This window comes from Micromonospora sp. WMMA1923, from assembly GCF_049179195.1.
Taxonomy (GTDB): domain Bacteria; phylum Actinomycetota; class Actinomycetes; order Mycobacteriales; family Micromonosporaceae; genus Micromonospora; species Micromonospora yangpuensis.
Window position 1 is genome coordinate 4,118,337 of the sequence record NZ_JBMHLZ010000001.1, and the last position, 55,789, is coordinate 4,174,125.

Annotated in this window: 57 protein-coding genes and 1 tRNA gene (2 of these 58 only partly in view); 16 read left to right on the forward strand and 42 right to left on the reverse strand. The window is 71.5% G+C overall.

Annotated features, from left to right (window positions below; genetic code table 11):
- Positions 1–521, forward strand: partial view of a thiamine pyrophosphate-dependent enzyme gene (locus ACN28G_RS18455; protein WP_421480935.1) — the 3' portion only. Its footprint begins 1,615 nt before the window's first position; only the last 521 of its 2,136 coding nucleotides appear in the window; its start codon lies beyond the left edge, outside the window; its stop codon occupies positions 519–521.
- Between the two features lie 54 nt (positions 522–575).
- Here the strand turns inward: ACN28G_RS18455 and ACN28G_RS18460 are convergent, their stop codons facing one another.
- From ACN28G_RS18460 to ACN28G_RS18485, 6 genes are all read right to left on the reverse strand, one after another.
- Positions 576–1,556 (reverse strand): D-2-hydroxyacid dehydrogenase, encoded by a 981-nt coding sequence (locus ACN28G_RS18460; protein WP_091442014.1) that lies wholly within the window; start codon positions 1,554–1,556, stop codon positions 576–578.
- Positions 1,553–1,753 (reverse strand): tautomerase family protein, encoded by a 201-nt coding sequence (locus tag ACN28G_RS18465; RefSeq protein WP_091442016.1) that lies wholly within the window; start codon positions 1,751–1,753, stop codon positions 1,553–1,555. The genes ACN28G_RS18460 and ACN28G_RS18465 overlap by 4 nt, the downstream gene beginning before the upstream one ends.
- Before the next feature lie 4 nt (positions 1,754–1,757).
- A complete protein-coding gene (locus ACN28G_RS18470) occupies positions 1,758–2,630 on the reverse strand; it encodes a tetratricopeptide repeat protein (protein ID WP_091442019.1) in 873 nt (290 codons plus the stop codon).
- 74 nt (positions 2,631–2,704) lie between these two features.
- A complete protein-coding gene (locus ACN28G_RS18475) occupies positions 2,705–4,321 on the reverse strand; it encodes an ABC transporter substrate-binding protein (protein ID WP_421479929.1) in 1,617 nt (538 codons plus the stop codon).
- Positions 4,322–4,359: 38 nt separating this feature from the next.
- On the reverse strand, positions 4,360–5,409 hold the full coding sequence (locus ACN28G_RS18480) for a dipeptidase (protein ID WP_091442026.1): 1,050 nt from the start codon (positions 5,407–5,409) through the stop codon (positions 4,360–4,362).
- Between the two features lie 247 nt (positions 5,410–5,656).
- Positions 5,657–6,664: a PaaX family transcriptional regulator C-terminal domain-containing protein gene (locus ACN28G_RS18485; protein WP_421479932.1), complete on the reverse strand. Its 1,008-nt coding sequence runs from the start codon at positions 6,662–6,664 to the stop codon at positions 5,657–5,659.
- Between the two features lie 134 nt (positions 6,665–6,798).
- Here ACN28G_RS18485 and ACN28G_RS18490 point away from each other — a divergent pair, with 134 nt between their 5' ends.
- The gene (locus ACN28G_RS18490) at positions 6,799–8,166 is read left to right on the forward strand and encodes a PHB depolymerase family esterase (RefSeq protein WP_421479933.1); all 1,368 of its coding nucleotides are present in this window, start codon (positions 6,799–6,801) and stop codon (positions 8,164–8,166) included.
- Positions 8,167–8,245: 79 nt separating this feature from the next.
- Here the strand turns inward: ACN28G_RS18490 and ACN28G_RS18495 are convergent, their stop codons facing one another.
- The 24 genes from ACN28G_RS18495 to ACN28G_RS18610 all read right to left on the reverse strand — a co-directional run bounded on the left by ACN28G_RS18495 (position 8,246) and on the right by ACN28G_RS18610 (position 36,692).
- Positions 8,246–9,319 carry a Gfo/Idh/MocA family protein gene (locus tag ACN28G_RS18495; protein ID WP_421479935.1) on the reverse strand — a complete coding sequence of 358 codons (1,074 nt, stop codon included), beginning with the start codon at positions 9,317–9,319 and terminating at the stop codon, positions 8,246–8,248.
- 1 nt (position 9,320) lies between these two features.
- On the reverse strand, positions 9,321–10,439 hold the full coding sequence (locus ACN28G_RS18500) for a Gfo/Idh/MocA family protein (RefSeq protein WP_421479936.1): 1,119 nt from the start codon (positions 10,437–10,439) through the stop codon (positions 9,321–9,323).
- Positions 10,436–11,326, reverse strand: a complete 891-nt coding sequence (locus ACN28G_RS18505) for a sugar phosphate isomerase/epimerase family protein (RefSeq protein ID WP_091442039.1) — start codon at positions 11,324–11,326, stop codon at positions 10,436–10,438. Before ACN28G_RS18505 ends, ACN28G_RS18500 begins: the two co-directional genes overlap by 4 nt.
- Before the next feature lie 34 nt (positions 11,327–11,360).
- Positions 11,361–12,191 (reverse strand): ATP-binding cassette domain-containing protein, encoded by an 831-nt coding sequence (locus ACN28G_RS18510; RefSeq protein ID WP_421479938.1) that lies wholly within the window; start codon positions 12,189–12,191, stop codon positions 11,361–11,363.
- Positions 12,188–13,975 carry a dipeptide/oligopeptide/nickel ABC transporter permease/ATP-binding protein gene (locus ACN28G_RS18515; protein ID WP_421479940.1) on the reverse strand — a complete coding sequence of 596 codons (1,788 nt, stop codon included), beginning with the start codon at positions 13,973–13,975 and terminating at the stop codon, positions 12,188–12,190. The genes ACN28G_RS18510 and ACN28G_RS18515 overlap by 4 nt, the downstream gene beginning before the upstream one ends.
- A complete protein-coding gene (locus ACN28G_RS18520; RefSeq protein WP_091442046.1) occupies positions 13,972–14,913 on the reverse strand; it encodes an ABC transporter permease in 942 nt (313 codons plus the stop codon). The genes ACN28G_RS18515 and ACN28G_RS18520 overlap by 4 nt, the downstream gene beginning before the upstream one ends.
- A gap of 81 nt (positions 14,914–14,994) precedes the next feature.
- Complete coding sequence (locus ACN28G_RS18525) at positions 14,995–16,515, reverse strand: ABC transporter substrate-binding protein (RefSeq protein ID WP_091442049.1); 1,521 nt, start codon at positions 16,513–16,515, stop codon at positions 14,995–14,997.
- A gap of 74 nt (positions 16,516–16,589) precedes the next feature.
- Positions 16,590–17,789, reverse strand: a complete 1,200-nt coding sequence (locus ACN28G_RS18530; protein ID WP_421479942.1) for an ROK family transcriptional regulator — start codon at positions 17,787–17,789, stop codon at positions 16,590–16,592.
- A 144-nt stretch (positions 17,790–17,933) separates the two neighbouring features.
- Positions 17,934–18,911 (reverse strand): quinone oxidoreductase family protein, encoded by a 978-nt coding sequence (locus tag ACN28G_RS18535; protein WP_421479943.1) that lies wholly within the window; start codon positions 18,909–18,911, stop codon positions 17,934–17,936.
- Entirely contained in the window at positions 18,908–19,873 is a 966-nt protein-coding gene (gene ilvE, locus ACN28G_RS18540; protein WP_421479945.1) for a branched-chain-amino-acid transaminase, read from the reverse strand. Before ilvE ends, ACN28G_RS18535 begins: the two co-directional genes overlap by 4 nt.
- Positions 19,870–20,544, reverse strand: coding sequence for an HAD family hydrolase (locus ACN28G_RS18545; RefSeq protein ID WP_421479947.1), 675 nt, complete (start codon positions 20,542–20,544; stop codon positions 19,870–19,872). The genes ilvE and ACN28G_RS18545 overlap by 4 nt, the downstream gene beginning before the upstream one ends.
- Positions 20,545–20,547: 3 nt before the next feature.
- A complete protein-coding gene (locus ACN28G_RS18550) occupies positions 20,548–21,936 on the reverse strand; it encodes a D-arabinono-1,4-lactone oxidase (RefSeq protein WP_421479949.1) in 1,389 nt (462 codons plus the stop codon).
- Positions 21,933–22,823, reverse strand: coding sequence for an SDR family oxidoreductase (locus ACN28G_RS18555; protein ID WP_217628865.1), 891 nt, complete (start codon positions 22,821–22,823; stop codon positions 21,933–21,935). The genes ACN28G_RS18550 and ACN28G_RS18555 overlap by 4 nt, the downstream gene beginning before the upstream one ends.
- Positions 22,820–23,494: an RraA family protein gene (locus tag ACN28G_RS18560; protein WP_091442066.1), complete on the reverse strand. Its 675-nt coding sequence runs from the start codon at positions 23,492–23,494 to the stop codon at positions 22,820–22,822. The genes ACN28G_RS18555 and ACN28G_RS18560 overlap by 4 nt, the downstream gene beginning before the upstream one ends.
- A 33-nt stretch (positions 23,495–23,527) precedes the next feature.
- Positions 23,528–25,474 carry a transketolase C-terminal domain-containing protein gene (locus tag ACN28G_RS18565; protein WP_091442070.1) on the reverse strand — a complete coding sequence of 649 codons (1,947 nt, stop codon included), beginning with the start codon at positions 25,472–25,474 and terminating at the stop codon, positions 23,528–23,530.
- Positions 25,475–25,508: 34 nt separating this feature from the next.
- The gene (locus tag ACN28G_RS18570) at positions 25,509–26,300 is read right to left on the reverse strand and encodes an SDR family oxidoreductase (RefSeq protein WP_091442075.1); all 792 of its coding nucleotides are present in this window, start codon (positions 26,298–26,300) and stop codon (positions 25,509–25,511) included.
- Complete coding sequence (locus ACN28G_RS18575) at positions 26,290–27,324, reverse strand: N-acetylneuraminate synthase family protein (RefSeq protein ID WP_217628866.1); 1,035 nt, start codon at positions 27,322–27,324, stop codon at positions 26,290–26,292. The genes ACN28G_RS18570 and ACN28G_RS18575 overlap by 11 nt, the downstream gene beginning before the upstream one ends.
- A gap of 84 nt (positions 27,325–27,408) precedes the next feature.
- Positions 27,409–28,800 carry a hypothetical protein gene (locus tag ACN28G_RS18580; protein WP_421479952.1) on the reverse strand — a complete coding sequence of 464 codons (1,392 nt, stop codon included), beginning with the start codon at positions 28,798–28,800 and terminating at the stop codon, positions 27,409–27,411.
- Positions 28,797–30,164 (reverse strand): hypothetical protein, encoded by a 1,368-nt coding sequence (locus ACN28G_RS18585; RefSeq protein WP_091442086.1) that lies wholly within the window; start codon positions 30,162–30,164, stop codon positions 28,797–28,799. The genes ACN28G_RS18580 and ACN28G_RS18585 overlap by 4 nt, the downstream gene beginning before the upstream one ends.
- Positions 30,161–31,459 carry an MFS transporter gene (locus ACN28G_RS18590; RefSeq protein WP_091442090.1) on the reverse strand — a complete coding sequence of 433 codons (1,299 nt, stop codon included), beginning with the start codon at positions 31,457–31,459 and terminating at the stop codon, positions 30,161–30,163. The genes ACN28G_RS18585 and ACN28G_RS18590 overlap by 4 nt, the downstream gene beginning before the upstream one ends.
- Positions 31,456–32,712, reverse strand: coding sequence for an ATP-grasp domain-containing protein (locus tag ACN28G_RS18595; protein ID WP_217628867.1), 1,257 nt, complete (start codon positions 32,710–32,712; stop codon positions 31,456–31,458). Before ACN28G_RS18595 ends, ACN28G_RS18590 begins: the two co-directional genes overlap by 4 nt.
- A gap of 29 nt (positions 32,713–32,741) precedes the next feature.
- Positions 32,742–33,995, reverse strand: coding sequence for an ATP-grasp domain-containing protein (locus ACN28G_RS18600; RefSeq protein ID WP_091442093.1), 1,254 nt, complete (start codon positions 33,993–33,995; stop codon positions 32,742–32,744).
- A gap of 23 nt (positions 33,996–34,018) precedes the next feature.
- Positions 34,019–35,311, reverse strand: a complete 1,293-nt coding sequence (locus tag ACN28G_RS18605) for an aminotransferase class III-fold pyridoxal phosphate-dependent enzyme (protein ID WP_091442096.1) — start codon at positions 35,309–35,311, stop codon at positions 34,019–34,021.
- On the reverse strand, positions 35,301–36,692 hold the full coding sequence (locus ACN28G_RS18610) for an aldehyde dehydrogenase family protein (RefSeq protein ID WP_091442100.1): 1,392 nt from the start codon (positions 36,690–36,692) through the stop codon (positions 35,301–35,303). Before ACN28G_RS18610 ends, ACN28G_RS18605 begins: the two co-directional genes overlap by 11 nt.
- Before the next feature lie 372 nt (positions 36,693–37,064).
- Between ACN28G_RS18610 and ACN28G_RS18615 the strand changes: the two genes are divergently transcribed.
- Positions 37,065–37,904 carry an aldo/keto reductase gene (locus ACN28G_RS18615; protein WP_091442103.1) on the forward strand — a complete coding sequence of 280 codons (840 nt, stop codon included), beginning with the start codon at positions 37,065–37,067 and terminating at the stop codon, positions 37,902–37,904.
- On the opposite strand, the gene ACN28G_RS18620 is transcribed toward ACN28G_RS18615, so the two are convergent.
- Both ACN28G_RS18620 and ACN28G_RS18625 read right to left on the reverse strand, forming a co-directional pair.
- Positions 37,823–38,878, reverse strand: coding sequence for a LysR family transcriptional regulator (locus ACN28G_RS18620; RefSeq protein WP_091447038.1), 1,056 nt, complete (start codon positions 38,876–38,878; stop codon positions 37,823–37,825). The two genes, ACN28G_RS18615 and ACN28G_RS18620, sit on opposite strands and share 82 nt — an antisense overlap.
- Positions 38,879–39,251: 373 nt before the next feature.
- The gene (locus ACN28G_RS18625; RefSeq protein ID WP_091442108.1) at positions 39,252–40,244 is read right to left on the reverse strand and encodes a P1 family peptidase; all 993 of its coding nucleotides are present in this window, start codon (positions 40,242–40,244) and stop codon (positions 39,252–39,254) included.
- A gap of 71 nt (positions 40,245–40,315) precedes the next feature.
- Between ACN28G_RS18625 and ACN28G_RS18630 the strand changes: the two genes are divergently transcribed.
- On the forward strand, positions 40,316–41,353 hold the full coding sequence (locus ACN28G_RS18630) for a LacI family DNA-binding transcriptional regulator (RefSeq protein WP_091442112.1): 1,038 nt from the start codon (positions 40,316–40,318) through the stop codon (positions 41,351–41,353).
- Here the strand turns inward: ACN28G_RS18630 and ACN28G_RS18635 are convergent.
- Together ACN28G_RS18635 and ACN28G_RS18640 are read right to left on the reverse strand one after the other, a co-directional pair.
- Positions 41,295–42,206 carry a siderophore-interacting protein gene (locus ACN28G_RS18635; RefSeq protein ID WP_091442115.1) on the reverse strand — a complete coding sequence of 304 codons (912 nt, stop codon included), beginning with the start codon at positions 42,204–42,206 and terminating at the stop codon, positions 41,295–41,297. The two genes, ACN28G_RS18630 and ACN28G_RS18635, sit on opposite strands and share 59 nt — an antisense overlap.
- The gene (locus ACN28G_RS18640) at positions 42,203–43,252 is read right to left on the reverse strand and encodes an iron-siderophore ABC transporter substrate-binding protein (RefSeq protein ID WP_091442118.1); all 1,050 of its coding nucleotides are present in this window, start codon (positions 43,250–43,252) and stop codon (positions 42,203–42,205) included. Before ACN28G_RS18640 ends, ACN28G_RS18635 begins: the two co-directional genes overlap by 4 nt.
- Before the next feature lie 102 nt (positions 43,253–43,354).
- Here ACN28G_RS18640 and ACN28G_RS18645 point away from each other — a divergent pair, with 102 nt between their 5' ends.
- The 10 genes from ACN28G_RS18645 (at position 43,355) to ACN28G_RS18690 (ending at position 50,521) form a co-directional block, all read left to right on the forward strand.
- Positions 43,355–44,380, forward strand: coding sequence for a FecCD family ABC transporter permease (locus ACN28G_RS18645; RefSeq protein ID WP_091442121.1), 1,026 nt, complete (start codon positions 43,355–43,357; stop codon positions 44,378–44,380).
- On the forward strand, positions 44,377–45,399 hold the full coding sequence (locus tag ACN28G_RS18650; RefSeq protein WP_091442124.1) for a FecCD family ABC transporter permease: 1,023 nt from the start codon (positions 44,377–44,379) through the stop codon (positions 45,397–45,399). The genes ACN28G_RS18645 and ACN28G_RS18650 overlap by 4 nt, the downstream gene beginning before the upstream one ends.
- A 43-nt stretch (positions 45,400–45,442) precedes the next feature.
- Positions 45,443–46,264, forward strand: a complete 822-nt coding sequence (locus ACN28G_RS18655) for an ABC transporter ATP-binding protein (protein ID WP_091442128.1) — start codon at positions 45,443–45,445, stop codon at positions 46,262–46,264.
- 484 nt (positions 46,265–46,748) lie between these two features.
- On the forward strand, positions 46,749–47,936 hold the full coding sequence (locus ACN28G_RS18660) for a helix-turn-helix transcriptional regulator (protein WP_229688460.1): 1,188 nt from the start codon (positions 46,749–46,751) through the stop codon (positions 47,934–47,936).
- Between the two features lie 162 nt (positions 47,937–48,098).
- Complete coding sequence (locus tag ACN28G_RS18665; protein ID WP_175440623.1) at positions 48,099–48,272, forward strand: hypothetical protein; 174 nt, start codon at positions 48,099–48,101, stop codon at positions 48,270–48,272.
- Positions 48,269–48,436 carry a hypothetical protein gene (locus tag ACN28G_RS18670; protein ID WP_175440624.1) on the forward strand — a complete coding sequence of 56 codons (168 nt, stop codon included), beginning with the start codon at positions 48,269–48,271 and terminating at the stop codon, positions 48,434–48,436. The genes ACN28G_RS18665 and ACN28G_RS18670 overlap by 4 nt, the downstream gene beginning before the upstream one ends.
- Positions 48,433–49,617: a helix-turn-helix domain-containing protein gene (locus ACN28G_RS18675; RefSeq protein ID WP_421479957.1), complete on the forward strand. Its 1,185-nt coding sequence runs from the start codon at positions 48,433–48,435 to the stop codon at positions 49,615–49,617. The genes ACN28G_RS18670 and ACN28G_RS18675 overlap by 4 nt, the downstream gene beginning before the upstream one ends.
- Positions 49,614–49,871: a hypothetical protein gene (locus tag ACN28G_RS18680; RefSeq protein ID WP_421479959.1), complete on the forward strand. Its 258-nt coding sequence runs from the start codon at positions 49,614–49,616 to the stop codon at positions 49,869–49,871. Before ACN28G_RS18675 ends, ACN28G_RS18680 begins: the two co-directional genes overlap by 4 nt.
- 114 nt (positions 49,872–49,985) lie before the next feature.
- A complete protein-coding gene (locus ACN28G_RS18685; protein ID WP_018787151.1) occupies positions 49,986–50,270 on the forward strand; it encodes a type II toxin-antitoxin system Phd/YefM family antitoxin in 285 nt (94 codons plus the stop codon).
- Complete coding sequence (locus ACN28G_RS18690; protein WP_018216555.1) at positions 50,267–50,521, forward strand: Txe/YoeB family addiction module toxin; 255 nt, start codon at positions 50,267–50,269, stop codon at positions 50,519–50,521. Before ACN28G_RS18685 ends, ACN28G_RS18690 begins: the two co-directional genes overlap by 4 nt.
- 58 nt (positions 50,522–50,579) lie before the next feature.
- On the opposite strand, the gene ACN28G_RS18695 is transcribed toward ACN28G_RS18690, so the two are convergent.
- The 3 genes from ACN28G_RS18695 to ACN28G_RS18705 are packed head-to-tail and all read right to left on the reverse strand — an operon-like array spanning position 50,580 to position 51,580.
- Positions 50,580–50,894, reverse strand: a complete 315-nt coding sequence (locus ACN28G_RS18695) for a helix-turn-helix domain-containing protein (RefSeq protein WP_091442142.1) — start codon at positions 50,892–50,894, stop codon at positions 50,580–50,582.
- A 33-nt stretch (positions 50,895–50,927) separates the two neighbouring features.
- Positions 50,928–51,344 carry a type II toxin-antitoxin system VapC family toxin gene (locus ACN28G_RS18700; protein ID WP_091442145.1) on the reverse strand — a complete coding sequence of 139 codons (417 nt, stop codon included), beginning with the start codon at positions 51,342–51,344 and terminating at the stop codon, positions 50,928–50,930.
- The gene (locus tag ACN28G_RS18705; protein ID WP_091442149.1) at positions 51,326–51,580 is read right to left on the reverse strand and encodes a FitA-like ribbon-helix-helix domain-containing protein; all 255 of its coding nucleotides are present in this window, start codon (positions 51,578–51,580) and stop codon (positions 51,326–51,328) included. Before ACN28G_RS18705 ends, ACN28G_RS18700 begins: the two co-directional genes overlap by 19 nt.
- 55 nt (positions 51,581–51,635) lie before the next feature.
- Between ACN28G_RS18705 and ACN28G_RS18710 the strand changes: the two genes are divergently transcribed.
- Positions 51,636–51,863, forward strand: coding sequence for a type II toxin-antitoxin system Phd/YefM family antitoxin (locus ACN28G_RS18710; protein WP_421480936.1), 228 nt, complete (start codon positions 51,636–51,638; stop codon positions 51,861–51,863).
- Positions 51,860–52,234, forward strand: a complete 375-nt coding sequence (locus ACN28G_RS18715) for a type II toxin-antitoxin system VapC family toxin (RefSeq protein ID WP_421479962.1) — start codon at positions 51,860–51,862, stop codon at positions 52,232–52,234. Before ACN28G_RS18710 ends, ACN28G_RS18715 begins: the two co-directional genes overlap by 4 nt.
- Positions 52,235–52,361: 127 nt before the next feature.
- Here ACN28G_RS18715 and ACN28G_RS18720 read toward each other — a convergent pair whose 3' ends face one another.
- The 5 genes from ACN28G_RS18720 to ACN28G_RS18740 form a co-directional block, all read right to left on the reverse strand.
- Entirely contained in the window at positions 52,362–52,892 is a 531-nt protein-coding gene (locus tag ACN28G_RS18720; RefSeq protein ID WP_091442158.1) for a DUF6036 family nucleotidyltransferase, read from the reverse strand.
- Positions 52,889–53,281 carry a hypothetical protein gene (locus ACN28G_RS18725; protein ID WP_091442161.1) on the reverse strand — a complete coding sequence of 131 codons (393 nt, stop codon included), beginning with the start codon at positions 53,279–53,281 and terminating at the stop codon, positions 52,889–52,891. The genes ACN28G_RS18720 and ACN28G_RS18725 overlap by 4 nt, the downstream gene beginning before the upstream one ends.
- A 117-nt stretch (positions 53,282–53,398) precedes the next feature.
- A tRNA-Ile gene (locus ACN28G_RS18730) sits at positions 53,399–53,475 on the reverse strand.
- Positions 53,476–53,637: 162 nt separating this feature from the next.
- On the reverse strand, positions 53,638–54,876 hold the full coding sequence (locus ACN28G_RS18735) for an NAD(P)/FAD-dependent oxidoreductase (RefSeq protein WP_421479964.1): 1,239 nt from the start codon (positions 54,874–54,876) through the stop codon (positions 53,638–53,640).
- Positions 54,866–55,789, reverse strand: the 3' portion of a protein-coding gene (locus ACN28G_RS18740) for an MMPL family transporter (protein WP_421479966.1). Its footprint extends 1,194 nt past the window's final position; 924 of the gene's 2,118 nt are visible here — the last part of the coding sequence; its start codon lies off the right edge, out of view; it ends in the stop codon at positions 54,866–54,868. The genes ACN28G_RS18735 and ACN28G_RS18740 overlap by 11 nt, the downstream gene beginning before the upstream one ends.

Genomic DNA, 55,789 nt, shown 5'->3' on the forward strand with positions numbered 1-55,789 from the left:
AGGGCCGGGTCTGTGTGTTCCTGGAACCGATCGCCCTCTACCACCGGCGGGACCTGCACGTCGATGGCGACGGCGGCTGGCTGGCCGACTATCCGGCGCCGGCCCGCTGGGCGGCGACCGAGAACCCGCTGGGTGAGGTCCGTACCGTTCGGCGGGGCACCGACCTGGCGCTGGTCACCTTCGGCAACGGCGTACCGATGAGCCTGCGGGTGGCCGGGGCGCTGGCCCGGCAGCGTCGGGTCGACGCCCGGGTCGTCGACCTGCAGTGGCTGTCGCCGTTACCGGCGGCGAGCCTGCGCGCCGCGCTCGGCGGGATCGACCGGGTGCTGGTCGTCGACGAGACCCGGGCCGGTGGCGGTGTTTCCGAGGCGGTGGTGGCCGCCCTGGTCGACGGCGGGTTCACCGGCCGGATCTCCCGGGTCAACAGCGTCGACAGCTACGTGCCCCTGGGCCCCGCCGCCGACCAGGTGCTGCTGGGCGAGGACGAGGTACGGGCCGCCGCCGACGCCCTGCTGGACTGAACGCGCCAAGGAGCGGCCCACCCGGTGGCACCGGGTGGGCCGCTCCTTCGCCGGTCAGTACCCCAGTTCCGGCTGACGCTTCGTGCCGGTCAACGGCTCACCGGCCAGGTACCTGTCGAAGTTGTCGCAGAAGTCGGCGTAGAGCCGTTGCAGGTTGCCCGAGCCCCGGAACGACGTGTGCGGGGTGATCGTGGTGTTCGGCAGGTCCCACAGCCGGTGCTCCGCCGGCAGCGGCTCCTGTTCGAAGACGTCGAGCACGGCCGCGGCGATCCGGCCCTGCCGCATCGCGTCGACCAGCGCGTCCTCCACGACCAGCGCGCCCCGGCCGACGTTCACCAGGACGGCGGTCTCCGACATCGCCGCGAAGTGCGCGGCGTCGAAGAAGTACCGGTTCTCCCCGGTCAGCGGCATGGCCAACACCACCGAGTCCGCCTCGGCCAGCAACCCGAGGTGGTCGGCGAAGGGCACCACCCGGTCGAAGCCCTCGGCGGGGGTGCCCGCCCGGTTGACCCCGATCACGGTGACGCCCAGCGCACGGGCCCGCCAGGCCACCTCGCGTCCGATCCCGCCGGTGCCGAAGACCAGCATGGTGCTGCCGATCAGGTCCCGGCCGACCAGGCGGATCCACTCCCGGCGCTGCTGCGCCGCCCGCAACGCGGGGAACTCCCGCTGGTGCATCAGCACCGCGCCGATGATGTACTCGGCGATCGGCACGTTGTACGAGTTGCCCGAGCGGGTGTAGACCAGCCCCTCGTCGAGGCGGCGGCGCATGATGTCACCACCCACCCAGTCGAAGCCGGCGGCGGTGATCTGGACCCAGCGCATCCCGTCGCACTTGCTGAGCAGCTCGTCGAAGATGTCCTCGTTCATCGCGCTGCGCAGGATCACCTCGGCGTCGAGGTACTCCGTCCGGACCGGCTCGTCGTCCGGCACCGAGGTGAACCGGCAGTGCGGGTAACGCTCCCGCAGCTGCGGCAGCAGTTCGGCGAGGTTCGGCGTGATCAGGACGTGCGGTCCCGCGGTGGTGGCGGTCACGACTTCTCCTGCGCACGCTTCCGCTCGTTGTACGTCAGGCCGCCCTTGGCCCAGTTGTCGTACGACACCTCGTAGAGCAGGACGTGGGTGTTCTCCCGCGGGGAGCCGTACTTGACCAGCACGTCGGTCAGCTCGGCGATGATCGCGTTCTTGGTCTCCTGGTCGCGCTTGCCGATCTCGGCACGGATGATCGCCATGGTCTCAGTTCTCCTTCACGGTCGCCGTGGTGGCGAAGTCGGGGTTGTTGGCGTACTCGGACTTGACCGCCAGGTAGGCGAAGGCGTGCGTGACACCGGTGCGCAGCACCCCGTCGAAGACCTCCCGGGCCTTGTCGAGGTCGCCCTGGTAGTAGTGCCAGTTGCCCAGCCCGTAGCCCTGCGTGACGGTCTTCAGGCCGTTGCCGTCGCACATCGCCCAGAGCTGTTCCGGGGTGATCTCCCCGGTGTAGAGCTGCATCCGGCCCTCGTACCCGACCAGGTGGTCCTCCTGGACCAGGCGGACCGCGCGGAACCGGTCGAGCACCTGCTCGGCCTCGTCCGGCCGGCCGAGCCGGCGCAGCGCCATGTACTGCCAGTCCTGCGAGGCCACCAGGCCCTCCTGGTGGCGCGACGACTCCTCGGCCGCCCGGAAGCTGGGCAGACAGCCCTCGAAGTCACCGGTCAGGTACTGGGCGACCCCGAGGTGGTACCAGATCGAGGTGTGCAGCGTGGTGTTGTACCGGTCCAGGGCGGTCGGGTCCTGCGCCGCCATGGTGTCGGTCAGGTGCTGCGGGCGGACCCGGTCGTCGCGGCCGAGGATCAGGCTGACGACGTCCTTCTCCACCTCGGGCTGGTACATCTCGTACTCGTCCTCGACACCGGGCAGCTGGTCGGCCGCGGCACGCAGGTCCTCGATCGCGCCGGCGTAGTCGCCGATCGAGATCCGCCGGTGTCCCCGGAAGCGCAGCAACCGGGCGCTGCCCGGCTCCAGCTCCAGCGCCTCGGTGAGCAGCGCCACCGCCTCGGCGTGCTTGTTGAGGTAGCCCTTGAGCCGGGCGGCGATCACGTAACGGTCGGACAGCGGTACAGCCGTCATGGTCTGCCTTTCGTCTGCGGGGTGGCGGTGCGAGAGGGCGCCGGCCGAACCGACCGGCGCCCCCTCGCGCCGGCTCAGCGGTCGAGCCAGATGTTGCGGTAGAAGCGGTACGTCGGCGTCGGGTCGCCCTGGTAGCCCATGACGTTCTTCTGCACCACGTCGAAGTCGGCGTTGAGGAAGGTCATCGCCACCGGACCACGCTCGGCCAGGATCTTCTCGGCCTGCTGGTAGAGCGCCGCCCGCTTGTCGGCGTCCAGCTCCGAGCGGGCCTGCACGACCAGGGCCTCGTACTCCGGGTCGGTCCAGTTGCCGTAGTTCAGACCGCCGCCGGCCAGGAAGCTGGCGGTGAACCGCTCGTCCGGGTCGTAGGTCAGGCCGAAGCCGGACTGGTACATGTCGAAGTCGGCGGACTTGGTCTTGGTGTCGGCGATGGTGGACTCGACCGACTCGATGGTCACCTTGATGCCGATCTTGGCGAGCTGCTGCTGCTCCACCTCGGCCGAGCGGACCTGGAACGCCGAGGTGGCGATCACCATGAGCTTCGCCTCGAAGCCGTCCGGGTAACCCGCCTCGGCGAGCAGGGACTTCGCCTTCTCGATGTCGGGCTTGTCGTAGACCGGCTCGGTCAGCGCGCCGAACCGGTCCGGCGGCAGGTAGCCGGCGTTGAGCGGGGTGCCGAAGCCGGAGTTGGCCACGTTGAGGATCTCCTGGCGGTCCAGCGCCAGGTAGATGGCCTGTCGGACCTTGACGTCGTCGTACGGGGCCTTCGAGGTGTTCAGCCGCAGGTGCAGGGAGAGCGAGCCGGATCCGCCGTACCACTTGAGCGCCTCGTCGCGCTTGAGGGCGTCGATGAACTCGGGCGCCGGACGCCAGAGGAAGTCGACGGTGCCGCTGCGTACCGCCGCGGCGCGGGCGTTGTCGTCCGGGTTGAAGGTGAAGTCCATGCCGTCCAGGTACGGCACCCCCGGCTCCCAGTACTGGGTGTGCTTGTCGAGCTTGATGCCCTGGCCGGTGACCCGGGAGGCCAGCTTGAACGGGCCGCTGCCGCCGTCGACGCTGCCGTTGAGGCCCTTCTCCCCGTCGACGACCTCACGGTCGACGATGGACGACGCGGCGGTGGAGAGCAGGGTCAGGATGGCGGCGTTGGGCTTGTCGAGCTTCATCTCGACGGTCCGCTCGTCGGGTGCCTCGACGGAGGCGATGCCCTCGTAGCTACGGGCCCGCGGGGCCCGGGTGGCCGGGTCCTGGATCCGTTCGATCGAGTACTTGACGTCCGCCGCGGTCACCTTGCGCCCGCTGTGGAAGAAGGCGTTGTCGCGCAGCTTGAACGTCACCGTCAGGCCGTCGGCGCTCTGCTCCCACGACTCGGCGATCGCCGGCTTGATCTCACCCCGGTACGACTGCACCAGCGACTCGTAGATCTGCTCGTTGATGACGAAGGCCGAGGTCTCCGACATCCGGTGCGGGTCGAGTTCGTTGGCGTCGAGCCGGATCATGATCCGGAGCCGGCCGCCGGGCTTCGGGTCACCGGCCGGCGCTGCCTCGTCCTGGAGGCGGACGTTGCTGCTCAGGCCGTCGTTGCCGTTGTTGCCACCGGTGGTGGACGGGGGTTCGCCACCACCGGAGCAGCCGGCCGCGAGCGTCGCGACGACGCCCACCGCCAGCACCCTGGTCAGGAATCGAGTTCGCATGGGTCTCCTTGGCTGGTATCCCGGGCAGCGCGTACGGGTCAGGCCGACTTCCACACCTGTCCATAGACCCGCAGCCAGTTGCCGCCGAGGATCTTGGTCACGTCGTCGGGTGTGAAGCCGCCGGCCAGCAGCGCCTCGGTGAAGTTGGGGAAGTCCGAGGCGTCGTCCATGCCGATGGCCCGACGCTCGGTCCAGCCGAAGTCACCGAGGAGGTTCTGCTGCTCCTTGGACTTCGCCTGGGCGATGGACTGCAACTGCGCGATCCGCATCGCCTCGGTCCACGTCTCGTCGTAGTCGGTGGCGATCGCGACGTGGTCGATCCCGGCCACCTCCACCACCCGACTGACGTGCTCGACGAAGCGGGTCAGATCCGGACGCCGGGACGGGGCCTCCGGGTAGTACAGGAACCCTGACAGGGTGGTGATACCCATGACGCCGCCCTGCTCGCCGAGGCGACGCAGGTACCCGTCGGACTTGGCCCGGATGTGCGGCGACATCGCGTCGCAGAAGGAGTGGGTGACCACGACGGGGTTCGCCGAGGCCGCCATGGCGTCCAGGCCGGTCCGCTCGCCACAGTGCGAGACGTCGACCAGGATGCCCAGTTGGTCCATCGCCTGGACGAAGCGACGGCCCCGGTGCGTCAGACCCGAGTCGGTCTCCTCGCCGCACCCGGCGCCGAGCAGGTTCTGCCGCTGGTAGGTCAGCTGCAGGATCCGCACGCCGAGGTCGTAGAAGGTGCCGAGCAGGTCGAGATCGACACCGATCATCTCGGTGTCCTGCGGGCCGAAGATGACGGCTTCCTTGCCCTCGGCCTTGGCCCGTTCGATGTCGGCCACGGTCAGCGCGAGCAACACCCGGTCGGCGTTCTCGTCGATCCACCGACGGCACCGGTTCACCTCCCGCAGGGCGGTGACCGTGTCCGCGTACGGCCTGGTGACCGTGTGGTTGACCGCGGTGACACCCCCGCGCCGGATCCGGTCGAGGTGGGCGTCGCTGAGCTCGATCACCGTGCTGCCGTCCACGACGGTGGCGGCGGCGTGCAGCTCGGTCGCCGAGCGGACGGAGGTTTCCGGGACAGCAGTGTTCACGTCATCTCCAGGATCATCGGAAGATGGTCAGACTTTACGAGTAGCGCCACTTCATGTCCATAGACCTTTAGAACTCGTCGCCTAGACGTTTGTCAGTGACGAATTTCGTCACAACTGCGAGAGCCCGTACCTCGCCCGACGACCATCGAGGAGCAAACACCAACAAAAGCCGCACGGTACGGAGAGTTGGCAGCTCAGCCGGCACCCCGGGTAGTCCGGTCCGGCATTACCGACGAGGGTCGGCTGGTCACCGACCGCGCGTCACCGACTCCGGTGCGCGGCTGTCGTCCGTACCCCCGGCGACGTCGAGGCCGGCGAGCAGGTCGGCGGTGGTGTGGGCCCGGATGCCGGGAAGGCTCTCCCCGGCGAACGGCGCGACGACGGCCCGGACGTGCCGCTCGGCGGTCCCGGCCAGTCCGTCGTAGACGGCGGCGAAGACCTCCCGGGCGGGCACCCGGAGCCAGTCGGGCGGCAGGAGCCGCAGCGGCAGTTGCGGGTCGAGGACCGGGAAGCGCCGGAAGGTGTCCATCACCTCGGTCCGCGCCCGCACCGCCGCCGCGCCGTCGACCCGCCCGGCAGCGATCTCCGGCAGGAGCGGCCGCCAGCGCCCGAGGAAGGTCTCGTACTGTCCGGCCACCGCCGCGATGTCCCAGGCCGCGAGCGGGTCGCGGGCGATGACGGCGTCGAGCTCGACCTGCCGGCCCCGGAACACCGTGACGGCACCGGGGCCGAGGCCGGCGAGCTGTCTGCGGGCCGCCGGGACCAGCTCGTACGGCGAGATCCACAGTCCGTCGTACAGCGGCGCGTACCCCAGCCACCGCAGTTGGGCGCGCAGTGCCCGGCGTTGCGCGCCGTGCTGCTGGGGCAGGGAGAAGGCGACGATCGTCCAGCACTCGTCCCACGCCCGCGCGGTGGCGGTGGAGGTGACGATCCAGCTGCCGCCGGCCGACAGGTTCCCGGCGGCGGAGCGGCTGAGCCGGTAGGAGCTGTGCCGGCCCTGCCGGCTGCCGTCGAGGACGCCCCGGCGGGCCAGCCGGCTGATCGCGGTACGGGCGCCGGCGGGACTGACGCCGGACTCGGCGAGCAGGGCGACGATGGCTGCCGACGGTAACCATTCCCGGGTACGCAGGGTGTAGTCGGCCAGCAGGGTCACCGCCATCCCCTGCGGCGAGTTGCCGGACTGCCGGCGGGGCAGCCGGACCTGGTGCTCCCCGTCGTCGGGAAAGATCTCCTCGATCTCGAAGGGGCTGGTCACAGGGGCACTCCGGGGCTCGGTTCGACGGCAGCGCCTCGACTGTAGACGGCACCCCAATTCATAGAGGATCCTCAATTGACACTTGTTGGTCCGGGGGGAACACTATGTGCTACGCGAGGTGAGGAGTCCCGTCCATGAGGATCAGACGAAAGTTGCTGCTCGGCCTGGTGACGTCGATGGCGACGGCGCTGGCGGCGGCCGGCCTGGTGATGCCGACGAACAGTCCCGCGTACGCCGCGTCGCTGGTGGAGGTGACCACCTTCGGCGACAACCCCGGCCGGATGCGGATGCACGTCTACGTGCCGGACGCCCGCCCGGCCAACCCCGCGATCGTGGTGGCGATGCACGGCTGCGGCGGATCGGGCCCCGGCTTCTACTCCGGCAGCGAGTTCGCCAGCCTCGCCGACCGGTACGGCTACGTGGTGATCTACCCGAGCGCCACCCAGCAGGCCGGCTTCGGCAACTGCTTCGACACCTGGTCGGACGCGGCCAAGCGACGCGGCGGCGGCAGCGACCCGGTGTCGATCATCTCGATGGTCAACTACGTGCAGCGGCAGTACGGCGGCGACCCCCGCCGGGTCTACGCCACCGGCAGCTCCTCCGGCGGCATGATGACCAACCACATGCTGGCCCTCTACCCCGATGTCTTCGCCGCCGGGGCCGCCTTCATGGGGGTGCCCTTCAACTGTTTCGCCAACGCGGCGGACTACCCGCCAGGCGGTCAGTGCACCGGCGGGAACATGAACCGCACCCCGCAGCAGTGGGGTGACGCGGTCCGCCAGGCGTACCCCGGCTACTCCGGTCCACGGCCACCGGTGCAGCTGTGGCACGGCACCAACGACACCCTGGTGCCGTACTCGCTGCTGCAGGAGACGATCGAGCAGTGGACCAACGTGTTCGGGCTCAGCCAGACACCCACCTCCACCGACACCCCGCAGCCCAACTGGAACCGCCGCCGCTACGCCAACAGCAGCGGGGTCGTCCGGGTCGAGGCATACAGCATCCAGGGCGCCGGCCACAGCCTGCCCTCGGGTGGCATGGCCGCCGCCGCCCTCCAGTTCTTCGGCCTGACCAGCCCGCCCACCACGCCACCGACCACGCCGCCCACGACGCCACCGACCAACCCGCCGACCACGCCACCGACGACCCCGCCCACGACCCCACCGACCACGCCGCCGGGTGCCGGCGCCTGCCGGGTCAGCGCCAGCGTCAACGCCTGGAACAACGGCCTGACCGAGAACCTGACCATCACCAACACCGGCACCAGCGCCGTCAACGGCTGGACGTTGGCCTTCACGCTGCCCGCCGGGCAGAACATCACCTCCGGCTGGAACGCCTCCTACAGCCCCACCTCCGGACAGGTGACGGCCCGTAACGTCAGCTACAACGCCAGCATCGGGCCGAACGGGTCCATCGACATCGGCTTCCAGGCCAGCCACACCGGCAACACCGCCAAGCCGACCTCCTTCACCCTCAACGGCGCCGCCTGCACCGTCGCCTGAGGCGACACCCGCCGCTCCCCCGCCCACACCGGGCGGGGGAGCCGGACCGGTCAGCTGCGTCGGGAGGCGGCCGACGACCTCAGGGGGTCTCCAGGGTGGAGCGGATCGTGGTGAAACCGCCGCCGGCCCGGGCGGCCGAGGCGATGGCCGTGAGCACCTCCAGGACGTGCAGGCCACGCGTACCCGTCGCCAGCGGGGAGCGGCCGGTCAGGATCGCCTCCGCCATGTCGACCAGGCCCATCCCCATGAACCCGTCGGACTCCCCCGGGCCGGGCAGCACCTCGGTGAAGTCCCCGCCCGCGCCGCTGAGCAGCACCGGGCCGCCCCACGAGTTGGCCGGCGCGGCGACGATCGTGCCCTCGGTGCCGTGGATCTCCAGGTGCGGCGTCCGGGTCGCCGCCACGTCGAAACTGGTCACCAGCGTGCCCAGGGCGCCGCTGGCGAACTCCAGCACGCTGGTGACGTGGGTGAAGGTCTCCACCGGGAAGGTCGACCCCGCGCGCGGCCCGGTCGACACCACCCGCTCGGCCCGCGGGGCCGCGCCCAGCGCCCCCACCCGTACGACGGAACCCATCAGTGCGGTCAGCACCGTGAGGTAGTACGGACCGATGTCGAACAGCGGGCCGGCGCCCTCCTGGTAGAGGAACTCCGGCTCCGGGTGGAACCGCTCCGGCCCCGGGTTCATCATGGCGGCGTTCACCGAGGTGGGAGTGCCGATCGCCCCCTGGGCGACGAGGGCCGCGCAGGTACGCGTCCCGGCGCCCAGAAAGGTGTCCGGGGCGGTGCCGACCCACCGTGACCGCTCCCGGGCGGCGTCGAGGATCCGCCGCCCGTCGGCCATGGTGGTGGCCAGGGGCTTCTCCGTGTAGACGTGCTTGCCCTGCGCCAGGGCACGCAGGGTCAGCTCGGTGTGGACCCGGGGCGGGGTCAGGTTGAGCACGAGGTCGAGATCCGGATCGGACAGCAGAGCGTCGACCGGGTACGCCTTCGGCACCCCGTGGGCGGCCCCGAGCGCCCGCGCCCGGGCCGGATCGGCGTCGGCACAGGCGACGACGGTGACCGCCGGATGGCCCGCCAGGTTGGCCAGGTACCGGGAACTGACGTTGCCGCATCCGACGACCCCCACCCGGACGGTTCCCTGCACAGCAGTCATCTCAGGAGAGCCTGACCTCTCGACCGGTCCGCGCCGACTCGTAGATCCCGTCGAGCATCCGCATCACCTCGGTGCCGTGCGACACCGGTGCCACCTGCTCGGCCTCACCGAGGCAGAGCGAGACGAAGTGCGCGATCTCGTTGGCGAACCCCTCGGCGAAGTCGAAGGAGAGGTGGTCGATCTGCGGTCCCATGTTCAGCACGGTGTCGTGCATCTCGGTGACCATGCGCAGCTTCGGTTCCAGCTCCGCGCCACCGCGTTCACCGAAGACCGCCACTTCGAGCCGGTCGTCGAGAGCGTGCAGGGAGTAGCTGGTCTCCAGGGTCAACGACGCGCCGTTGTCGAACCGGATCAGCGCCACGGCGAAGTCCTCGACGTCGCTCTGCGTGGGGTCGTAGTCCGCGACCTTGTACCGCGACAGGGACGTCACGTTCGCCCGGTTGCCAAGCGGCGAGTGGGTGACCGCGCTGACGGTCACCGCCCGGGGCGTACCCATGAAGTACCAGCAGAGATCCAGGGCGTGCACCCCGATGTCGATCAGCGGCCCGCCCCCGGACCTGGCGTGGTCGGCGAACCAGCCGCCCGGGTTGCCGAGCCGCCGGACGTTCGTCGCCCGCGCGTGGTAGATGTCGCCCAGCAGGCCGCCGTCGACGAACGACTTGAGCACCCGGGCGTTCGAGCCGAACCGCCTGACGAAGCCGACCTCCAGGTGTCGGCCGCTGCGCTCGACGGCCTCGACGAGCGCCTGCGTCTCACCGGCGGTACGGCTCAGCGGCTTCTCCACCAGGACGTGCTTGCCGGCCTCCAGCGCCGCGACGGCGATCTCCGCGTGGGTGTCGTTCCACGTGCAGATGCTCACCGCGTCGATGTCCGGGTCGGCCAGCAGACTGTCCAGCGTGGGGTGCACCCGGGCCACGCCGAAGGCCGCCGCCTTCTGGGCACTGCGCTCGGCGTTGAGGTCGAACACCCCGGCGAGTCGGACGTCCGGGTTGGCGGCGTACGCGGCCAGGTGCATCTCCGCGATGCTGCCCACCCCGATCACACCCACCCCGAGCCGACTCGTGCGGTGCTGATCGGGCATGCCCTCACTGCCCTCGCTTCGCTCGGTGCGTTCGCTCATGCGGCGGCCACTCCGACCTCGGCGAAGAGTCGCTTGGCGTTGGCCAGGCCTACCGTGTTGGCCATCAGGCACTCCTCGATGCCCTCGAACTCGATGGAGACGAACCCGTCGTAGTCGGCGGCGAGGATCCCGTGCACGATCCGGCGCATGTCCAGGTCGCCGTAGCCGACGATGGAGCCGAGCAGGTAGTTGCCGCCCGGGGTGTGGTGCCAGCCCTCGCCCGGGTACTGGGAGCGGATGTAGAAGTCCTTGAGGTGCACGATGCTGGCGTAGGGGGCGTTCTCGGCGACCGCCACCACCGGGTTGTCGTCCACCGACATGAAGTTGCCGACGTCGAGCGTGGTCTTGAAGTTCGGCTCGCCGACGAGGTGGATGAGGCGGCGGACCCGCTCACCACCGTTCATCAGCAGCCCGTGGTTCTCCACGCTGGTGGTGATGCCGTACTGGGCGGCGTACCGGGCGATCTCCTGGCACACCTCCACCATGCGGGGCAGCAGCGCCTCGAAGTCGGCGATGTCCTTGGCCCGGTGCGCCCACCTGGCGACGTCGTGCCGGAAGAGGGTGATGTCCAGCTCCGCGGCCACGTCGAGGTGCCGCTTGACCCGCTGCATGTGCGTGTCGGCGTCCGCGCCGAGCAGGTCGGCCGGTACGACGAGGTTGGAGAGGGTGACGCCCTGGTCGGCCGCGCGGGTCTTGATCTCCTGGACGAACCCGGGATCCTGGTCGAGGGTGGAGGTGTCGTTGGAGATCTCCGGCGACAGCGACACCGTCGCGATCTCCATGTGGGTGGCGTCGCTGGCACCGATCCAGTCGATGACCTCCAACAGGCTCATCCGACCGGTACGCAGGTGCTGGTAGAAGGAGTAGGAGCTGAAGCCGAACTGCACGGGGTGTCCTTTTCTCTGGGATGGATGGGAGGGGTCAGGCCAGGGCGGCGTACCGGCGGCGGCGTTCCGCCTGGCGGACCGGATCGGGAATGGGCGAGGCCATGAGCAGGCGTTTCGTGTACGGGTGTTCCGGCCGGGACGTGACGACGTCGCCCTCGCCGGTCTCCACGATCCGGCCCTTGAGCATCACCGCGACCCGGTGGCAGATGTAGCGGACCACCGACAGGTCGTGGGAGACGAAGAGGTACGCGACGCCGGTCTGCTCCTGGACCTCGATCAGCAGGTCGAGGATGCGGGCCTGGGTGGAGAGGTCGAGGGCGCTCACCGGCTCGTCGCAGACGATCAGCCGGGGCTTGAGCGCCAGCGCGCGGGCGATGGCGATCCGCTGCCGCTGCCCGCCGGAGAACTCCCGGGGGTACCGGCGTCCCGCGTCGGCCTCCAGGCCGATCTGGTCCAACAGCTGGTTGATCCGCGCGGCGGCCTCGCTGCCGGGCACGCCCTGGGCGCGCAACGGTTCGGCCAGGATGCTCTCCACCGTCATCGCCGGGTTGAGCGAGGAGTACGGGTCCTGGAAGACGACCTGGATGTCGCGGCTCAGGGCCCGGCGTTCGCGTCGTCTGGCGTGGGTGATGTCCCTACCGTCGAACGTCACCGTTCCGCTGGTCACCGGGGCGAGGCCGAGCACCGCCCGACCGAGGGTGGTCTTGCCCGAGCCGGACTCGCCGACCAGGCCGACCGTCTCGCCCGCCCCGATGCGCATCGAGACGTCGTGCAGCGCGTGGAACGACGGGCTGCGCCAGCGGGCGCCACGGTAGACGACGTTGATGTCGCGGATGTCCAGTAGTGGCTGGTCGGGGCTGCTCACGAGCCCACCTCCTGCAGGTCGCCGCGCCCCCGTCGGGGTGGTGCGTCGTCGAGGGTCGCGTTCAGCAGCATCCGGGTGTACTCGTGCTGCGGGTCGCTGAAGAGGCCGGCGACCGACTGTTGCTCGACGATGCGGCCGTCGCGCATCACCGCCACCCGGTCACAGATGTCGGCGACCACCCCCAGGTTGTGGGTGACCAGGACGAGGCCCATGTTGCGCTCCCGCTGCAGGTCCCGCAGGAGTTCCAGGACCTCGGCCTGGACCGTGACGTCGAGGGCGGTCGTCGGTTCGTCCGCGATGAGCAGCTCCGGGTCGCAGGAGACCGCGCCCGCGATGAGGACCCGCTGGGCCATCCCGCCGCTGAGCTGGTGGGGGTAGGCGGCGAGGGTACGGGCCGGGTCGGGGATGCCTACCCGGTCGAGCAGTTCCAGCGCCCGGGTGGTCGCGTCCCGGCGGGACAGGCCGAGTTGTCGGCGGATCGGCTTGGTCAGCTGGGCGCCGACGGTGAAGGACGGGTCGAGGTTCGACATCGGCTCCTGCGGGACGTAGGCCATCCGCTTGCCGCGCAGCTTCTGCAGGTCCCGCTCGCGCAGCCCGACCAGGGACCGCCCGTCGAGGCAGAGCCGCCGGGCGGAGACGACGGCCTCGGGCGGGAGGAGTCCGAGGATCGCGAAGGACGTCTGGGACTTGCCCGAGCCGGACTCCCCGACCAGTCCGAGGACCTCGCCCCGGGCCACGTGCAGCGACACGTCCCGTACCACGTCCCTGGTGGTGCCGTCCTCCGCCACGTACCGCACGGCCAGGTCCGCCACCTCGAGGAGGGTGTCCGCGGGAAGGTCGGCGGACCCGGACGCCTCGTCGGCCTCGTTCCGGGCGATCCGGGTGTCGTCGGCGCGGGCCGGGCGGGCCGCCCGCTTGGCCCGGCGGCGGAGGCTGACCCCGAGGGAGTCGGCGAGCGCGGCACCGAAGAGCACCAGCGCCATGACGGTGAGGCCGATGGCGATACCGGGGGCGATGACCAGTTCGGGGGCGCGCTGGAAACTCTGGAAGGCGTTGCTGAGTTCACCGCCCCAGCTCGGGCGCTGCGGATCGCCGAAGCCGAGGAACTCCAGCCCGGACTGGACGATGATCGCCATTCCGAAGATGAACGAGGACCGCACCACGACCGGACCGAGGACGACGGAGAGCACGTGGCGGAAGATGATGCGCAGGTCGGACAGGCCGGCCACCCGGGCGGCTTCGAAGTACAGCTCCTCGCGTACGCCGATCACGGCGCTCCTGGTCAGCCGGAAGATGTCCGGTGAGGCGAGCACCCCGAGGGTGATCATCGTCGGGGCGAGGCCGCTGCCGAGCGAGGCGATCACCACGATGATGATCAGGATCTCCGGCAGGGACATCAGCATGTTGAAGATCCAGCTGGCGGCGCTGTCGAACCGCCTGCCGTGGTAGCCGGCGAGCAGACCCGCCGGGATCCCGCAGAGCAGGGCGGTGGCGACCATGATCGCGCCGGCCTGGAGGCTTACCCGGCCGCCGTACAGCAGGCGGCTGAGGATGTCCCGCCCGTTGCCGTCGGTGCCCAGTGGATGGTCGGCGCTCGGCGGCAGCAGCGCCTCGGAGAGCACCACCAGGTTGGGGTCCTGTGGCGCGAGGAGGGGGGCCAGGACGCTCGCGACGACGATGGCGAGCAGGACACCGCCGGCCACCACCCCCATCGGGTTGCCGAGGAAGGCGCGGAGCCTTCGGTTGGAGATGCGGCCCGCGCGGGGCGCGATGTCGACGCTCATGCGTTCCGTACCTTCGGGTTCAGCGCGGCGTAGAGGATGTCGACCGTCAGGTTGACCAGGACGACGACGAGCACGGTGAAGAGCAGCACGCCCATGATCACGGGGATGTCGCTGTTGCCCGAGGCGTTGATGGCGACGGCGCCGATGCCCTGCAGGCCGAACACCCGCTCGACGATGGCGGCCCCGCTCATCGCCGCGATGAACTGCAGCGAGAGCATGGTCAACGCCGGCGGGGACGCGTTGCGCAGGACGTGGACGAGCAGGACGTTGCGCTGCGACAGGCCACGGCTGCGCAGCGTCCGTACGTACGCCTGGCTGTTGACGGTGATCACGGAGTTGCGCAGTTGCTGGGCGATGGCGGCGATCGAGCCGATCGACAGCGCGGTGACCGGCAGGATGATCGACCAGAGCCAACCGCTCGGTGAGTCGGCCAGGTGGATGTAGCCGGTGGCGGGGAACCAGCCGAGCTGCACGGCGAAGACCAGGGCCAGGATGATCGCGACCCAGAAGTTCGGCAGGCTGAAGCCGAGCACCATGACCACCTGCAGGACCCGGTCGAAGGAGCCGGGCCGGGTAGCGGCGAGCAGCCCGAGGGCGACCCCCAGCACGGCGGCGACTCCGACGGCGCCGAGCGCGAGGGAGACGGTGACCGGCAGTCGCGACACGATGAGGTCGATGACCTGGGCGTTCTGCGCGGACGAGACGCCCAGGTCACCCCGGAGCACGCCACCCAGCCAGTCCAGGTACTGGGTGAGGACCGGCCGGTCGAGGCCGAGCTGTTCGCGCTTGACCGCCACCTGTTCCTCGGTGGCGTAGAGACCGAGCGCGCCCCGGGCCGGATCGGAGCCGGTGAGCATGAGGAAGAAGAACATCCCCGTCACGACCGTGAACGCCAACAGCAGGCCCGTGGCCAGTCGACGGCCGATGAAGCCCAGCATGCCTGCTACCTCCTAGCTGACCTGGGACGGCACCCCGGGTGGGCCGACAGTCGACTCGGCTCACCCGGGGGCGGTGGACGGTTAGTTGTTCGGTGCGAAGAAGCGCAGGCTCGGCATCAGCTGCGCCTGCTGCATGGTCACGTCGATGTCCGACCTGAACAGGTAGACGTTCTCCTGCGTGACGATCGGGGCGAACCAGGCCTGCTCCACGAGGTGGGTGTTCAGCTCCTTGTAGAGCGCGGCCTGCTCGTCACCCTGCGCGGCGGGGATCTCCTTGAGCAGCCGGGTGACCGTGTCGTCGGTGTACTGGAAGTTGTTCCACAGCGAGGTCGGGGTGAGCTTGTTCAGCACGTCGGTCCAGGCCGGGATGTTCGTGGAGAACGAGAGCATGAACGCCGGCTGGCCCTTGAGGGTCTCCAGGCCGCCGTTGGCGAAGCCGTTGACCGGGACCTGCTCGACCGTGATGCCCACGTCGCCCAGGTACTGCGTGACGATCGGCACCAGCGGGGACATGAAGCCCTCACTGAACGAAATCTTGATCTTGAAGCCGCTCCCGTAACCCGCCGCCGCCAGCAGCTCGCGCGCCTTGGCCGGGTCGTACGGGTAACGCTCGTTCAGCTCCGGCACCCACGCCTCGCTTGCCGGGTTGAAGGTCTGGGTGGAGACCTGACCGAAGCCGCCGTAGTGGGTGTCGAGGATGGCCTTGCGGTCGAGCGCGTGGTTGACCGCCTGCCGGACCCGCACGTCGCCGAGGGCGGCCGACTCCTTGCCGGCCCGGTCCTGCAGGATGATCCCCTGCCACTCGCCGGGCACCGTCTTGACGGTCAGCCCGTCGCTCTTGGCCTTCGGCACCATGTCGGAGGTGCCGTACATGAACTGGATCTGCCCGGTGGCCAGGGCGTTGTACCGGGCGGTGAACTCCTCGTACGGCCGGATCACCACGGTGGCGAACGGGAACGCCTCGCGGTTCCAGTAGCCGTCGCGGGCGGTGAACCGGTAGCTGACGCCCTTCTCCGAGGCGCCCGCGTCGAGCAGGTACGGCCCGGAGCCCACCGGCGTCGTGGCCAGGTTGCCCGCGGCCAGCGCCTGCGGACTCGCCATGTACCCCAGGTACGTGGCCAGGCCGGCGAGCAGACCGGGACTCGGTTCGCTCAGGTGCAGCCGTACCGTGCTCGCGTCGACGACCTCGACGCGCTCGATCACCCGGGCCGCCTCGGACGCGCTGCCCGCGCCCTCCTTGCGTGCCTCGATGTTGACCTTCACCGCCTCGCCGTCGAAGGTGGCACCGTCGCTGAACGTCACTCCCTCACGCAGCTTCAGGGTGAGTTCGGTGAGGTCGTCGTTGTACTCGTACTCGGAGGCGAGGTTGCCCTCGATCTTCGACTCGGCGGTCTTGCGCAGCAGCGGGTCGTAGACGGCCTCGGCGTAGTGGATTACCGCACCCTCCTTCATCTCGGCCGGGTCCCAGGTCAGCACGTCGCCGTTGTTGCCGAGGACGAGCTGGGACGAGGTGGATTCCTGGCTGTTCTCCCCGCCGCCGCAACCGGCGAGGGTGAGAACGACCGCGGCGAGCGCTGCCGTCAGCGTGCGTGGTAACTGCACCGTGTTCCCCTTCTGTTGCTGCAAAGTCAGCGCCGGTCGGCGTTGCTCTGGGTGACAAGATCCGGGTCAGCGGATCAGACGATTCCGAGTTGTTGACTCATGACCATGGCGGTCGCGCCGCGCAGGACGATGTCGTCGCCGAGCCCCGACAACCGCAGGACGATGTCGCCGTGGACCTCGGTCAGGGCGCGTTGCCGGATGGTCCGGGTGGTGGCGGCGGCCAGTGGCCCCTCCAACACCCGTTGCGGGCCGCTGAGCACGATCTCCGAGACGTTGAGCGCGGCCACGATCGGGGCCAGCACCCGACCGAGGGCCTCCCCGGCCACCGCGAGCACCCGGGCGTGCTCCGCCTCGGTACGCGCCCCCGACAGGTCCTCCTGGATGCGCCGGGTCGACAGCCAGGTCTCCAGGCAGCCGAACTTGCCGCAGACACAGGACCGGTCGCTGTCGGAGTCCACCACCACGTGGCCGATCTCGCCGGCCGCAAACCTGCTGCCCAGCACGGGCGTACCGCCGAGCAGCAGCCCGGCCCCCACGCCGACACCGACCCGGACCAGGAGCGAGTCCGGTGCGCTCTCGCCGTAGCTACGCTCGGCCAGCGCGGCGGCGTTGGCGTCGTTGGCCACCACCACGGGACAGGCGAAGCGCTCGGTGAGCACCGACCGGAGGTTGACGTCCTGCCACCCCAGGTTGGGCGCGCCGAGAATGACCCCACCGAGATCCACGATGCCCGGGGTGCCGACGCCGATGCCGAGCAGCGGTGCCGTCACCTCGTCGGTCAACTCCCGGACCAGACCGACGACCCGCTGTACGGCCTCGGCACCGGTGCTCCCGGCGATCTCGACCTGCCGGCGGGTCACCACCGAGCCACCGAGGTCGAGCACGGCCCCCCGGTAGAGCGTCGAGTGGCTCAGGTCCAGGGCGACCGTCTGGTAGGCGTGCTCGTTGAAGCCGAGCATCATCGCGGGCTTGCCCGGTCGGCTCCCCGCCCGCATGCCCATCTCGCGCACCAGGTCGTCGGTGAGCAGGTCGCTGACCACGTCGGAGACCGAGACCCGGGTCAGCCCGGTACGCCGGGCCAGGTCCGCCCGGCTGTGCGGCCCCTCCCGGTACAGCATGCGCAACAGCAGCTCACGGTTGTGCACGCGGGCCTGCTCCGGCAGGAGCTTCTCGCCGGAGCGGACCCGGGCCGGGATCCGGTCCTGCCGGGGGATCCCCACCGTCTGCTCGGGTGCAACGGATGGGGCCGTCCCCACCTGGTCAGTGCTCTTCACCCGGTTAGTACAGGGGGCTAACAAACCCGTTCACAAGAAGCCCGCCCCGCTTGTGGCCAAGTTGTTACGTGTCGCTGAGGCACTACTGACAGCCGCTCTACCAGCCAAGACTCCCCACGGACAGCCGTCGCGGGCGGTCCGCGGTCAGCTGTGCGGCAGCAGCAGAAGCTTGCCGGTCGAGCGCCGGCCGGCCAGGTCGGCATGCGCCGCCGCGGCGTCGGCGAGGGGGTACCTGCCACCGACGTGCACCCGCAGCCGACCGGTGGCGAGCAGGCTCAGCACCGCACCGGCCCGGGTGAGCAACTCGTGCCGGGTGGCGATGTGGTGGCTCAGGTTAGGCCTGGTCAGCAGCACCGAGCCGGCCGCGTTGAGCCGTTGCGGATCGAACGGGGGCACCGGGCCGCCGGCCTGGCCGTACAGGGCGAGGGTGCCGCGCGGACGGAGCGCCGCCAGGCTGGCGTCGAAGGTCGGGCCGCCGACGCCGTCGTACACCGCGTCCACGCCTGCGCCGCCGGTCAACGCGCGTACCTCGGCCGCGGTGTCCGCGCGGTCGTAGCGGACGATCTCGTCGGCGCCGGCGGCCCGCGCGACCTCGGCCTTCGCGGCGCTGGAGACGGTGCCGATCACCCGGGCCCCCCGCCACCGCGCCCACCGGGTGAGCCACTGTCCCATCCCGCCGGCCGCCGCGTGCACCAGCACCGTGTCCCCCGGGCGCACCGGGTAGGTGTCGTGCAGCAGGTAGTGCGCGGTCATCCCCTGGAGCAGCGCGGCGGCGGCCGTCTCCAGCGGGATCCCGGGCTCCACCGGTACGACGGCGGCGGCCGGCACCGCCACGTGTTGGGCGTACCCGCCGGGTTGGTTCACCCAGGCGACCCGGTCGCCGACGGCCACCCCGGTCACGTCGGCGGCCACGTCGACCACCGTGCCGGCGGCCTCGATGCCGGGAACGAACGGCATGGGCACCGGGTAGCCGCCGGAGCGCTGGTAGATGTCGATGAAGTTGACCCCGCTGGCCGCGACCGCGACCACCACCTGTCCGGGGCCGGGCACGGGCACGGCCCGCTCCGCCGGGCGCAGCACCTCCGGACCGCCCGGGGTGTGCACCACGATCGCCCGGCTCACCGGGGGACCTCGGTCAGCCAGTCGGTGTGCCGGTCGGATCGACCCCGCACCAGGCGGGCGTAGGCGTCCGCCAGCCGCCGGGTGACCGGGCCGGGCCGGCCCTGCCCCACCGGTAACCCGTCGATGCTGGTGATCGGCAGGATCTCCCAGGCGGTGCCCAGGAAGAACAACTCGTCGGCGAGGTACAGCTCGCTGCGGTCCACCTCCCGCTCGACGACCGGCTCACCTGACTCGTCGAGGAGCCGGAGCACGGTGTCCCGGGTGATGCTCTCCAGCACCCCGCTGGTCAGCGACGGGGTGGTCACCGTGCCGTGGCGGACCAGCGCGACGCAGGCACCGGGGCCCTCGCTGACCTTGTGCCGCTCGTTGAGCAGGATCGGCCAGTCGTGTCCGTTCTCCCGGGCCTCCATCATCGCCAACCGGCCGTTGTGGTAGTTCGAGAAGGCCTTGACGCGGGGCGGCATGGCGGCGTCGCTGACGCGTTGCCAGGAACTCACCCCGGCCCGGCAGCCCCGGGTGACGTCCGGACGGCTACGGAAGGGCCAACTGTCGATCACCACCTCGCAGACCGACCCCGCCGGGACCATCTGCTCCCGGATGAGCCCGGCCGGGAACGCCCACGGTCGGACGTACGCGTCCCGGTCGTAGCCGTTGCCCCGGAGCAGGTCGAACACCCCGGTCCGCAGGTCGGCCAGGCTGTACGGCAGGTCGAGCCGGCAGATCCGGGCCGAGTCGAACAACCGGCGCAGATGCTCGTCGAGCCGGAACAGCAGCAGTCGACCGTCGTCGGCGCGGTAGGCCTTGATCCCCTCGAAGATCGCCGCCGTGGAGGCGTGGCCGACCGCGTTGACGTGGATCTGCGCCTGCTCCCACCGCGACAGGGTGCCGTTGCGCCAGATCCATTCCGGCCGGTCGGCGGTGGGACTGGCAAGTGAGGCCAACTCGGGTGCGGAGACGTTCATCGGTTTCCTGTTTCTGCGAGTCGGTCGAGATAGGACGCCAGCGCGACGTCGAGCAGGCTGGCCCGGACCTCGTCGGCGGCGTGCAGGTCGGCGTGCCCGCCCACCGCGTTGCGCACGGCGACGCAGTACACCCCGGCCGCGCCGGCGGCCCGTACCCCCGACTCGGAGTCCTCGAAGGCCAGCGCGTCGGCCGCCGGCACACCGGCGCGGCGCAACGCCAGCCGGTAGAGGTCGGGGGCCGGCTTGTGCGCCGGGGTGTCGTCCCCGGTGACCAGCCAGTCGAAGCGGTGCCCCAGGCCCAGTCGCCGCAGGTGGGGCTCCACCCAGCGCCATGGGGAGCTGGAGACCACGCCCAGGCCCAGGCCGGCGGCGCGGCCGGCGTCGAGCAGCGCCGTGACGCCGGGGCGTACCGGCTCGGCCGCGCACAGCTCGCGCTTGCGCCGCAGCCGGGCGGCCCGGGTCGGCTCGCCGACCGGACGCCCCAGGCGGGCGGACAGGTCGGCGAGGGCGACCGTCTCGCCGTCCGAACGGCCGGCCATCGCCGCCCACACCCGGTCCGGCAGGCCGTGCCCGACCAGCTGGTGGTACAGCTCGTCCCAGGACCGGTGGGCGGCCCGCTCGGTGTCGCAGAGCAGCCCGTCGAAATCGAACAGGAGCAGGCGCAGCGGCATGGGTCAGCCACCGTCCCCGACGGCGACCGCCGGGTCCGGCCCGGCCTGCGCCGGCACCACCGTGGGCGCCCGCGCCGGTCGCACCGGGCCGAGCACCCGGTCGGTGTAGTCGCTGGCGAACACGCCGTCCGGGTCCAGGGTGGCCCGGACCCGTTGGAACAGCGCCCACTCCCGGTAGCGCGGGGCGAGCACCTCGGCGGTGGCGGTGTGCGCCTTGCCCCAGTGCGGCCGGCCACCGTGGTCCCGCAACACCGGCTCGATGGCGCGCAACAGCTCCACCTGCCCGGCCGTGCGGGGCACGGTCAGGTTGACGTAGCCGGTCCGACGCCCGTAGGCGGGGCTCAGCGGCGAGTCGTCGCCGGCGCCCACCCGGACCAGCACCGAGTAGGGCGAGTACGCGCCGGCCCGGCGCAGCGTACGGCGCAGGGCACGCAGCGCGTCGGGCGTCGCCTCCAGCGGCAACGCGTGCTCCAGGGCGAGGAACTTGACCGGCTGCGGGAAGGTGAACACCCGGTGGCTGGCGTCGACGTACTCGACGGCGGGCCGGGTCGACCGCCACCGCCGGCCCTTGAGCCACGGGACGGCGCGGGTGTCGGCCCGGCCGGCCAGCCCGATCAGCCCGCAGCGCACCTCGTCGATCGTGGTCGCGTACCGCCGACGGACCGCGTCCCGGGTACGCGGGGCGGCGGTGACCCGCAGGGCCCGCAGCCCGGCCCGCTCCTGCCAGGGCAGCCAGGAGAACGCGACGTGGTCGGCCTCGGCGGCCCAGTCGGCGAACCCGTCCAACACCGTGTCCAGCGGCTCGGTGCGGTAGCTCACCCGCAGGTTGAACTGCGGCACGCAGCGCAGCGTGACGGTGCTCAGCACCCCGAGCGTGCCCAGCGCGGTCCGGGCGCACCGGAACACCTCGGGCTCCCGGTCGGCGTCCAGGGTGCGGACCCGGCCGTCCGCGGTGACCAACCGCAGGCGGACGACCTGCGCCGACAGCGGGGCGTGCGCCAGCCCGGAGCCGTGGTTGCCGGTGGAGATCGCCCCGGCCACGCTCTGCTCCGCCAGCGTGCCGAGGTTGGCCAGGGCCAGGCCGCGCCGGTCCAGCGCCTCGGCCAACTCCCCCAGTGTGGTGCCACCGAGGACGGTGACCTCGCCGGCGGCGGCGTCGACGGCGAGCACGCCACGGTACCGGGACAGGTCGAGCAGCAGTCCGTCGGTGCAGGCCAGGGCGTTGAAGGAGTGACCGGAGCCGACCGGCCGCACCGGGCTCCCGCGCTCGCCGGCCGCGCGCACCGCCGCCACCACCTCGTCCTCGGTCGTCGGGGCGAGCAGCTGGGTGGGGCGGCACCCCACCGTGCCGGACCAGTTCCGCCAGCGGGGGCCCGGCTGTCCGGTGCTCATCGCCGGTCCCCCCGCAGCAGCGACAGGTGGCACCGGTCGACCGCGTCCTGCCAGGTGGGCAGGGTCCAGCCGAGCCGGGCCAGCCGGTCGGTGTTCAGGGTCGAGTCGACGGGCCGACCGCCCAGGAAGCCCCATTCCCGCAGCGGCACCCGTTGCGGGGCCGGCGCGCCCGGGATCCGGTCGGTCAGGTACGCACCGACCTGGTGCCAGCTGGCGGTGCCCCGGTTCGTCACGTGGACCGTGCCGGTCACGGCGCTCTCCACGAGCAGGAAGACCAGCGCCCGAGCCAGATCCACGGTGTACGTGGGTGCGCTGAACTGGTCGTCGATCAGCCGGGCCGGGGTGCCGCGCCGGGCGTGCTCGACGATGTCCAGCACCTGGTCGAGGCGGGCGTCGGTGCCGCCGAACAACCACGACGTCCGGACGGTGAGATGGTCGTCGAGCAGGGCCACCATCCGCTCCCCCGCCACCTTGGTCAGCCCGTACACGCTCTGCGGGTTCGGCAGGTCGTCCTCGCGGTAGCCGCCGACCGGGGTGTGCCGACCGTCGAACACGTAGTCGCTGGAGAGGTAGACCAGCCGACTGTGCCGCCGGAGGCAGGCGTCGACGACGTTGCGTACCCCGGCGATGTTCACCCGCAGCGCCAGTTTCGGGTCCAGCTCGCAGTCGTCGACGATGGCGTGCGCCGCGGTGTGCACGACCACGTCGGGCGCGAACGCCTCGATCGAGGCCCGTACGGCCTCGGCGTCGGCGATGTCGAAGTCGCGGATGGAGACCCCGTGGACGGTCCAGTGCGCGGTGGCCGGATCCTCGGCGAGGACGGTGGTCAGGGCGGTGCCGAGCATCCCGTCGGCACCGGTGAGGTAGAGGCGCACCGGCGGGCTCACAGGTGGCCGAACTCGGTGAGCAGGTCGATCACCGTGGCCCCGGACCGGATCTTCTCGCGGATGATCCGTTCCTTGCCGATCTGGTGCCGGGTGCCCTCCAGCACCTCCTCGGCCAACCCCTGCGGCACCACGGCCAGCCCGTTCTCGTCGGCGACCAGGATGTCACCGGGTTCGATCACCTGGCCGCCGATCACCACCGGCACGTTCACCTGGACCGGCTCGGTGCGGTTGTGCACGGCCGTCGGCGACGGCCGGGGGATGGTGCCCCGGTACCAGAGCGGGAAGTCCAGGTCACGGATCTCGTCGACGTCACGGACGAAGCCGTCGACGACGCCGGCCGCGACCCCGGCCTTCAGCGACAGCGTCGACATCAGGCCACCCCACATCGCGGTCAGCGGCGAGCCGTGGGCGGCCACCACGACGATGTCGCCGGGGCGGGCGGTGGCCAGCACCGGCATGGTGTCGACGAGGTCGTCGACGGACAGGTTGACGGTCAACGCCGGCCCGGCCACCTTGTGCTCGGGGCGTACCGTCTGGAAGCCGCCGATCGCGCCGACCCGGCGGCGGGCGTCGGTGACCAGGCAGCTGGGGCTGTACTCGGCGAGCACCTCGCGGAACTGGTCGACGATCTCCTGGGGCGGGCGGCGCAGCTCGTTGTGGATGGTCTCCATCGTCTCTCCTCGGGGTGTGTCGGGACGGGAACGTCAGTGCCGCAGGACCACGTCGAAGCGGCCCGGTTCGGACTTGCCGCCGACCTCGGCGCGCACCACCTCGGCCAGCCGGTCGGCGTGCAGGCCGTGGGCGAGCAGCGCCTCGGCGGGGGTGCCGCAGCGCGGCACCTCGGTGACGCCGACCCCCCGGAACGCGGGCGGATCGGGCAGCCGCAGCTCGGCGAGCGCGCGGGCCAGCAGGTCGGCCTGACCACCCCGGACGAAGTGGTTCTCCACCACGACCAGGTGGTCGGCCCGCTCGACCAGGTCGCCGAGCCAGCCGTGGTCGACCCGGTTCAGCCAGGGCAGGGCGACCACCGTCAGGTCGATGCCGTCGGCGGCCAGCAGGTCGGCGGCGCGGAGCAGCTCGGCCAGCACGACCGGCCCGGCACCGACCGCGACCACCGGACCGCCCGGCCGCACCACCCGCCCGCGACCCAGCTCCAACGGTCCGGCGGGCAGCCCGGCCACCGGCTCCGGCACAGGCACGCTGACCAGCCGCAGGTAGACGCTGTGCGGTGTGTCGACGCAGAAGTCGACCGCGGCCCGCGTCTCGGCCGCGTCGGCCGGCTCCAGCACCACCAGGTCGGGGATCGCGCCTACCGCGCTCACGTCGCGGACAGCCTGGTGGGAGTGGCCGGGGGCGGCCGGCAGCAGCCCGGCGAGCGACCCGACGTAGACCACCTTGCGGCCCTCGGTGGCGTTGTTGAAGATCTGCTCGTTCGGGCGGGCGTGCAGGAAGCAGGAGAACGAGTGCACGAACGGCAGCAGCCCCCGGTAGGCCAGCCCGCCGGCCATCGAGACCATGTCCTGCTCGGCGATGCCGCACTCGACGAACCGGTCGGGGTACGCCCGGGAGAACGGGATCAGGCCGGTGTCCAGGACCAGGTCGGCGTCGAGGGCGACGATCCGGGGGTCGCGGCCGGCACGGGCCACCAGCGCCTCGCCGTACACCTCCGGCAGGCGTGGTCCGCCGCCCGGGGCCGGCCCGGGAGCCGGTGCCGCGTCGGCCAGCCGCAGCGGGGTCAGGCCCGCCGCGCCGACGATCTCCTGCGCGGTGGCCACCAGCTCGGCGTAGGCGCGTTCCCGGTCGGCCGGGGCGGGGGCACCACTGTGGAACAGGTACCGCCACTGCCCCGGCGCCATCGACGTCGCGGCGAAGGTGGCACAGCCGGCACCCTTCACGGTGTCGGCGACGATCACCGCGGGCCGGTCCGGGTACGACTCCGCCCGGTCCCGGCAGGCCGCCCGGAACGCCGCGACGTCGTTGCCGTCACAACGCAGCACCGCCCAGCCGAAGGCGGCGAACTTGGCCGCCAGGTCGCCGAGGTCGCTGACCTCGGTGACCCAGGTGTCGGACTGGAGCTTGTTGTGGTCCACCACCACGGTCAGCTCGCCCATCCCCCGGTGCGCGGCCCCGGCCAGGGACTCCCAGTTCTGACCCTCCTGCAACTCGCCGTCGCCGGTCAGCACGAAGACCCGGCGGCGGGTGCCCAGCAGCCGGTCGGCCAGGATCACCCCCTTGGCCTTGGCGATGCCCATGCCGAGCGAGCCGGTGTTGAAGGGCATGTGCGGGGTGTGCACGTCGGGGTGACCGGGCAGCCCGTCGATGCGGCGCAGCCGGTGCACCAGGTCCTCGTCCAGCAGCCCCAGGCCGATCAGCGCGGCGTACAGGCCGGGGGCGTCGTGGCCCTTGGACGAGAAGTACAGGTCACCGTCGTGGGCGCCGGGCCGGCGCAGCTCGTGCAGGAGGAGCCAGCTCACCACGTCGGCGGCGCTCATGCTGGACCCGAGGTGCCCGGAGCCGGCCCGGGCCACCATGTAGAGGATGTTGATCCGGGTCAGCGCCGAGAAGGCGCGGGTACGGGTGACCGGATCGTCGATGGCGTCGAGCACCCGGCGGGTCTCCGCCACCGGTACCCAGCGCAACGGTGTGGTCATGTCTCCTCCACGGGTAGGGGTGCCGCCGGCCGGGTCACCAGGCGACATAGCCGCCGTCCACCAACAGCTCGCAGCCGGTGACGTAGCGGCTGAGGCCGGAGGCGAGGAAGAGCAGCGGCCCGGTCAGGTCGTCCTCGGTCGCCATCCGCCGCATCGGCACCCGGGCGGCGAACTTCTGCCGGAAGGTCGGGTCCTGGCCGCCCAGCACACCGCCCGGGGACAGGGTGTTCACCCGGACGCCGACCGGGCCCCACAGGGTGGCGAGATAGCGGGTCAGCGCCGCCACGGCGGCCTTGGACATCCCGTACGCGGGTGGTTTGAGGAAGGGTGGATCCAGGTCGAGGTGGTCGTAGAGCCGTGGATCCGGCCCGACGCCGCCGTACAGCGAGCCGATGTTGACGATCGAGCCCCGGCCGTTGTCGGCCATCACGGCGCCGATGACCTGGCAGACCCGCAGCACGCCGAGGGCGTTGACGTCCAGGACCGCCCCGGAGAGCTGCTCCGGGACGTCGGCGAAGAGCCAACTGCCGGCCTCGCGCGACGGCGGCTGGTCGATTCCGGCGTTGTTCACCAGGATGGTCGGCGTACCGGCCCACCGGGTCGCCGCGGCCAGGGCCTCCCGCAGGCTCGCCCGGTCGGTCACGTCACCGCGCAGCCCGAGGTAACGTCCGCCGTCGTGCCCCCGTACCGCGGCCGGCGTCTGGTCGTCGAGGTCGAGCCCGACCACGACGGCGCCGGCGGCGAGCAGCGCGGTCGCCCAGACCCCGCCGAGCCGGCCGCCGACACCCGTGACGACGGCCACCTCACCGGTCAGGTCAATGCGCACCGCGGTTCGCTCCCACCACCGCGCCCGCCGGCTCGGCCAGCAGTTCCGGGCCGAAGCCGGTGTCCTCGGCGAGGTCGACCCGCAGGACCCGGCCCAGCACCTCGTCGAGCTGGTACGGCTTCATGCCGTCGCCCGGGGACTTGCAGGCGACGTCCTGCTCGGTGACGACGTGCCCGGCCGGCAGGTCCCGCGCGGCCACCAGCTTCTTGCCCATCTTCCGCACGGCCTTGGCCTCGCTGTCGCCGCACCGCTTGACCGGCTCGCCCAGCGCCTCGTGGGTCCGGCGGAGTCCCGCCGTCAGGGCGGCCAGTTGGGGGGCGTCGAGAGAGAAGTGGTGGTCGCTGCCGGGCCGGGAGTGGTCCAGCGTGAAGTGTTTCTCGATCACCCGCGCGCCCAACGCGTAAGCGATCCAGCTCAGTTCGGGGCCCAGGTCGTGGCCGGAGAAACCGATCACGGTGTGCGGGTACTCCGCGCGGTAGGTGGTGATCACCGAGAGGTTGAGGTCGGCGGGGGCCGCCGGGTAGACGGCGGTGCACTGCAACAGCGCGAGGTTCGGGTTGAGCGGCAGGATCGTGTCGCAGGCCCGGCGGACCTCGTCCGTCGTCGCGCCACCGGTGCTCAGCACGAGCGGCTTGTCGGCCTTGGCCGCGTACGCCAGCAGCGGGGTGTTGGTCACGTCCGCCGATGCGATCTTGATGGCCGGCAGGTCCACGTCGACCAGGAAGTCCACGCTGGGCTGGTCGAAGGCGGTGGCGATGAAGTCGATGCCCAACTCGGCCGCGACCCCGGCCAGGTGCAGGTACTCGGCCCGGCCGAACTCCAGCGCCTCCCGGTGCCGGCCGTAGGTCGGCCCGAAGCTGTTGCGCCCGGTGTAGGGCTCGTCGTACATGGCCTTGGTGAACAGTGAGCGGTTGTCCCGCTTCTGCAGTTTGGCGGCGTTCGCGCCCGCGGCAGCGGCCTGCCGGAACATCTCCTCGGCCCGGTGCAGACTGCCCTCGTGATTGTGGCCTATCTCCGCGATCACGTAAGCGTCGGTGTCGTCGGATATCCGGCGATCACCTATCCTAACCTCGCGCAACGTCATTCCTCTCTCTACGCTTCGAAGTCCTCATCGTCCGAATGAAGGCATGGTTCTGTCAGGTGTTGCCGGCCGTCGCGGGTGGTCCGCGGCGACCGGGTGGTAGAAGATGCCCGTAGTCCGGGCCGCCGCCGTCACACCCATGCCGATCACGTCACCCTCACCGGCGGGCAGGGCGCGGATGTGCGAACCGGCGTAACCCTCCGGCGTGAGGAAGCAGTCCCACACCGCGTGCCAGTCCCGCCGCTGCCCGGTCGACGGGTCGATCACCGGCTCACCCCGGGGCACGACCCGGCGCTGCACGATGGAGCCGTGGTCCGCGGCGAGCCGCAACGCACGACGCCACTGGTCGTCGTCCACCAGCCAGCCGGCCACGATGCCCGTCCCACCGAAGTCCGCACCGGGCTTGAGCATCAACTCGCCGCGGCGTGCCGCGCACTCGCCGAACAGGTCGCTGGTCACCGTCCGGGTCCACGGCAGCACGCTGTCGACCAGGCCGGTCTCCGCCGGGGTCAGCTCACCGCGCCCGGCCAGCTCCGCCAGCAGCGCCAGCGAGGTCTTGTTGTTGTACAGCTCCCCGGCCAGGGAGGTGTAGAGCACCACGGTGCCGTCGGCGTCGGCGTCCACCAGCGCGTCCACGGTCCGCCTGCCGGCCGGGTCGTCGAGGAAGTCGCCCACGCCGAAGTAGCGCAGCACGAGGTCGACGGCACGACCGTGCAGGGTGACCCGGCCGGCGGCGAACCCGACGTCGGCCAGCTCGCCGAGCAGCACCTCGACTCCGAAACCGGCAAGCATCTCCTGGAAGGACGTGGCCAGGTGCAGGTACGGTGCCATCGCGCCGTTGCCGTCGACGAAGGCGACCACGGGCGCGCGGTCGCCGCAGACCGGACGCGCCGCCGCGCGCAGCGCCCGGTCGACCCGCGCTCCGGTGTCGACGAAGTCCAGCCGGTGCTCGGCCGCGAACTCCTTGAACGCCGGCACCTGCAGCAGGGCAGCGGAGATCTGGGCCCGGTCCATCCCGCCGAGGGCACTGCCGACGTTGAACTCCAGCAGCCGGAAGGCGCTCCCGTCGTGGTAGAGGTCGGCCCGCCCGTACCGCTGTGGCCGGTCGGTGAACCGGGCGAGGTAGGCCGCCCGCCGTCCGTCCAGGCCCACCGCTGCGGCGTAGCGTTCCCGGTCGCCGTCGAAGAACCGGTCCGGCACCGAGACGATCAGGTCGAACAGCGCGTTGATCCGTTCGGCGAAGCCGAGGATCTCGGTGTCCGGCACGAACATCGGCCGGGGCAGGAAGCGTCCGCGCATCGAGGCGGTCAGCGCGGCGGGCAGCCTCGCCGCGGCCATCGCGTCGAGCAGCCCCCGGTCACCTCCGGCGCACCGGCGCAGGTAGTCCTCGGTGACCGGATCGGCCGGCACGCCGCTCACGCCGCGCTCGCGGAGAACTGGAAGACCGCGGCGTTGCGCCGGGTGGGTCGGTACCGCGGGATCTCGTCGTCGATGGGCATGGCCCGTAGGCTGCTGCCGGCGTAGCCGTGCGGGGTGAAGAAGACCCCCCAGGTCGCGGCGTACTCCTCGACCGCCCCGGTGGCCGGGTCGACCACCGGCTCGGCGCGACGGATCACCCGGCGCTGTACCAGGGCGCCGTCGGCGATGCCGGCGGCGAGCGCGGCTGCCCAGTCCTCGTCGCTGGTGTCCCAGCCCGGCACGATGCCGTCCGCCCGGAAGCTGCGCTGCTGCTTGATGATCAGGTCCGCGCGGTGTTCCCGGCAGTACCCGACCAGGTCCACGGTCTCGCCGTCGACCTCGGTCTCGGTGTCCAGCAGCAGCCTCGTCCAGGGCAGCACCCGGTCGATCAGCTCGGCCTCGTCGGTGCTGAACGCCGTCCGCAGGCGCGAGTCCGACATCAGGGTCAACGCCGCCTTGTTGTGGTAGAGCGAGCTGCGCAACGAGGTCCAGAGCACCACCCGGCCCTCGTCGTGGGCGTGGAAGACGCGCTCGGCGGCCTCGGCCACCCCCGGCTCGGTGACCATCTCGTTCTCGGTGAAGTGCCGCTGGATCAGGTCGATCCGCCGGCCGTGCAGGAACAGCCGCCCGGCGCGCTCGGTGATCTCACCGACGGTGCCCATGACCACCTGGAGGCCCTGCGCGGCCATCATCTCCACGTACGACTCGGCCTGCTCGACGTACGAGCCGAAGCCGGAGTCGGACTCGACCAGACCGATCACCGGGTCCGCTCCCCCGGTCACCCCCGCCGACGCCTCCCGGTACAGCTGGGCGATGTTCTCGCCCATGTGCACGTGGACCAGTCCGTGTTCGGCGGCGAACTCGGCGAACGCGTCGACCTTCAGCAGCATCCGGCCGATCTCGGAGTAGTCGATGCCGCCCTGCGCGCTGCCGACGTTGACCTCCAGCAGTCGCAGCGCCGTGCCGTCGTGGTAGGCGTCGGCCCGGCCGTACCTCGTCGGCCGGCCCGGGTACCGGGTGAGGATCGCGGCCCGCTGCCGCTCCATGCCCAGCGCGGCACAGTACGCCGCGACGTCACCGCCGAAGATCCGCTGGGGCACCGAGGTCAGCAGGTCGAAGAAGCCGGACAGGTCGACGCTGAACCGACCGATCACCTCGTCGGCGACGAACAGCGGGCGGGGCAGCAGGTGGCCGGTGTTCGCGGCCAGGAACGCCGGCCCGAACGGGGCCTTCGCGATCGCGTCGAGCAGTGCCCGGTCCCCGCCGAGACACCGTTCGAGGTAGGCGTCGGTGACCCGGTCGGTGGTGATGGTGGTGTCGGTCATGGTCGGTCGTCCTCCTTGGTGACCGGCGCGCCCGGGTAGGCGCTGTCGAAACTCGTCATGGAGCGCAGCGGGGAGAACACGATGGGCAGCCAGGCGACCGCCAGCCCGACCGCGGCGATCCACAGCACGGGCCGGACGCCCAGGAGGGTGGCCAGCAGGCCGGCCAGCGCGGCGGCGACCGCCTCCATCCCGTTCATGACGAACCGCATGGTGGCGTTCATCCGGCTCAGCAGGTGGTCCGGGGTGACCCGCTGGCGGAAGCTGACCAGCACCACGTTGTTGTGCCCGACCCGGAAGATGATCACCGACCAGGCCGCGGAGGCCACCCACTGCCAGGGACCGACGTCCATCATCGGCACCAGGAAGCCGAACGGGATCCCGACCAGGCCCAGGATCCACAGTGACTGGCCGGCCCCGAGCCACCTGCAGACCCAGGTGGCGGTGGAGACGCCGAGCAGCACGCCGAGCCCGCCGAAGGTGAAGAACACCCCGACCGCGCCGCCGCCGAGCCCGAGTTCCCGGACCAGCACCAGCGGCACCGCGACGATCGCGAAGGTCAGGAACAGGTTGGTCAACGCGCCGGCGACGACGATGGGGCGTAGCAGCGGATGACCCCAGACGAACCGGATGCCCTCCCGGATGTCCGGGATCAGGCGGGCGTTCTCCGGCCGCTCCGGCCGCGGCTCACGGTGCCGGACGCCGCCGAGGAACAGCGCGGACCAGGCGAAGGTGACCGCGTCGATCAGGATGGCGATCGGCGCGGAGAGGAACTGCACGATGTATCCGGCCAGGCTCGGGCCGACCAGCGTGCTCGTCGCCTCCACGCTGCTCAGCCGGGAGTTGGCCGCCAGCAGGTCCCGACGGCCGACCAGCAACGGCAGGTAGCTGCGGGAGGCGACGTCGAAGAAGACGTCACCGACCCCGGTCAGCAGCGTCACCAGGTAGAGCTGTTCGATGGTCAGCACGTCCAGCGCCCAGGCCAGCGGGATCGAGCCGAGCAGCAGCGCCCGGCCGAGATCCGCCGAGACCATCACCCACCGCTTGCGGGTCCGGTCCAGCAACGCGCCGGCCGGCAGGCCGACGGTCAGGAAGGCGACGAACTTGAGCATCCAGAGCATCCCGACCTGAGCCGCCGAGGCGTCCAGGACGATCACCGCGACCAGCGGCAGGGCCACGAAGGTGATCTCCGAGCCGACGTGGCTGAACGTCGCCGCCGCGAACAGCCGGCGGAATCCCTGGTTGCCCCACAGGTCGCCGGACTTCTCCTGCTCGCCGGGGGTCTTGGTCACCGTCATGAGACGTGCCACCGCACCGTGTCCAGCGCCTGCTCGCAGCGCCGCACGGCCTGGGCCGCGTCGGCACCGGAGGCGACGACCAGGCCCATCCGGATGTCCCAGCCGGTCCGGATCTCCACCACCGGGTCACCGACGTCGAGCGGCAGCAGCACCCCGATCTCCGCCTCGGCCAACTCCTCGAACAGGCCGGGGAAGCCGAAGGCCGGCGTACCCGGTGGCACCCGGCGCACCGCGGCACCGAGCCGGGCCAGCTCGTCGAGGCCCTCGATCGCGGTGACCACCCCGGGCGGCGGGGCGAACACCCGCAGGGCGGCACCGCCACGCACCGTGGGCGGTCGGGCGGGAAACTCGGTGAGCCCCAACGGCGCGCCAAGGAACAGCCGGTTGACGTCGATGCCGTAGGCCCGGCGAACCACCTCCGGGATGCCGAGGCCGGCCATCCGGTTGTGCGTCTCCATCAGCCGGGGACCGGCTTCGGTGATCACGTACTCGGTGTGGGAGGGCCCGTCGGTCACGCCGATCGCGTCGAGCAGCCGTACGGTCAGCTCGCGCATGGCCGCCTCGTGCGGGCCGACCACCCGCGGTGGCGCGGTGATGCCCACCTCCACCAGATGGTCGTTGATCGTCTCGTCGGTCAGCCCGAGGGTCAGGTGCCGGCCGTCGACCGAGAACGCCTCGACCGTGGCCAGCGGGCCGGTCAGGTACTCCTCCGCGACGGCCTCGCGGTAGCCCGCCGCCGCCATCGCCTTCCACGCCAGTTCCGCCTCTGCCGCGCCGTCGACGATGTGCACGTCGGCGCTGCCCGAGCCGTCCACCGGCTTGAGCACGACGCGGCCGGCCAGCAGGCTGGCGAACTCGGCGGCGTCCCGGCCGCCGCGCACCAGCCGGGCCCGTACCGGGTCGATGCCCTGCTCGGCCAGGAGACGCCGGACGGCGGCCTTGTTCTTGACGGTACGGGCCGCCCGTACCGGCGTGTGCGGGACGCCGAGGGCCTCGGCCACCTCCGCGGCGGGCACGGTGCCCAGGTCGGTGGTGCAGAGCACCCGGTCGAAGGGGCGGGCCCGGTGCAACGGGGCCAGCACCTCGACGATGGCCGCGCTGTCGGTCGTCGGGGCGTGCACGATGCGCTCGCAGAGCGCGGCGAACTCCGGCTCGTACCGGCCCTCCTCGTGCACCAGCACGACGTCGACGTCCAACTCCCGTGCGTACTTGACCGCGTGCAGACGCCCGCCGATCACGGCTACCCGGGGCATGTGGTGCTCCCTTCTCTCGACGGTGCTCCTCACGCCGGCTCGGTCTCCAGGCGGACCATGCGGGTCAGCTCGTGGAACGTGGCGTCCAGGTCGTCGACCGACGGCGCGACGAAGATCAGGTGACCGTGTCCCTGGAAGGTCCTCGGCGGCACCGCCAGCAGGTCACCGGGTGCCCGGTAGATGTCGATCTCGGCGACCCGCTCGTCGGCGCGCGCCTCGTCGATGCCGTGCGCCGCGACCAGCCGCCCGGGCCGGGCCGGGAAGATGTTCCAGAAGCCGACCGCCGTCGGCCGCTCGCGCGGGGCGATCACCGGGGTCCGGCCGGTGGCCAGGTCCAGGGCCGCCGCCACCAGGTCGACACCGGTGCTCAGCAGCACCGACCGGCAGATGGGCCCACCGCCCAGCCGGGCCGCGGCCTCCAGCAGCACCGGTTCGACGCCGTCGCGGAGGCGGAACTCGACGTGGCTGCCCCCGACGGTGATGCCGAGCGCGGCGTGCACCTCGGCCGCCGCCCGCCCGGCGGCCTCGGCCACCTCCGCCGGCAGTCTGGTCGGCGTGCAGGCGTAGACCTCCTCGAAGGTCGGCCCGGTCGGCAGCGGCTTGTCGTGGATGGCCACCGGGTGGGTGACGCCGTCGACCACCAGCGACTCCACACTGATCTCGGGGCCGGGCACGAACTCCTCCAGCAGCAACGCGCCATCGTGTTCCCGTTCGGACCGCTCACGCAGGGGGTCCTTGCTGAACCCGGCCCACGCGCCGGCCCGGAACGCGTCGAAGTGGGCGGTCAGCTCGGTCCGGTCGGCGACGCTGCGCACGAACATGCTGCCGGTGCCCAGGACCGGCTTGAGCACGAGCGGGAAGCCCACGTGGTCGGCCACGGCGAGGGCCTCGGCCACGGTCCGGGCGAGGCCGAAGCGGGGCTGCGCGACGCCGGCCGCGGCGGCGGCCTGCCGCATCCGGAACTTGTCCCGGGCCAGCTGGGCGGTGCGTTCGCCGACCCAGGACAGGTCGAACTCGTGCGCGACCCGGGCCACCGCGGGCACCAGCGCCTCCGCGAAGGTGACCACGCCGGAGACCGGCGCGCTCTCCGCCTTCACCGCGGCGAGCACCTCGTCGACGTCACCGACGTCCACCGGTACCACCCGGTCGGCGAAGTCCGTCTCCCAGCTGGCGTCCGTCATCAGCAGCACCAGCTCCTCCCCGTGCTCCGTGGCGTACCGCCGGGCCCGTTCCAGGTGCCGCCGGCGGCTCAGGTTGGTCTTGTGGACGACGACGATGCTCATGGGTTCCTCCGGGGCTCAGGTGGTCATCCGGTGAGGGCGGCGCCGACCTCGGCCACCCCGGCGCGCAGGTCGTCCTCGTCGATGACCAGGGGTGGGAACAGGTGGACCCGGTTGGCGGCGACGAACGGCCACACGCCACGCGCCCGGCAGGCCCGTAGGATCTCGACCATCCGCGGGTGCGGCCGGCCCGGTGCGTCGTAGGGCACCAGCGGCTCCCGGGTGGCCCGGTCCGCCACCAGCTCGATCGCCCAGGCCAGGCCGGTGCCACGGACCTCACCGACCACCGGCAGCCGGGCGGCGAGGTCGTCCAGCAGCGGCCGGACCACGGTCGCCCCGAGCCGCGCGGCCCGCTCGATGAGCCCCTCGTCGCGCAGGACGCCGATCGAGGCCACGATCGAGGCACACGCCAGCGGGTGCCCGGAGTAGGTCAACCCGCCCGGGTACGGCCGTTCGGCGAAGTGGTCGGCCACCCGTTCGCCGACCACGACGCCGCCGACCGGGACGTACCCGGAGTTGACGCCCTTGGCGAAGGTCGTCAGGTCCGGACGGACCTGCCACAGGTCGCTGGCGAACCAGGCCCCGCAGCGGCCGAAGCCGGTCATCACCTCGTCGGCGATCAGCAGGATGCCGTGCTCGTCGCAGAGCGCACGGACCCCGGCCAGGTAGCCGTCCGGCGGGACCAGGACGCCGTTGCTGCCGACCACCGGTTCGACGATGACCGCCGCGATGCTCGCCGGCCCCTCGTACGCCACCAGCCGGCGCAGGTGGTCCAGGGCCCGGTCGCGCTCCTCGGCGTCGGTGCTGGCGTGGAAGTCGGAGCGGTACCGGTACGGTCCGGAGAAGCGGACGGTACCGGCCCCGGTCGTCGGCAGCGGCCAACGCCGGGGGTCGCCGGTCACGCCCATCGCCCCCTCGGTGGCCCCGTGGTACGACCGGTGCGCGGCCAGGATCTTCGGCCGGCCGGTGGCCACCCGGGCCATCCGCAACGCGTGCTCGACGGCCTCGGCACCGCCGGTGGTGAACAGCACGGACCGGCTGCCGGCCGGGGCGACCTCCAGGATCAGCCGGGCCGCCTCGTCGCGCACCTCGGCGCGGAAGGACGGGGCGAGCGTGCAGAGCCGCCCGGCCTGCTCGCGGATCGCGGCGACGACCGCCGGGTGCTGGTGTCCCAGGTTCAGGTTGCCGAGCTGGGAGTGCAGGTCCAGCCACCGCTCGCCGGCCTGGTTCCAGAACCAGGCGCCGGCGCCGCCGGCCACCGTCTCCTGTGCCACCTTCGCCTGCGCCGACCAGGGGTGGAAGACCGGGTCAGACACCATGACGATCCCAGTACGCGCCGAAGATGGCGTTCTCGTCGGGCAGCCGCTCGCGGACCGGCCGGGAGATCGTGGTGCGGTTCATGAAGTGCCGCCAGGTGACGTTCTCCGACTGGGTGCTGCCGCCCCAACTGCCGCTGGCCAGGATCGAGGTGAACGGCAGTCCGTTGTCGAAGTTGCCGCTGTTGCCCGCGCCGGTGGACTGGTTGACCAGCACCCGCGCCACGCCGATCCGCTCGGCCAGGAGGCCGACCCGGTCGGTGCGGCCGGTGTGGATGCCGCAGCTGTGCCCGCTGCCGCAGTGCCGGATGACGGCGTCGACGGTGTCGACCGCCTCGGTGAAGGAGTCGTAGGCGACCATCGTCACCACCGGTGAGAGCTTCTCGCCGAAGAGCGGATCGGTCACGTCGACCCGGTCGAAGGGGACGATCAGCCCGGTGGTCTTGGCCGGGTCGGCCAGCTCGATGCCGGCACGGGCGGCCAGCGCCGCGGCGGGACGGCCGATCGCCGCCCGGTCGAGTTGTCTGCCGTCCGGCCACATCACCCGGCGCAGCCGGGCCGTCTCGCCGGGGTCGCAGGTGTGCATCCCGAGCGCGCGCAGCCTGTTCTCGAACTCCGTCACGACCTGCCGGGACACCAGCAGGTTGCTCTCCGAGGAGCAGGACGTGCCGTTGTTGTAGCTCGCCCCGGCACCGATCTTCTCGGCGGCGAGGTCGAGGTCGGCTGTCTCGTCGACCACCACCGTCGGGTTGCCGACGCCGGCGCCGATGGCCGGCGTACCGCTGAGGTAGGCCCGCCGGACCGTGCTGGCTCCGCCGGAGGCCACCACGAAGTCCGCGGCCCGCATGATCTCCTCGGCCGTCCGCCGGGTGGCGGGCCCGGCCCGCTGGATCAGGTCCGGCAGGGCCCCCACCTCACGCAACGCCGCCCGCATCAGCTCGATGGTGAAGTCGACGGCCGCCTGGGCCGACGGGTTCGGGCTGCAGATCACGGCGTTGCGGGTCTTCAGCAGTTGCAGGCCGGTGCAGGCGACCGCGGAGCACGGCGCGGTCGCCGGGGTTATCAGCGCCACCACGCCCAACGGCTTGGCCAGCGTGCGCAGTCCGAGTTCCGGGTGCTCCTCCAGCACCCCGACGGTGGTCGCGCCCTGCATGTCGCGCAGCGTGCCGAGCACCCGCTTGCGGTGCAGCGCGTACAGGTGTTCGGGGTCGCCCAGCCCGGTGTGCTGGTGGGCCATCGCCGCCATCGTGCGGGCGTTGTCCTCGCGGTAGCAGGACCATCCGACGGCCGCGACCAGTTCGTCGACCCGGTGCTGCGGCCACGAGGCGAACTCGTCCTGAGCTCGACGGGCGCGGTCCAGAACCCCTTCGACACCGGTCTGCACAGATGGTCTCCTTCGATGCGCCGGGCGGCCGAACTCGCATGTTCACAGCCATCCGGAACCGCTACCTCATCGCGGACAACAGTTTGCCGGATGCCGGGTGAATGGGGCTCTGAAAAAGGCTGCGGGGTACCGTTAAGCGTCACTTCACAGATCCGAAACGACCTCGAAGTGCAGTTATGCCGAGACGGGAATCCGTTAAAAAAGTCTCGACATAGCCCCATTTGGATCGCCGCGATCGCCACCCGAAAGCCGCAGAGCGGGCCATAAAGCAACACTGAACAATATTGTCCACAAACTTTTAGGAGTTCCCGGGGCCGGATTAGGGCAGGATGACGACAAAGCCCGTTCCGGATCGCTCAAGGGGTTCCCTGGATGTCAACGATCGTGCTCGGCGGCGACCTGCCGCTCCACCGCCTCGGCTTCGGCGCGATGCACCTCACCGGACCGGACGTGTGGGGGCCGCCCGCCGACCCGGCAGCCGCGCACGCGGTCGCCCGCCGGGCCGTCGAACTTGGCGTGAATTTCATCGACACGGCCGACTCGTACGGGCCGGGCAGCAACGAGGAGGTGCTCGCCGACGCGCTGTTCCCCTACCCGGAGGGACTGGTCATCGGCACCAAGGTCGGGCAGAGCCGGCCGTCGCGTCACGAGTGGCGCCCGCTCGGCCGGCCGGAGTACATCCGGCAGCAGGCCGAGCTGAGCCTGCGCCGGCTGCGCCTCGACCGTATCGACCTGTTCCAGCTGCACCGCATCGACCCGAAGGTCCCCGCCGAGGAGCAGTTCGAGGCGCTCAAGCAGCTCCAGGAGGAGGGCAAGATCCGGCACATCGGACTGTCCGAGGTGACCGTGGCCCAACTGGAGCAGGCCCGCCGGCAGATCGAGGTGGTGAGCGTGCAGAACCTCTACAACCTCAGCCAGCGCAAGCACGACGAGGTGGTGGACTACTGCGAGCGGGAGAACCTGGTGTTCATCCCCTGGGTGCCGATCGCCAGCGGCGACCTGACCCGCTCCGACGGCGCGTTGGGCCGGATCGCCAAGCAGCTCGACGCCACCCCCGCCCAGGTCGCCCTGGCCTGGCTGCTGCACCGGTCACCGGTGATCCTGCCGATCCCCGGGACCAGCTCCATCGCTCACCTGGAGGAGAACGTCGCCGCCGGGTCGCTGGAACTCACCACCGAGCAGGTCGCGGAGCTGACCGCCGAGACCGGCTGAGCGAGCGGGGCCCGCCGGCGCAACGGGAGCACGGCACGCTCCCGCGGGTCGCCCGATCCGTCTTGGGCACGGTCGCCGAGTTCGCCGGCGGTGGCCACGAGCGCGTCGACCGTGGCCCGGACCGCCGGCCGGTTGCCGGTCTCCGCCCGCCACACCACGTACACGTGCCGGGCGAGCGTCGGGGTGATGCGGACCAACCGCACCCCCGGCGGCACCGGATCGCGGCCCAGCCTGGGGATCAACGCGATGCCGAACCCGGCGGAGACCAGCGAGAGCTGCGTGGCGTACTCCGCCACCGCGTGCTCGATGTGCGCGTTGACGCCGTACTCCCGAAGCGTCAGCCGCAGCCAGTCGCCGCACACGGTGCCGCGCGGCCAGCTCACCCAGGTGTCCCGGGCCACCTCCGCGATGTCCAGGCTGACCCGGTCGGCGAACGGATGGTCGACCGGCAGCGCCAGGTCGACCACGTCGTCCAGCAGGCTGGCCCGTTCCAGGTCGCCGGTCAGGGACAGCGGCGAGTTGAACGAGTCCTGGACGACGGCGATGTCGACGTCGCCGCGCACCACCCGCGGGACCGAGTCGATCGGATCCTGCTCGTGCAGGACGATGCGCAGCTGCGGAAACGCCGCGCGCAGCCGGGACATGCTGCTCGGCACCAGGCCACGCGCCGCGGTCGGGAACGCCGCGATCGACATCTTCCCGGTGACCGCACCCCGGTGGTCCTCCAACGCGGTCACCGCCACGTCGACCAGCGACAGGATCTGCTCGGCATGGTCGACCAGCAGCTTGGCCGCCTCGGTGAGACGCACGCCCCGGCCGTGCCGCTCCAACATCACCTGACCGACGTCGCGCTCCAGCTTGGCCAGCCGCTGGGACACCGCCGAGTTGGTGATGTGCAACGCCTCCGCCGCGGCGTTGATGGAGCCGCCCGTCGAGACCGCGTGCAGCGCACGCAGCAACGTCAGTTCAAGCATGGCTCCCACCTCCCGAACCCGGCCGGCCGCTCACCGACATTCAAGCAGCGGAATGAGTAGTCGCGCCAGCACGTAGCGCAGCAGGGGGTCGTGTGGGGGATGCCGGCACAGCCGTGCCGCGCGCCGACATGACCGGACGGTGCCGACGGCCGGACCGTCCGGGCCGGTCGAGACTGTTGCGCGACACTCCCGCTGCCGGCGCGGCCCGGTGCGGATCTCCGGTCAGCGCCGTCCTGCCGCGGCAAAGCCCGGAGCCGGCCGGTCCGGCCCGAGATCCCGCGGGCCGAGACCCCCGTCAGGACCGTCGCGCCACGCCTGGTCGGTCCGACGGTGACGCGGGCGGGAATGCTCCGACCGTTACGGAGGATACTCGTCATGGGGTGTCGACGCTGGCGAGGACGGCGTCCCAGGCCAGTTCGGCGGCGACCGTACCCAGCCGTAGGGACGGGGCGGGCACCGTCACCTCGTCGGTCGTCAGAGCGAACAGGGTGTCGCCGTCGGCGATGGTGTGGAAGGGCTGGATCGCCCGGTGCATGGAGCTGTGCACCTGGGTGGCGAACTGGGCGAGTTCGGTGTCGGTCATCCGGACGTTGGTGACCACGGCGGTCAGGGTGGTGTTCCCACCGGGCGGTGCGAGGTCCGGCGTAGCCGCCGCGATCAGCTCGGCGTAGTCCTCGGCCGGGTGGCGACGCCGGCCGGTCTCCGGGTCGAGGTTGCCCCGTACGACCTCACCGGCACGGTCGACGACCACGCCCATGGCATTCACCACGGTCAGCACCAGCAGCCGGGCTGCGCCGACCCGGGCGAAGGCGGCACCCTGCCCGCCCCACTCGGCGCGGGCGTTGTCGACCTTGCCGACGGTCGCGCCGACACCGGCGCCGACCCGCCCCACGGCCACCCGGTCGGTGCGTACCGCACGCAACCCTTCGGCACCGAGCTGGGCGTCCGGGTAGACGGCGTTGTCCCGGGGGGTGAAGTCGTAGACGACGGCCCCGGACACCACCGGCAGGCTGCCGAAGTCGGTCGCGTAGCCGTTGCGGCGGAGCAGTTCGTCGTAGACGCCGGACGCCGCGGCGAGGCCGAAGCTCGACCCGCCGGCGAAGCACAACGCATGATGGTACGGAAACCCACCGCTGACCCCCACTGCCCCGCCCCGCTTGTCCACGGCCGTACGCGCACCGCCGGGAAGGCTGAGCACGGTGACACCGGTCGGCCCGTCGGGATACTCGGCGGTGCCGATCGCCACGCCGGGCAGGTCGAACTCGACCCATCCGTCGCCCGCCGCGCCGAGCACAGCGGGTCGGTGCCGATGGTCGTTGCCGATGGGTGACGACGTACGCGGTGGGGCCGGCTGGTGCTTGGACATGAGACTCACCGTCTTCCGTGGGTGGTGTGGTGCCGTGTTCCGACCGGTGTCCGGTTGCCTAGACTGGGCTGATGGCTCGTCCGGTCACGCTGCACGACGTCGCACGCCGGGCGGGAGTCGGCAAGTCCACGGTCTCCAATGTGCTGTCGCGTTCCGGCAGGGTCTCCGAGGCGACCCGGGAGCGGGTCCGCGCGGCGATGGCGGAACTGGGCTACGTCCCCAACCGCGCGGCCCGGCAGTTGCGGGGTGGCCGCACCGGCATCATCGGGGTCTACGTTCCCGGCGTGCCGTCCACGTCGGAGTTCTACATGCGGTTCGTCTTCGGCATCATGGAGCGGGCCGCCGCCCGTGACCGGGACGTCACCATCCTGACCGCCTCCGAGCACCGGTCGCCCCGCGCGCTCGACGGGGTGGTCGTGGCCGACCCGCACCGGGACGACGAGTTCGTGCCGGTCCTGATGCGGGGCGGCATGCCGGTCGTGTGTTTCGAACGGCCCCCGGACGGCATGCGCCCGGAGGTCGTGCTCTGGGCGGACCACCACCGGGCGGTCACCGGGCTGCTGGACCGGATGGCCGTCGTCGGTGCCCGGCGTCCCGCCCTGGTGGCACCACCGGAGACCGGCGACTGGGCGGCGCAGTTGGCGGCGGGGTACCGCGACTGGTGTGCCCGGCACGGTGTGCCCACCGTGGTGGCGCAGCATCCGTGGGTGCCCTCGCCGTCGGAGGTGTTCCGGGCGGTCGAACAGGTGCTCGCCCAGCCAGGGGTGGACGCCCTGGTGTGCGCCTCGGTGGACACCGCCCCGACGGCCGTGCAGGTGCTGCACCGGCTCGGCCGCCAGGTCGGGCGGGACGTCCTGTTGGCGAGCGCCACCGAGTCGAGTGCCCTGCGGCTGGGACAGCCGCCGATCACCGCGCTCGACCTGTCGCCGCTGGATGCCGGACGCCGCTGCGCCGACCTGCTCGACGACCTGATCGGTGGCGGCCCGGGTGGGATCTACGAGCACCCGGTCCACCTGTGGTGGCGGGACTCCACCCGGGGGTCGCAGCCGGTCACCGCGTCATCCGTTCCAGTGCCTCCTCCATCCGGTCACCGGCTTCCACCGGGTTGAGCCCGGCCGCGAGACCGTCCTGGTAGACCTCGTCGAGGAGGGGACGGAAGCGGGCGTAGCGGCGTTCCCAGTCGGCCGCGTCGGTGCGCCAGTAGCCCACGCAGACGGCGCGGTCGCGGGGCAGCCGGTGCACGGTGCGCAGCACGGACCGGGCCTGGCGGCACTCGCCGGCCTCCCCCGCGACCCAGACGTAGCCGGGGCCGTCCGGCAGGGTCATCTCCCGCAGCCGGTCGACGAGGCTACCCGCCTCATGGCCGTTGCCGACCCCGACCCGTACGTCGACGTGCACGGCGGGATCGTCGCCGGCGGCGGCGAACAGGTCGCGGGCGTCGGCCATGTCCGGCAGGTCCACCAGCACCCGTACCGGGACGCCGGGCGTGCGTTCCGCGACGATGCGGGTCGCGGCCGGCAGCCCGGCCAGGTCGGCGGCGAGTACCAGCCATCGGGTGTCCGCCGGTGGGCGGAACCAGGCCCGGCAACGCCACAGCAGGAGACCGGTGCCGGTTTCGGCCCGCCGCGCCCAGGACGTGGCGGGGCCGTGGTCGTGCAGGGCGAAGTCGATGGTCAGCCGCGCCCCGACCGGGTCGACGGCGCGGATGGAGTAGTTACGACCGGTGGGCGGGTACTGCTCGTCGTGGTAGCCCCACACCTCGCCGCGCGAGGTCATCGGCGGTGGGGCCGGCTCGCCGGGGCGGGGGAAGTAGAGCGTCACCGACTCGTCCGGTACGCCCAGGGAGGGAAAGCGGGCGAGGCCGGGACCGCCGAGGACGACCCGTTGCAGGTGCGGGGTCAGCCGCCGGACCTCGTGCACGGTGGCGGTCCAGAAGCCGGGCCGGGTGAGCGTGTCGGTCATTTCGCGCTGTACTCCGAGTCGGTGGCCGGGTCCCCGTCGACCGCGGCGGTGAGCGCGGGGACGATCTTGTCCAGTACGTAGGGCAGGCTCAGTACGGAGGCGAACGCCAGCGCGCCGTTGGCCTCGGTGCCGAGGAAGACCTCGCGACGCTGGGTGCGTACGTCCAGCCGGGTGTAGAGCGGGTCGCCGAGCAGCGCGGTCACGCCCGGGTCGGCGGCCGCCTCGGACCAGACGGCGACGTCGACGTCCGTCAGGTCGAACCGTTCCCGGCTGATGGTGGCGGACTGGTTGGCGTTGTCGGTGAGCGCGGTCACCTCGGGTGACATGGTCAGCCCGAGGTCGAGCAGGACCTTCGAGGCCGTGGTCTCGGGGCTGAACAGGTAGTACTGGCCCTCGTACGTGGAGGCGAACACGGTGCTGGCACCCTTGAGGCGGGGATGCGCGCCGGCTACCGAGGCGATCCGCTGTTCTAGTTCGGCGACGAGTGTCTCGGCCTCGGCGCTGCGACCGGTGATCTGTCCGGCGGCCCTGGTCATCTGCTGCCAGGTCACCGCCCAGCTGCCGTCCCCCGTTGGCTGGGCGACGGTGGGGGCGATCTTCGTGAGCAGGTCGTACTCCTGCCGGGACATGCCGGAGGAGAGCCCGACGATGACGTCGGGGCGTAGCGCGGCGATCTGTTCGTAGTCGAGTTCGGCTCGGGCCAGGACCTCCGGCCTGGCCTCGCCGAGCCGCCCACGGGCCCACGGCCAGGTCGCGTTCGGCATGTCGCCGTACCAGTCGCGGATCGCGACGGGCACCTCGCCGAGGGCGAGGAAGTAGTCCTGTTCCTTGAGGCCCACCACCACGATCCGCTCGGGCTTGGCGGCGACGGTGGTCGCGCCGAAGGCGTGGCTGAGCGTGGTGGGGAACGCGGCGCTGGACGATCCGGACGCCGGGTCCGCCGGGCCCGCCCCGCTTCCGGCGCAACCGCCGGCCACCAGCGTGACGAGCGACAGTGCGGCGGCGGTCAGGAGAGTTCTCAGCCGGCGTGGGCGGGTGTGTGACATGGCATTCGATCCTCTGAGGGGCGGCGGAAAGAGATATCCCAAGGACTTAGGGTAGGTTTACCTTAGCCAGCGATGGAACGTTCCACCATGAAGTGAGTCACAGTGTCGGTCGCCACCCCCACCGGCTTACGCCGCCCCCGCCTGCTCGCCGCCGGGCTGCTCGCCTGCGCCTTCGCCCTGCTGGCAGCGATCGCGGCCAGCCTCGTCGTCGGCGCCCTGCCATTGCCGCCCGGCACCGTGTGGAGAGAACTCGTCGCCCACGGCGACAGCGAGGCGAGTCTGATCATCTGGCAGGTCCGGCTACCCCGTACGGCGATCGCGATCTGCGTCGGAGCGGCACTGGCGCTCGCCGGCATCCTCATGCAGGCGCTGACCCGCAATCCCCTCGCCGACCCGGGGCTGCTGGGCGTCAACGCCGGTGCCGCCGCCGCCGTGGTCGCCGGCATCCTCGCCGGGGTGGCCAGCCAGCACGGCCACCTCCTACTCGCCCTGCTCGGCGCGGGCGTCGCCGCCGGCCTGGTCACCGTCATCGGCGGCACCCGAGGCCCGGGTACGGCCGAAGACGGCCGGCTGGTCCTGGCCGGCGCGGCCGTCGGCGCCTGCCTGACCGGTGCCGTCGCCGGTGTCACCCTGCTGAACCAGACCGCATTCGACAGGTACCGCTTCTGGGCCGTCGGCAGCCTCGCCGACCAGCCGCTGTCCACCCTGCTCACGGCGGCACCGGCGTTGCTCGCCGGCCTGGCCGTCACCGTGACCGTGATCCGACCGCTGGACGTGCTGCGCTTCGGCGACGACGGGGGAACCGCCCTCGGCGTCAGCCCCGGCCGTACCCGGCTGCTCGCGTTGGTCGCCACCACCCTGCTCTGCGGCGGCGCGACCGCCGTGGCCGGCCCCATCGGCTTCCTCGGACTCGCCGTCCCCCATGCCGCCCGCGCGATCTGCGGCCCCCGGCTCGGATGGACCGTCGCCTACAGCGGCCTGCTCGGCCCGATCCTGCTGATCACCGCCGACGTGATCGGCCGGCTCCTGGCCCGCCCCGGAGAGATCGAGGTCGCGATCGTGATGGGCGCCATCGGCGCCCCCGTGTTCATCGCCCTGGTCCGCGCCCGGAGGATTCCCCGACCATGACCACCGCCCCCACCAGCGGTCCGGGCCGACGTACGCTCCGTCGGCAGACCCGCCGCACCACTCTGGCCTGCCTCGTCGTGCTCGTGCTCAGCGCCGGCCTGGCCGTCGGTGCCCTGGCCAGCGGCCGGTACGCCACACCGCTCGACGAACTGTGGCCGGTGCTGACCGGAGGCGGCGACCCCGGCCTGCGGTTCGTCCTGTTCGAGCTGCGGCTGCCCCGGATCGGCACCGCACTCGCCGTCGGGGCGGCCCTCGGCGCGGCTGGCGCTCTCTTCCAGAGCGCCAGCCGAAACCCCCTGGGCAGCCCCGACATCGTCGGCTTCACCGTCGGCGCTGCCACCGGAGCCCTCGTCGTCCTGCTGGTTCTCCACGACACCCGACTCACCCCGGCGGTGGGCGCGGCTCTCGGCGGTGCCGCCGTCGCCGGGGCGGCACTGCTGCTCGGCGGGACCGGGCAGCGCCTCATCCTCGTCGGGATCGGGCTGTCCGCCCTGTTCACCTCCGTCAACGCGTACCTGCTGACCCGCGCTGAGGTGACCGACGCGCAGAACGCCGCCGTCTGGCTCGTCGGCAGCCTCAACGGCAGCGGTCACCACCTGTCGCTGCTGCTCGGCGCGCTCGCCGTGCTGCTGCCGCCATCCGTACTGGCGGCCCGGGGACTGCGACTCATCGAGAACGGCGGGGACAAGGCACTCAGCCTCGGCGTACCCGTCCGCCGCCAACGTCTCACCGCGACGGCCCTGGCGGTCGCGCTCACCGCCGTCGGTGTCGCCGGCGCCGGGCCGGTGGGCTTCGTCGCGCTGGCCGCCCCCCACCTGGCCCGCCGGCTCACCCGGGTCGCCGCTCCCCTGGTGACCACGAGCGCGGTACTCGGCGCCGCCCTGCTGCTCGCCGCCGACCAGCTCGCCCAACGACTCGTCCCCGGGCAACAGCTGCCCGTCGGCGCGGTCACCGGCGTCGTCGGCGGTGGCTACCTGGCTCTCGTCCTGGCCTGGACCTGGCGAGGGAGAACCAGGTGAGCCGCCCCCGTCTCGCACCGCATCCGCCGCCTCGGAGGCAACCATGACCACCCCACCCGCGATCGAGCTGGACTCGGTCACCGTCGGCTACGACCGTCGAACCGTCTGCCGGGACGTCTCCCTACGGATCACCGAGGGAAGCTTCACCGTCTTCATCGGACCGAACGGGTGCGGAAAGTCGACCCTGTTGCGTACCGTCGCCCGCGTGTTGCGGCCGAGCGAGGGCCGGGTCGCGGTCCTCGGCCGCGACATCCGCGGCTACAGCCGGCGACAGTACGCCCGCACCGTCGGGCTACTCCCCCAGGGCATCGAGGCACCGGCCGGGATGGCCGTCACCGATCTGGTGCTACGCGGACGGCATCCGCACCGGTCGGCGCTGAGCCGCTGGACGTCGCAGGACGAACAGGCGGTCACCGCGGCGCTGGCCGTCACCGGGACCACCGAGCTCGGCGACCGGATGCTGGCGGAACTCTCCGGGGGCCAGCGGCAACGCGCCTGGTTGGCCATGCTGCTGGCGCAGGACACCCCGATCCTGCTGCTCGACGAACCGACCACCTACCTCGACATCGCCCACCAGTACGAGGTTCTCGACCTGCTTGCCGACCTGCACGCCGGTGGACGAACCGTGGTCGCCGTCCTGCACGACCTCAACCAAGCGGCCCGCTACGCAACCGACCTGGTGGTGCTGCGCGACGGTCACGTCACCACGACCGGTCACCCGTCGACGGTGCTCACCCCGGACCTCGTCGCCGAGGTGTTCGGGCTGTCCTGCCGGGTCGTGCCCGATCCGGTGACGGGCACGCCCGCGGTGTTCCCCGAATCCTCCCGCCGTACGTCTACGACCCACCCACGGTCCGGGAGCTGATCGGCGAAGCCACGACGCTGACCGGCCCGGACAGCGCCACCATGATGACCTTCGCTGACAAGGCCTACCACTCGCGGCGATGCGTGACGAGCAGCCCTGGTAACCAACAGCGAAGCACATTGTCACGATCGCCGGGGCGAGGCCCGCTGACTCCGATCCGGCAACGTCAAGTGTGATCCCCGAACCTTGAAATGTAACGCGGGTGCAGTGACATTTCGTGCATCGCCGAGGACTTGGACGATCTGATACGTACGCTGCGCGAGTCGGACGGGGACACCGCCAATGTCGAAGTCAAGGCCACATCCACAACGTTCCCCGGCAGCTGCGCGGCAAGGCCTCGTGCACCATAACGGCGGGGCCGGAGTGCGGTCCGGCCCCTCTACGTGCGAGTCACAGTAGCAGCCATCGATCACACCACGTACGGTCGATGCACAGCCCTGGATTCGTGCGGACTCCGGGCAGCACCTCGTGCGGGAGGAGCATCGTGGCCGACTACATCGGACTGCGCATCTCGAAATGGCGAACGACCGCCGGCCTCACCCAGCAACAGCTCGCCGATCGGGTCGGAGTGAGCGGCCCGTACATCGCCATGATCGAAGGTGGCAAGCGTGCCGTGACGAAGCGGTCCCTGATCATCGCACTGGCGACCGCCCTGGGTGTGCGGGTCGAAGATCTGACCGCACAGCCCCGGCAGCCTCGTGACGCCTCCGAGTTGGCCGTCTACTCGGCTGCCCCCGGGATTCGGCGGGCGCTCGACGAGGATCCGGACGGCCCACTGCCCGACGTCGACGACGTTGTCCGGCGAGCCCAGGAGGTCATGCGGGCCCGGATGGCCTGTGACTACGTAGCGTACGCTGCGATGCTTCCCGGCCTGGTCACGGACACTCGACAGCTGGCCCGCGTGGCGGCGACGGAGCGACAGGGCCTGTCCCTCTTCGTTCGGGTGGCGTTCGCTGGCGCGGTCGGGCTCAAGAGCCTCGGGCACGTCGACCTGTCCATGCGGCTGGCCGAGCGCGCCCAGCTCGCCGCCGGCCAGCTCGGTGAGCCCGACGAGATCGCAGCCGCCAACTTCGCCACCGCCCAGGTCGCGCTGACCGGCGGGTCGCAGCGGCGCTCCCTCACCCTGGCCGCCACGGCGGCCGAGCAGGTCGGCGACACTGCCACCGGGGACATGGCCTCCTGGTACGGGCTGTTGCACCTGCACGCGGCGATCTCCGCCGCAGGCCTCGGCCGCAGTGACGATGCGGCCACCCACTACGCGGAAGCGGATGACGCACTGCGCCGGGCGAACGGGCCGGACCGGTGGCGGATGGAGTTCTCGCCAGCGAACGTGACGACGTGGCAGGTGGCCATCGCCCTGGAGAACGGCGAGCCGGAGCGGGCGCCGGAGTACGCCCGGCGCGTCGACCGGACCGCCCTACGGGCGTCTCAGCGGAGGGCTCGTCTGCACATCGACGCTGGCCGGGGCCACTACCTTGCCGGCGACAGCGAGCGGGCCGTGCGACAGTTCTTGGCGGCAGATGACATCTCGGCGCAGGAACTACGGTCGCGTACGCAGGTACGGGAGATCACCGGCCAGATGGTGCGGGACGCCCGCCGACGCGGATCAGATGAGCTGCGGGACCTGGCGGTGCGACTCGGGATCGATCCGCTAGACCCGGACAATTCCTAACTGACTGTTAGGAACTCGTCACTGAAGCCGCCCTACCTTCTCAGGTAGGGCGGCGGTGGCCCTTCCGATCCAGCGATGTGTGCAACCACCGCCGCCTCCAAATCTCTCCGGGGTGCGCGCCTGAGTAAAGCCGTTCCCCGGCACCAGACGTAGGGGATGGCGATGACTGAACGTGCCCAGCGGCAGCCCGATCCGGAGATACCGGCGAAGATTGTCGATCAGGTCGCCGAACGGGAGGCGGCCAGGCGGCGGATTCTCGATCAGGCCGCCGCCGAGCGGACTCCGCTCGACGACACCACGCAGGCCGTCCGCGTCGGACGGAGAGGTCGGCGGTGAGCGTCGACGAGCCGACCGACCCGCTCTCGATAGCCGTGGTCGCCCGTCGGGTCCTGGCCGAGCACGAGGCCGGTCACCCCTGCTGGCGGTGCACCGCCGACACGGTCGCCACCTGCCGCGAGGTGGACTGGTGGCGGGCTCAACTCGCCAGGGTGGCGTCGTGACCAACGATCTGCCGGTCGGCCGGCGGGTGGCGTACTGGCGGGCGCGGCGCAACATGTCGCAGCAGGTGTTCGCCGACCGCCTCGGCAAGTCCAAGAGCTGGGTCGACAAGGTCGAACGTGGAGTACGCCGCCTCGACAAGTGGTCGGTCCTCCAGGAGGTCGCCGACACCCTCGGCGTGACGGCGGACGTCCTCGTCGACGACACCAACCCGCCCACCCCGGTCGAGCCCATCAGCAACCCGGACGTCGGGGTCGACCCGGTTCGAGCGGCGCTCACCCGACACCCGGGCATCCTGCGGCTGCCCGCCGATCACGTTCCGGTTGACCCGTACAAGCATCGGGCGCGGATCGTGCACGCCGACGCCATGTACCAGCACGCCCAGTACCCGGCACTGCTCCGGTTACTGCCCGGGCTGCTCGATGACGGCCATGACCTGGCCGCCCGGGCACGGCCAGGGTTACAGGTGCGCACGTACCGGCTCACCGCCCTGGTCCTGGTCAAACTCGGCGTCCACGATCTGGCGTGGCTGGCAGCCGACCGGGGTCTGTCCGTAGCCACTGCCACCGACGAACCACTCCTGGAAGCGGCAGCGGCCCTGCCACTCGGCACCGCCCTACGGGCCGCCGGCCGGCACCGGGCCGCGTTCGAAACGACGATCACCGCCGCCCACCAGATCGCCCCGTTAACCCCTGATGCGGGTACGTCATCCGAACGGTCAGCCTGCGCGGCGCTGCTCGTCCAGGCCGCGCTTGCCGCCGCCGAACACGACGACCCACCCACGGTCCGGGAGCTGGTTGCCGAAGCTACGACCCTGACCGGGCCGGACAGTCCGGAGCGGGCGGCGGTCGAGGCGGCTCGGGTCACCGCAGCGGTCGCGTTGAAAGACGTGAGCGGTGCCGTGGAGCTGAACGCCGCGCTGGCCGTACAAGATCGATGGTGGAGTTTGCCCGTCGAGCACCGGGCGGCGTACCTGATCGACATGGCACCGGCACACCTGGCCACCGGCGATCCGGCAGCGGCCGGGCGGGCCCTGCTGGACGCCGACCGACTCGCACCCGCCGAGGTACGGGTACGCCCCGCCGGGCGGACGGTCCTGGCCCAGGTGCTCACCGGGTCGCCCCGGCCGAGCCCACACCTGCTGGCCGTGGCGCAGGCCGCCGGCATGCGCGGTGCGTGGTGAGGGTGCCGACCGGTACGCGACTGTCCCTGGCCGCCGGTGACTGGGCGTCGCACCTGGGTCTGCCCGGGACCGTGCCATTGGAGGTGCGGACGGTGGCCGTGGCGATCGCGTCTGCCGGCGACGCGCCGGTGGGAATGATGTGGGTACGCGGCCACCTACCGGAATGCGCCGGCCCGGCGGCGTGCGCCCGACCATGGTGCCTGCGCGTCGCCGTCCGCCTCGAAGTCCTGTACGACGCGGTGGCGGCTCAGTAACTACGCACGGGGGCCGGTCCGGGTCATGCTGGGGATACCTGTGTCGGACCATCTGACGAGCAACCCCGGCATGCTTGTACAATTTATTGTACGTAACGTTTGGGAGGCAGCAGCATGCGCACCGTTCCCTACTCAGAAGTCCGGCAGAACCTGGCCAAGATGCTCGACCATGTCGTGGACGACGCCGAGGAAGTGGTGGTCACCCGCTCCGGCCGGGAGGCCGCAGTCATCATCTCGCTGCGCGAGTACGAGTCGTTGAAGGAGACGGCCTACCTGATGGCCAGTCCCGCCAACGCGCGCCGTCTGAATGAAGCCGTCGAAGAGCTGCGTAACGGGGGTGGGGAGATGCACGACCTGATCGACCCCGACGCCAGTTCAGGCGAGGCGTCGGCAGCGTGAAGGTCCAGTTCGCCGGACGAGGCTGGGAAGACTATCTGACCTGGCAACGAGATCGCCAGATGCTCAAACGAGTGAACGCCTTGATCGAGGACATCCGACGCAACGGCCACCAGGGCATCGGCAAACCGGAGCAGCTCCGCGGAAACTGGGCGGGATTCTGGTCGAGACGCATCGACCAGGAACACCGCCTCGTATACCGGATCATGGACGACACAGTGCAGATCGCGCAGTGCCGCTACCACTACGAATGAGGTGGAGGACCACGCCCTCCGCCGAGGGGCACGGCCCCGCGGCAGCCGCGTGCCGTCGTCATGCGATCTGGCGGAGATCGCTGCCGTAGTCGAAGATGATCCGCATTCGGGCACCGAGCGCTCGTGCGTACCGGCTGAGAGTCGCCACCTCGTTGGCTTCCAGGTCGCCGTTCTCGATCTGGCTAACCCTGCCGGGCGTGACTCCCATCAGCTCGACCACCTGCCGCTGGGTGAGACCGAGACGCTTGCGTTCCTCGGCGAGGTGGAACGCACTGACCCACGCCTCGGTACGGGCACGTTCCGCATCGAGCGCGTCGTCGTCCCCATCGTGCAACTCGGCCCGGATGTCGTCCCAGTCATGGAAGTCGCTCATCAGCTTTCCCTCCGCTTCCTCTCGAAGGCACTGTCAGGATGTCGCGAGCAGTCGGATCTCGCAGCGGACGCCGCTGGCCTTGGCGAGCCGACCATCACCGGTCACGAGGGGGCAGGCCAGCAACTCCGCCGCCGCGACATACGCCGCGTCGTACGCCGAGACATTGCCCCGCAACTGCCACATCCGGTCGACCAGCATTGCGACGCCCACCTCGTCGATGACCAGCGACGGCAGGGTCTCGATCGCCTCCTGGGCCCGAGTCAGGCCGAGTTTCCCGCCGATGACCTTGCCCCTGATCACGGACATGACCTCGACCAGCAGATGACCCGGCGCGGCCCAGTGCGGATCCCCGGTCAGCTCCGCCCGCGCCGCGTCGCCCACCAACCCGTCGTCAACCAGGGCATCGGCCAGAACCGACGCGTCCACGACGATCACGCCGCGCTCCCCCACGGTCCGCGCTGCTCCCGCTGGTCATCCAGCTCGGCGGCACTCTCCCCCGGCAGGGACCGGACACCGTCCGACCGGCCGGCGAACCGATCAAGAGCCGCGGTGTTGCGCAACCGCCGAGCCTGCGTCTCCACCAACTCCAACAGGTACGCCTGGAGCGACTGCCCACGCGCCTTGGCCTGAGCCGCCAGCGCATCGCGCACCTCTTCCGGCACGTCCCGAATCTGCAGAGCCACCATGCATGCATTATGCATGAATGATGGCTCAGTCGGCGGGGAGGCCGTGCATTACAACATGCATGATGCCAAGACCCACCTGTCGCGCATCATCGAACGGGTGGAACGCGGCGAGGAGATCATCATCGACCGGGCGGGCACCCCGGTGGCGAAGGTCGTACCGCTGGTACGGCGGGCCAACCGCACCGCGATCGGCTCTCTCGCCGGCCAACTGGACCTCTCCGGTGACTGGGACTCACCACAGACCAAGGCCGAGATCGCCGACGACTTCGGCATCGGCGCATGAATCTGCTGCTGGACACGCACGTCGCGCTCTGGGCCAGCACCGGCGATGCGACCCTCGGCACCGAGTTGCCCGACCGACTACGCCACGAGCCGGACACCTTCCTCTCCCCGGTCACCCTGTGGGAGATCACCATCAAACAGGGCGCCGGGAAGCTCGCCGGACCTCCCGACCTCGCGGAGCGGGTAAGAGACATGGGCTTCCGGGAAATCCCGGTGACCCACGCCCACGCCATCGCCGCCGGCCGCCTGCCATCGCATCACCGCGATCCCTTCGACCGCATGCTGGTGGCACAGGCAATCACCGAAGGGCTGACCCTCGCCTCCCCCGACGCGTCGATAGCGCTGTACGACGTGGACGTCCTCAAGGTGTGATCAGATCCGTTCCGGTGGGCCGGAGGTACCACCATGCGAACCACACCGCCACCGCCACGATCGCCGGCGAGCCGTTGCCGCTGCGCTTGCGCAGTTTTCGTGCGGGGTGAAAAGCCCGATAACGGACCTACGAGTCTTCGAAGACGTCGTCGAGTACGAGTCTTGCCCGGCCGGGGACCTCCTCCTCGGGGAAGATCTCCGCGCACAGCGCGAGGACCTGCTCCGCGCTGCTCAACCCGAGGTGGTCAACCAGGAAGCGGATGTCCTCCGCGTCCCGCCGCCGTGCGGCAAGCACCTTCATGGCCAGCAGATGCTCCGGAGATGCCGCCGACACCCGCAGGCCGGGGTGGTCGAAGACGCGCGGAGCCGTCGCATCGCCTCCCGGCGCGACATACGCACTCGCCTGCTCATTGAGCCACCAGTGCGGCAGGCCGAGTTCATCCGCTACCGCACGAGCCTCGTCAAGCACGATGCCATGAGGTTGGAACACCGCGTCGATGTCCCGAGTAGCCCGCCGCGCGTCGTAGGCCAACGCCATCGCCGCCCCGCCGAAGATGTAGAGGTCGGCGACCACACCTCGCCTCGCCAGCCGGTCCCCGAGCCGCCGGAAGGCATCCCCGATCGCCGTGCGGTCCAGCAGTGGATCATCGAGGCTCACGCGACGTTCAACTCCTGCGCCGACACGTACACGCCCCGGCGACGGAACGCTGCTGGCGCGTGTACCACCGCGTCGACCCGGGCCGCCCGGGTGTTGAAGGGGAACCAGAACCGCCGCAACGACCGTGTCTCGACCCACGGCGGCGCACCCCGCCCGTCCTTGGCCGCCAAGTGCTCGGCCAGTGCCGCGAGGAACACATCCCAGTGCTCGTCACCGGTAGACGTTGGCTCCTGGTCCAGGAGACCGGCGCGCATCTCGGCTGGCTCCCAGCGGTACTCCTCAAGAAACTCCGCTACCAGCCGCCATCGTCGCGTCTCGTCGGATCCCACGAGCAGAGCACCCAGGCGTGCCACCGTCAGTGGCTCGTACCTCGCAGCGCGGTTCCTCATTCCCTCGACGCTAGTACATCCAACGGCCGATCCGTGGCGAGCCACCGTCCGCGTCCGGCGGCCAGGCAGGACGCCGCTGGGCGACCCGGGTCGACTGGTCCGCGCGGAAGATCAACGTGGTGGGGCGGGCGGGACTCGAACCCGCGACCGAGGGATTATGAGTCCCCTGCTCTAACCCGCTGAGCTACCGCCCCGACAACGCGCGCCGGATATTAACCCGCCCGGTCGATCGTCGGCCACCGGCGGTTCGGCCGGCCGGTGGGCTCCCGCCGGGCGGCGACCGCACGATGAGCAACGCGAGAATAACAGCGCGCAGCCGGTCCGGCGGTCCCACCCGCCGCCGGCCGGGGCCGGTCTCAGCCGGCCCGCAGGTCGGCCAGGATCGCCCCGGCGGCCCGCCAACCGCTGGCCAGGGCCCCCTGGATGGAGGGGCTGTCCCGGTGGTCGCCGGCGACGTAGCGGCCGTCGCCGAGGCGTACCGGCTTGCGTAGGTGGCCCTGGGGTGGTGCGGCGGCCGGCAGCGCGGCGGGGATCGACACGGTTTCCAGGTGGGTCCAGTCGGCGGTGGACCGGCCGTAGAGCCGGGTCAGTTCCGCCCGTACGGTCGGCTCGGGTGGGGCCGTCGGGCCGACCACCGAGGTGGCGACCAGGTGCCGTCCGGTGGGGGCGTACGTGGGGGCGGCCTGGCTCAGCACCACCGTGTTGGCTACCAGTTCCCGGCGGTCGCCGTCGACGAGCAGGATCGGCTCGGTAAGGGGCGGCTCGGTGGTGCTGTGGTAGTAGGTCGTGTAGGCGTGGGTGCGTACCCGGGGCAGGGCCGGCAGCAGGGTGGGTGCCGTGGCGGGGTCGACGGCGACCAGGACGGCCCGGCAGGTGATGTCGCCGGCCTGGGTGCGGACCCGACCGGGGGCGACCTCGGCGACCGGGGTGTCGGTGGTGATCAGGTCGGCCGGCAGCGGCTCGGCGATGGTGCGCGGCAGCGCCTGCATGCCGTCGGCCGGCACGCCTACCCGGCCCCGGGCGAACGAGCGCAGCACCATGGCCAGCACGTGGCTGGAGGTTTCCAGGGCCCGGTCGATGAGGACGCCGGAGAGGAACGGGCGGAGCAGCTCCTCGATGATGGTGTCGGAGAGGCCGGCCCGGCGCAGGGCCGTCTCGGCGGTGGTCTCCGGGGCGGCGAGCAGCCGGGCGGGCGGGAGCGTGGCGCAGCCGGTGGCCAGGGCGGCGAAGCGGAGCCGGTCGGTCACCGAGCCGATGCCGGCCAGCGCGGTGCCGGGTGCGCCGGCCGGTTCGCGCAGCGGGTTGACCAGCCGGTGCAGGCGTTCGCCGCGGCGGACCAGCACCCCGGAGGTGAACCAGCCCAGTTGCAGCCGGTCGAGGTCGAGCAGGGTGCCGAGCTTCGGGTACGCGGTGTTGAGCACCTGGAAGCCCCGGTCCAGCTGGTAGCCGTCGACCCGGTCGGTGGCGACCCGGCCGCCGAGGCGGTCGGTGGCCTCCAGCAGCCGCCACGGCACCCCGGCCCGGTGCAGCCGGCGGGCGGCGGCCAGGCCGGCCAGGCCCCCGCCGACGATCACGACGTCGGTCTCAGCGAGCATGCGTGTCCTCCCCCTGGTGCGTCCGGGCCAGCCGGCCGGGCCACCAGATGCGGGGCCCGATGTCGTACGCCAGTGCCGGGACCAGCAGCGAGCGTACGACGATGGTGTCGATCAGTACCCCGATGGCGACCGCGACACCCAATTCGACAAGGACCACCAACGGGAGTACGGCCAGCGCGGAGAAGGTGGCGGCGAGCACCACCCCGGCGGAGGTGATCACGCCACCGGTGACGACCAGCCCGTGCAGCACCCCGGAGCGGGTGCCCCGCCGGACGGACTCCTGCCGGACCCGGCTCATCAGGAAGATGTTGTAGTCGATGCCGAGCGCGACCAGGAAGACGAAGGCGAAGAGCGGGAACGAGGCGTCCACCCCGGGAAAGTCGAACAGGTACCGGAAGACCAGCGCGCAGAGGCCGAGGGTGGCCGCGTAGGAGAGCACCACGGTGGCGATCAGCAGCAGCGGGGCGACCAGGGCGCGCAGCAGCAGGGCGAGGATGACGGCGATCACCGCCAGCACCACCGGGATGATCACGTTGCGGTCCCGGGTGGCGGCGTCGGCGGTGTCCACGTTGATCGCGGTGTACCCGCCGATCACGGCGTCGGCCCCGGGTACGGCGTGTACGGCCACCCGCAGGTCCCGTACGGTCCGCTCGGCGCCGTCGCTGTCCGGTGGGTCGGTCAGGGTGGCCGCCAGCTCCACCCGGCCGTCGACCACCTTCGGTGGGGCGTCGCCCTGCGGTGGGCCGGCCGGGTTGCCGGTGACCGGCGCGACGGCGGCCACCCCGGGTACGCCCCGGGCCACCTCGGTCACCCGCTGCGCGCTGGACGCGGTGACGAAGATGGTGGCCGGGCTGCCGGTGCTGCCCGGGTAGTGCCGGGCGATCGCCTCCTGGCCGGCTACCGAGTCGGTGCG

Bases quoted from the DNA above. Each gene is read 5' to 3' on its own strand.
- ACN28G_RS18600 (WP_091442093.1), bottom strand. From the start codon at position 33,995: ATGAGCATCGTCGTCGTCCACAAGACCAACCTGAGCCGCCGGCGGCAC.
- ACN28G_RS18630 (WP_091442112.1), top strand. From the start codon at position 40,316: ATGGCTCGTCCGGTCACGCTGCACGACGTCGCACGCCGGGCGGGAGTC.
- ACN28G_RS18490 (WP_421479933.1), top strand. From the start codon at position 6,799: ATGAGGATCAGACGAAAGTTGCTGCTCGGCCTGGTGACGTCGATGGCG.
- ACN28G_RS18735 (WP_421479964.1), bottom strand. From the start codon at position 54,876: ATGCTCGCTGAGACCGACGTCGTGATCGTCGGCGGGGGCCTGGCCGGC.
- ACN28G_RS18665 (WP_175440623.1), top strand. From the start codon at position 48,099: ATGACTGAACGTGCCCAGCGGCAGCCCGATCCGGAGATACCGGCGAAG.
- ACN28G_RS18590 (WP_091442090.1), bottom strand. From the start codon at position 31,459: ATGACGGTGACCAAGACCCCCGGCGAGCAGGAGAAGTCCGGCGACCTG.
- ACN28G_RS18550 (WP_421479949.1), bottom strand. From the start codon at position 21,936: ATGAGCACCGGACAGCCGGGCCCCCGCTGGCGGAACTGGTCCGGCACG.
- ACN28G_RS18640 (WP_091442118.1), bottom strand. From the start codon at position 43,252: ATGTCACACACCCGCCCACGCCGGCTGAGAACTCTCCTGACCGCCGCC.
- ACN28G_RS18470 (WP_091442019.1), bottom strand. From the start codon at position 2,630: ATGACGGCTGTACCGCTGTCCGACCGTTACGTGATCGCCGCCCGGCTC.
- ACN28G_RS18585 (WP_091442086.1), bottom strand. From the start codon at position 30,164: ATGACCGACACCACCATCACCACCGACCGGGTCACCGACGCCTACCTC.
- ACN28G_RS18545 (WP_421479947.1), bottom strand. From the start codon at position 20,544: ATGCCGCTGCGCCTGCTCCTGTTCGATTTCGACGGGCTGCTCTGCGAC.
- ACN28G_RS18495 (WP_421479935.1), bottom strand. From the start codon at position 9,319: ATGACTGCTGTGCAGGGAACCGTCCGGGTGGGGGTCGTCGGATGCGGC.
- ACN28G_RS18650 (WP_091442124.1), top strand. From the start codon at position 44,377: ATGACCACCGCCCCCACCAGCGGTCCGGGCCGACGTACGCTCCGTCGG.
- ACN28G_RS18705 (WP_091442149.1), bottom strand. From the start codon at position 51,580: ATGGTGGCTCTGCAGATTCGGGACGTGCCGGAAGAGGTGCGCGATGCG.
- ACN28G_RS18620 (WP_091447038.1), bottom strand. From the start codon at position 38,878: ATGCTTGAACTGACGTTGCTGCGTGCGCTGCACGCGGTCTCGACGGGC.
- ACN28G_RS18725 (WP_091442161.1), bottom strand. From the start codon at position 53,281: ATGAGGAACCGCGCTGCGAGGTACGAGCCACTGACGGTGGCACGCCTG.
- ACN28G_RS18635 (WP_091442115.1), bottom strand. From the start codon at position 42,206: ATGACCGACACGCTCACCCGGCCCGGCTTCTGGACCGCCACCGTGCAC.
- ACN28G_RS18500 (WP_421479936.1), bottom strand. From the start codon at position 10,439: ATGAGCGAACGCACCGAGCGAAGCGAGGGCAGTGAGGGCATGCCCGAT.
- ACN28G_RS18595 (WP_217628867.1), bottom strand. From the start codon at position 32,712: ATGCCCCGGGTAGCCGTGATCGGCGGGCGTCTGCACGCGGTCAAGTAC.
- ACN28G_RS18605 (WP_091442096.1), bottom strand. From the start codon at position 35,311: ATGGTGTCTGACCCGGTCTTCCACCCCTGGTCGGCGCAGGCGAAGGTG.
- ACN28G_RS18475 (WP_421479929.1), bottom strand. From the start codon at position 4,321: ATGCGAACTCGATTCCTGACCAGGGTGCTGGCGGTGGGCGTCGTCGCG.
- ACN28G_RS18625 (WP_091442108.1), bottom strand. From the start codon at position 40,244: ATGTCCAAGCACCAGCCGGCCCCACCGCGTACGTCGTCACCCATCGGC.
- ilvE (WP_421479945.1), bottom strand. From the start codon at position 19,873: ATGAACGTCTCCGCACCCGAGTTGGCCTCACTTGCCAGTCCCACCGCC.
- ACN28G_RS18515 (WP_421479940.1), bottom strand. From the start codon at position 13,975: ATGAGCGTCGACATCGCGCCCCGCGCGGGCCGCATCTCCAACCGAAGG.
- ACN28G_RS18565 (WP_091442070.1), bottom strand. From the start codon at position 25,474: ATGACCACACCGTTGCGCTGGGTACCGGTGGCGGAGACCCGCCGGGTG.
- ACN28G_RS18685 (WP_018787151.1), top strand. From the start codon at position 49,986: ATGCGCACCGTTCCCTACTCAGAAGTCCGGCAGAACCTGGCCAAGATG.
- ACN28G_RS18520 (WP_091442046.1), bottom strand. From the start codon at position 14,913: ATGCTGGGCTTCATCGGCCGTCGACTGGCCACGGGCCTGCTGTTGGCG.
- ACN28G_RS18655 (WP_091442128.1), top strand. From the start codon at position 45,443: ATGACCACCCCACCCGCGATCGAGCTGGACTCGGTCACCGTCGGCTAC.
- ACN28G_RS18465 (WP_091442016.1), bottom strand. From the start codon at position 1,753: ATGGCGATCATCCGTGCCGAGATCGGCAAGCGCGACCAGGAGACCAAG.
- ACN28G_RS18710 (WP_421480936.1), top strand. From the start codon at position 51,636: ATGCATGATGCCAAGACCCACCTGTCGCGCATCATCGAACGGGTGGAA.
- ACN28G_RS18695 (WP_091442142.1), bottom strand. From the start codon at position 50,894: ATGAGCGACTTCCATGACTGGGACGACATCCGGGCCGAGTTGCACGAT.
- ACN28G_RS18560 (WP_091442066.1), bottom strand. From the start codon at position 23,494: ATGGAGACCATCCACAACGAGCTGCGCCGCCCGCCCCAGGAGATCGTC.
- ACN28G_RS18715 (WP_421479962.1), top strand. From the start codon at position 51,860: ATGAATCTGCTGCTGGACACGCACGTCGCGCTCTGGGCCAGCACCGGC.
- ACN28G_RS18615 (WP_091442103.1), top strand. From the start codon at position 37,065: ATGTCAACGATCGTGCTCGGCGGCGACCTGCCGCTCCACCGCCTCGGC.